This window comes from Roseofilum sp. Guam, from assembly GCF_017746735.1.
Lineage (GTDB): Bacteria > Cyanobacteriota > Cyanobacteriia > Cyanobacteriales > Desertifilaceae > Roseofilum > Roseofilum reptotaenium.
In genome coordinates this window covers 1-57671 of the sequence record NZ_JAGHZN010000004.1, presented here as the reverse complement: position 1 = coordinate 57671, position 57671 = coordinate 1, and the positions used below count along the sequence as shown (strand labels likewise).

Annotated in this window: 41 protein-coding genes, 1 pseudogene and 1 riboswitch (1 of these 43 running past the window's edge); of the genes and pseudogenes, 23 read left to right on the top strand and 19 right to left on the bottom strand. The window is 44.1% G+C overall.

The features are described from left to right. The 6 genes from J7529_RS01945 to J7529_RS01920 all read left to right on the top strand — a co-directional run. A protein-coding gene (locus J7529_RS01945) for a cupin-like domain-containing protein (RefSeq protein WP_318727599.1) crosses the window boundary here: on the top strand, positions 1-473 show its 3' portion. 652 nt of this gene lie to the left of the window's left edge; the window shows 473 of its 1125 coding nt (coding positions 653-1125); the start codon falls outside the window, past its left edge; the stop codon is at positions 471-473. 257 nt (positions 474-730) lie between these two features. Then, on the top strand, positions 731-2701 hold the full coding sequence (acs, locus tag J7529_RS01940) for an acetate--CoA ligase (protein ID WP_318727598.1): 1971 nt from the start codon (positions 731-733) through the stop codon (positions 2699-2701). 101 nt (positions 2702-2802) lie between these two features. Further along, on the top strand, positions 2803-3552 hold the full coding sequence (locus J7529_RS01935; protein WP_318727597.1) for a calcium-binding protein: 750 nt from the start codon (positions 2803-2805) through the stop codon (positions 3550-3552). Between the two features lie 88 nt (positions 3553-3640). Beyond that, positions 3641-5206, top strand: coding sequence for a calcium-binding protein (locus tag J7529_RS01930; RefSeq protein ID WP_318727596.1), 1566 nt, complete (start codon positions 3641-3643; stop codon positions 5204-5206). A gap of 295 nt (positions 5207-5501) precedes the next feature. Continuing rightward, positions 5502-7592, top strand: coding sequence for a pentapeptide repeat-containing protein (locus tag J7529_RS01925; RefSeq protein ID WP_318727595.1), 2091 nt, complete (start codon positions 5502-5504; stop codon positions 7590-7592). A 287-nt stretch (positions 7593-7879) separates the two neighbouring features. After that, entirely contained in the window at positions 7880-10618 is a 2739-nt protein-coding gene (locus J7529_RS01920) for a pentapeptide repeat-containing protein (RefSeq protein ID WP_318727594.1), read from the top strand. A 28-nt stretch (positions 10619-10646) separates the two neighbouring features. Here J7529_RS01920 and J7529_RS01915 read toward each other — a convergent pair whose 3' ends face one another. Beyond that, a complete protein-coding gene (locus J7529_RS01915) occupies positions 10647-12080 on the bottom strand; it encodes an ATP-dependent DNA helicase RecQ (protein ID WP_318727593.1) in 1434 nt (477 codons plus the stop codon). An 81-nt stretch (positions 12081-12161) separates the two neighbouring features. Then, positions 12162-12470: a Dabb family protein gene (locus J7529_RS01910; RefSeq protein WP_318727592.1), complete on the bottom strand. Its 309-nt coding sequence runs from the start codon at positions 12468-12470 to the stop codon at positions 12162-12164. A gap of 70 nt (positions 12471-12540) precedes the next feature. Here J7529_RS01910 and J7529_RS01905 point away from each other — a divergent pair, with 70 nt between their 5' ends. Continuing rightward, positions 12541-14178, top strand: a complete 1638-nt coding sequence (locus tag J7529_RS01905; protein WP_413038795.1) for a Ppx/GppA phosphatase family protein — start codon at positions 12541-12543, stop codon at positions 14176-14178. Here the strand turns inward: J7529_RS01905 and J7529_RS01900 are convergent. After that, positions 14153-17095, bottom strand: a complete 2943-nt coding sequence (locus J7529_RS01900) for an EAL domain-containing protein (protein WP_318727590.1) — start codon at positions 17093-17095, stop codon at positions 14153-14155. The two genes, J7529_RS01905 and J7529_RS01900, sit on opposite strands and share 26 nt — an antisense overlap. 706 nt (positions 17096-17801) lie before the next feature. On the opposite strand from J7529_RS01900, the pseudogene J7529_RS01895 reads away from it, so the two are divergent. Then, positions 17802-18584 (top strand): annotated as a pseudogene (locus J7529_RS01895) (calcium-binding protein); the annotation flags it as partial. A 113-nt stretch (positions 18585-18697) separates the two neighbouring features. Then, positions 18698-20599, top strand: coding sequence for a calcium-binding protein (locus J7529_RS01890; protein ID WP_318727588.1), 1902 nt, complete (start codon positions 18698-18700; stop codon positions 20597-20599). Between the two features lie 68 nt (positions 20600-20667). Here the strand turns inward: J7529_RS01890 and J7529_RS01885 are convergent, their stop codons facing one another. After that, the gene (locus J7529_RS01885) at positions 20668-21903 is read right to left on the bottom strand and encodes an aminotransferase class I/II-fold pyridoxal phosphate-dependent enzyme (RefSeq protein ID WP_318727587.1); all 1236 of its coding nucleotides are present in this window, start codon (positions 21901-21903) and stop codon (positions 20668-20670) included. An 80-nt stretch (positions 21904-21983) separates the two neighbouring features. Between J7529_RS01885 and J7529_RS01880 the strand changes: the two genes are divergently transcribed. Continuing rightward, positions 21984-22805 (top strand): acyl-CoA desaturase, encoded by an 822-nt coding sequence (locus J7529_RS01880; RefSeq protein ID WP_318701334.1) that lies wholly within the window; start codon positions 21984-21986, stop codon positions 22803-22805. A 329-nt stretch (positions 22806-23134) separates the two neighbouring features. Beyond that, entirely contained in the window at positions 23135-24559 is a 1425-nt protein-coding gene (locus J7529_RS01875) for a sensor histidine kinase (RefSeq protein ID WP_318727586.1), read from the top strand. 359 nt (positions 24560-24918) lie between these two features. Here the strand turns inward: J7529_RS01875 and J7529_RS01870 are convergent, their stop codons facing one another. From J7529_RS01870 to tyrS, 3 genes are read right to left on the bottom strand one after another with little or no spacing between them, the layout of a single operon-like run. Next, on the bottom strand, positions 24919-25551 hold the full coding sequence (locus J7529_RS01870) for a hypothetical protein (protein ID WP_318727585.1): 633 nt from the start codon (positions 25549-25551) through the stop codon (positions 24919-24921). 5 nt (positions 25552-25556) lie between these two features. Next, on the bottom strand, positions 25557-26270 hold the full coding sequence (gene pyrF, locus J7529_RS01865) for an orotidine-5'-phosphate decarboxylase (protein WP_318727584.1): 714 nt from the start codon (positions 26268-26270) through the stop codon (positions 25557-25559). Between the two features lie 12 nt (positions 26271-26282). Continuing rightward, positions 26283-27485, bottom strand: coding sequence for a tyrosine--tRNA ligase (gene tyrS / locus J7529_RS01860; RefSeq protein WP_318727583.1), 1203 nt, complete (start codon positions 27483-27485; stop codon positions 26283-26285). A gap of 173 nt (positions 27486-27658) precedes the next feature. Here tyrS and J7529_RS01855 point away from each other — a divergent pair, with 173 nt between their 5' ends. Continuing rightward, positions 27659-29587, top strand: coding sequence for a penicillin-binding protein 1A (locus tag J7529_RS01855; RefSeq protein WP_318702204.1), 1929 nt, complete (start codon positions 27659-27661; stop codon positions 29585-29587). Between the two features lie 14 nt (positions 29588-29601). Here J7529_RS01855 and J7529_RS01850 read toward each other — a convergent pair whose 3' ends face one another. After that, on the bottom strand, positions 29602-29925 hold the full coding sequence (locus J7529_RS01850) for a DUF1825 family protein (RefSeq protein WP_318727582.1): 324 nt from the start codon (positions 29923-29925) through the stop codon (positions 29602-29604). Positions 29926-30195: 270 nt separating this feature from the next. Between J7529_RS01850 and J7529_RS01845 the strand changes: the two genes are divergently transcribed. Next, positions 30196-30630 (top strand): NINE protein, encoded by a 435-nt coding sequence (locus J7529_RS01845; protein ID WP_318727581.1) that lies wholly within the window; start codon positions 30196-30198, stop codon positions 30628-30630. Here J7529_RS01845 and J7529_RS01840 read toward each other — a convergent pair. From J7529_RS01840 to gpmI, 3 genes are read right to left on the bottom strand one after another with little or no spacing between them, the layout of a single operon-like run. Next, positions 30575-31549 carry a hypothetical protein gene (locus J7529_RS01840; RefSeq protein WP_318727580.1) on the bottom strand — a complete coding sequence of 325 codons (975 nt, stop codon included), beginning with the start codon at positions 31547-31549 and terminating at the stop codon, positions 30575-30577. The genes J7529_RS01845 and J7529_RS01840 overlap by 56 nt on opposite strands. A 4-nt stretch (positions 31550-31553) precedes the next feature. Further along, positions 31554-31793, bottom strand: a complete 240-nt coding sequence (gene secG / locus J7529_RS01835; RefSeq protein ID WP_271936181.1) for a preprotein translocase subunit SecG — start codon at positions 31791-31793, stop codon at positions 31554-31556. 43 nt (positions 31794-31836) lie between these two features. Continuing rightward, a complete protein-coding gene (gene gpmI / locus J7529_RS01830; protein ID WP_318727579.1) occupies positions 31837-33435 on the bottom strand; it encodes a 2,3-bisphosphoglycerate-independent phosphoglycerate mutase in 1599 nt (532 codons plus the stop codon). A 312-nt stretch (positions 33436-33747) separates the two neighbouring features. Here gpmI and J7529_RS01825 point away from each other — a divergent pair, with 312 nt between their 5' ends. The 7 genes from J7529_RS01825 (at position 33748) to J7529_RS01795 (ending at position 42314) form a co-directional block, all read left to right on the top strand. Continuing rightward, the gene (locus J7529_RS01825) at positions 33748-34950 is read left to right on the top strand and encodes an HhoA/HhoB/HtrA family serine endopeptidase (RefSeq protein WP_271936178.1); all 1203 of its coding nucleotides are present in this window, start codon (positions 33748-33750) and stop codon (positions 34948-34950) included. Between the two features lie 98 nt (positions 34951-35048). Further along, entirely contained in the window at positions 35049-35333 is a 285-nt protein-coding gene (locus tag J7529_RS01820) for a hypothetical protein (protein ID WP_271936177.1), read from the top strand. Positions 35334-35489: 156 nt separating this feature from the next. Continuing rightward, a complete protein-coding gene (rnc, locus tag J7529_RS01815) occupies positions 35490-36197 on the top strand; it encodes a ribonuclease III (protein WP_318727578.1) in 708 nt (235 codons plus the stop codon). Between the two features lie 196 nt (positions 36198-36393). Continuing rightward, entirely contained in the window at positions 36394-37098 is a 705-nt protein-coding gene (locus tag J7529_RS01810) for a TVP38/TMEM64 family protein (RefSeq protein WP_318727577.1), read from the top strand. A gap of 125 nt (positions 37099-37223) precedes the next feature. After that, positions 37224-38480 (top strand): AAA-like domain-containing protein, encoded by a 1257-nt coding sequence (locus J7529_RS01805; protein ID WP_318727576.1) that lies wholly within the window; start codon positions 37224-37226, stop codon positions 38478-38480. 316 nt (positions 38481-38796) lie between these two features. Next, positions 38797-42042, top strand: a complete 3246-nt coding sequence (locus tag J7529_RS01800; protein ID WP_318727575.1) for an AAA-like domain-containing protein — start codon at positions 38797-38799, stop codon at positions 42040-42042. Between the two features lie 140 nt (positions 42043-42182). Next, a complete protein-coding gene (locus tag J7529_RS01795; RefSeq protein WP_318727574.1) occupies positions 42183-42314 on the top strand; it encodes a hypothetical protein in 132 nt (43 codons plus the stop codon). Positions 42315-42512: 198 nt separating this feature from the next. On the opposite strand, the gene J7529_RS01790 is transcribed toward J7529_RS01795, so the two are convergent. Beyond that, on the bottom strand, positions 42513-42743 hold the full coding sequence (locus J7529_RS01790) for a hypothetical protein (RefSeq protein WP_318727573.1): 231 nt from the start codon (positions 42741-42743) through the stop codon (positions 42513-42515). A gap of 367 nt (positions 42744-43110) precedes the next feature. Here J7529_RS01790 and J7529_RS01785 point away from each other — a divergent pair, with 367 nt between their 5' ends. Then, a complete protein-coding gene (locus J7529_RS01785) occupies positions 43111-43575 on the top strand; it encodes a pentapeptide repeat-containing protein (RefSeq protein ID WP_318727572.1) in 465 nt (154 codons plus the stop codon). Positions 43576-44029: 454 nt separating this feature from the next. Here J7529_RS01785 and J7529_RS01780 read toward each other — a convergent pair whose 3' ends face one another. The 6 genes from J7529_RS01780 to J7529_RS01755 form a co-directional block, all read right to left on the bottom strand. Next, a complete protein-coding gene (locus J7529_RS01780; RefSeq protein ID WP_318727571.1) occupies positions 44030-45556 on the bottom strand; it encodes a sodium:solute symporter family protein in 1527 nt (508 codons plus the stop codon). A 101-nt stretch (positions 45557-45657) separates the two neighbouring features. Next, a complete protein-coding gene (hypB, locus tag J7529_RS01775; RefSeq protein ID WP_318727570.1) occupies positions 45658-46359 on the bottom strand; it encodes a hydrogenase nickel incorporation protein HypB in 702 nt (233 codons plus the stop codon). Then, positions 46343-46723 carry a hydrogenase maturation nickel metallochaperone HypA gene (gene hypA / locus J7529_RS01770; RefSeq protein ID WP_318727569.1) on the bottom strand — a complete coding sequence of 127 codons (381 nt, stop codon included), beginning with the start codon at positions 46721-46723 and terminating at the stop codon, positions 46343-46345. The genes hypB and hypA overlap by 17 nt, the downstream gene beginning before the upstream one ends. A gap of 32 nt (positions 46724-46755) precedes the next feature. Continuing rightward, positions 46756-47928 carry an agmatinase family protein gene (locus tag J7529_RS01765; RefSeq protein WP_318727568.1) on the bottom strand — a complete coding sequence of 391 codons (1173 nt, stop codon included), beginning with the start codon at positions 47926-47928 and terminating at the stop codon, positions 46756-46758. Positions 47929-48018: 90 nt separating this feature from the next. After that, positions 48019-48141, bottom strand: a riboswitch (guanidine-I (ykkC/yxkD leader). Between the two features lie 79 nt (positions 48142-48220). After that, positions 48221-51859: a helicase-related protein gene (locus J7529_RS01760; RefSeq protein ID WP_318727567.1), complete on the bottom strand. Its 3639-nt coding sequence runs from the start codon at positions 51857-51859 to the stop codon at positions 48221-48223. 234 nt (positions 51860-52093) lie between these two features. Further along, complete coding sequence (locus J7529_RS01755; RefSeq protein ID WP_318727566.1) at positions 52094-55069, bottom strand: hypothetical protein; 2976 nt, start codon at positions 55067-55069, stop codon at positions 52094-52096. Between the two features lie 118 nt (positions 55070-55187). Between J7529_RS01755 and J7529_RS01750 the strand changes: the two genes are divergently transcribed. After that, positions 55188-55634, top strand: coding sequence for a DUF29 domain-containing protein (locus tag J7529_RS01750; RefSeq protein ID WP_318727565.1), 447 nt, complete (start codon positions 55188-55190; stop codon positions 55632-55634). Positions 55635-55915: 281 nt separating this feature from the next. Here J7529_RS01750 and J7529_RS01745 read toward each other — a convergent pair whose 3' ends face one another. Further along, a complete protein-coding gene (locus J7529_RS01745) occupies positions 55916-56839 on the bottom strand; it encodes a tetratricopeptide repeat protein (protein WP_318727564.1) in 924 nt (307 codons plus the stop codon). Between the two features lie 147 nt (positions 56840-56986). On the opposite strand from J7529_RS01745, the gene J7529_RS01740 reads away from it, so the two are divergent. Then, on the top strand, positions 56987-57568 hold the full coding sequence (locus J7529_RS01740) for a pentapeptide repeat-containing protein (protein ID WP_318727563.1): 582 nt from the start codon (positions 56987-56989) through the stop codon (positions 57566-57568). Positions 57569-57671: the final 103 nt, after the last annotated feature.

Sequence of the window (57671 nt, the reverse complement as noted above, 5' to 3'; positions counted from 1 at the left end):
TGGTCGCCAATAACCAAAACTTAGAGCGCGAAGAATTAAAAGGACTGCTCGACGATATCATCTTTTTCCCCGAACTCCTTAATCCAGAAGAAACCCATAATCGCGTGTTCTTCTGGTTTGGCCCCAGTGGAACCATTACCCCCCTGCACCACGATCCCGTCAACTTAATGATGGCTCAAGTCTACGGTCGTAAACGTTGGCGCTTAATTTCTCCCCAACAAACTCCTCTAATTTACAATTATGTTGGAGTATTTAGTAAGGTGGACTGCGAGAATCCCGATTATCAGAAATATCCCCTCTTTAAGAATGTGCAAATGATTGAAGAAGTCTTACAACCGGGAGAAGTTATTTTTGTTCCTGTAGGCTGGTGGCATCAAGTGAAAGCACTCGATACCAGTATTTCCTTATCCTTCACAAATTTTGTTTTTCCCAATTGTTACACTTGGCAAGACCCCAATATCAAGGCCTGGTGAGAGGGATTTCTTCAGAATGCCATGATTTAACGGCATCTTTGTTGTCAAAACAATGTGTCATCTCTAACGTTGCCAGTCAAAACAAGGAGGCAGGACAGATGGGGTAGCCTCTCTTATGGGCCTAAAATTCACCTGAAATAACCGATGACCTGGGTAGGGTATGGCACAAATCTTAAGCTTAACGAAACTCAACCTCTATTGGGCTGATTCTGGATTACAAAGAGTGATAGACCTTTAGTTAAGATTGTCTCTATAGCATGTCACAACCAACAATTGAATCGATCCTTAAAGAAAAACGTCAATTCCACCCCTCAGCAGAATTTGCCCAAAATGCCCAGATCAAAAGTCTGGAAGAATACCAACAGCTCTACGAAAAAGCCAAAGCTGACCCCCAAGGCTTCTGGGCAGAACTGGCAGAACAGGAATTAGATTGGTTTGAAAAGTGGGATCGAGTTCTAGACTGGGAACCCCCCTTTGCCAAGTGGTTTGTGGGTGGAAAGATTAATATTTCTTATAACTGCCTCGATCGCCACTTGAAAACCTGGCGCAAAAATAAAGCTGCCCTCATCTGGGAAGGAGAACCGGGAGATTCGCGCACCCTGACCTACGCCCAACTGCATCGAGAAGTTTGCCAAATGGCTAATGTATTGAAACAGTTAGGGGTGCAAAAAGGCGATCGCGTGGGGATCTACATGCCCATGATTCCCGAAGCTGCGATCGCCCTTTTAGCCTGTGCCCGCATTGGCGCACCCCATACCGTCATCTTTGGTGGATTCAGTGCCGAAGCCCTCAAAGACCGACTTCTAGATGCTGAAGCTAAACTGGTCATTACTGCCGATGGTGGTTGGCGTAAAGATAAGATTGTTTCCTTGAAACCACAGGTCGATAAGGCGATCGCCGATAATGCCGTTCCTTCCGTCGATAACGTCCTTGTTGTCCAACGTACCAACCAACAAGTGCATATGGAACCCGGGCGCGACCACTGGTGGCACGACCTGCAAGCCGGAGTCTCCGCTAACTGTCCAGCCGAACCCATGGACAGCGAAGATATGCTTTTCATCCTCTACACCTCCGGAACCACAGGCAAACCCAAAGGTGTTGTCCATACCACGGGCGGTTATAACCTCTACACCCACATGACCCTCAAATGGGCCTTCGACCTGCAAGAAACCGATGTTTATTGGTGTACGGCTGATATTGGCTGGATTACTGGCCACAGCTATATTGTTTACGGCCCACTTTCCAATGGAGCCACGACACTCATGTATGAAGGGGCCCCCCGTGCATCTAACCCCGGTTGTTTTTGGGATGTAGTCGAAAAATATGGCGTGACCATCTTCTATACTGCTCCAACTGCCATTCGCGCCTTTATTAAACTGGGAGAACATCATCCCAACGCCCGTGACCTTTCTTCCCTACGAATTTTGGGAACGGTGGGCGAACCCATTAACCCAGAGGCTTGGATGTGGTATCACCGCATTATCGGCCATGAAAACTGTCCCATTGTCGATACCTGGTGGCAAACAGAAACGGGCGGATTTATGCTCACTCCCTTGCCCGGAGCTATTCCAACTAAACCGGGTTCGGCAGCATTCCCCTTCCCTGGCATTTTGGCCGATATCGTAGACCTAGAAGGTAATCGAGTTGAGGATGATCAGGGAGGCTACTTGGTGATTCGCCATCCCTGGCCGAGTATGATGCGAACCGTTTACGGCGATCCGGATCGCTTCCGACGCACCTATTGGGAACATATTCCTCCCAAAGATGGCCAATATCTCTATTTTGCTGGCGATGGAGCGCGTAAGGATGAGGAAGGCTATTTCTGGGTGATGGGCCGAGTTGATGATGTGGTTAATGTATCTGGACACCGTTTGGGAACCATGGAAATTGAATCGGCTCTGGTTTCCCATCCTTCGGTCGCTGAAGCGGCTGTAGTCGGGAAACCAGATGACCTTAAAGGGGAAGAGATCGTTGCTTTTATTACTCTAGAAGGTACGTATAGTGCTTCAGAAGACCTGGAGAAAGAGTTAAAGCAGCATGTAGTCGGTGAAATTGGGGCCCTGGCTCGTCCTGGAGAAATTCGCTTTACCGATGCTTTGCCGAAAACGCGATCGGGTAAAATTATGCGTCGTTTACTGCGATCGCTCGCTGGAGGCCAAGAAATTGCTGGTGATACTTCCACCCTAGAAGACCGCAGTGTACTCGATAAACTGCGCGAAGATCGCTAACAACACGGCCGGGTGGGCAGGATATTCGGGTTGAAATTGAAGCATTTGACTTGTGAGCCTGCCCACCCTAGGATTTCCCTATTCCCTATTCCCTGATACTTATGGTAGCTACTCCTGATTTTTCCTTCTTTCTCCCCCGTCTATTGGCAACAGATTTTAATGACTTTATTGTCTTGAATTCTACACCAGGACAGAATTCCTTAATCAACTATCCTGGAGGAGTCTGGGCCCTAGCAGGAAACGACACGATCTTTGGGTCTAATCTAAATGAAGTCATTTTAGGGAACTTGAACAACGATCAATTGCGAGGAGGTTCGGGGGGCGATCGCCTCTTAGGAGGACAAAATGAAGATCTCCTCTTTGGTGAAAACGGAGATGACCTCCTCCGAGGAGACCTGGGTGATGACCAACTCTTTGGGGAAGCAGGGAATGACACCCTCAGAGGAGGTCAAGGTAACGATGTCCTTAACGGGGGAATTGGCCAAGATTTTATTATCGGAGATTTAGGATTTGATAACCTCTCTGGAGGGGCCGGCTTTGATACCCTCGTTTTTCGTACTGATGAAGCCAACCTTAACCCCAATTTCGTAGATGTAATCCTGGACTGGAATCCCACCCAAGACTTAATCGGCATCACTGATGGATTAAGCTTTTCTAACCTCGGCTTTGATACCAGTCGCAACCTAGCCGGAGGAGGAGCTAACGATACCTTAATCATTATTGGATCGACGGGTCAAAGTTTAGGCATTGTTGTAGACTACACCCTAGGCTTAGGGCCTGCTAACTTTATTCCCATTACTCCGAATGACTTACAAGTGGGATCGAATGTCTTTTTTCCTCCGATCCCCTGAATTAAGTTGGAGCAGGAAATTAAACCCCTGCCGTTGTAGTCTGGAATAACCTAAATTATAGCCATCCATTTTTAGTGAGGATTGAACTTTGGTAACTACCCTTTTTAACGGAACTTTAGGTACTCGGCCAGCCCAACAAGGCCAACTGAGTCTGCAACAAATTCTTCCCCCTCCTGCTGCTCCTGCTGCTAGTGAAACCCTAGGAAATAACCGAGTTACTCTCAATACAGATTTTACTGGAGATGGACAAACGGGTTTTGTAGGTTACACCAATTACCAAGCTAACCTGCAAACTCTTCAAATCACTCCGGTTAATGCTAATTTTCCCAATCTCGATCCAACGGCTGGCTATACCTTATCCTTTAATCTGGCCATTGATTCAGAAAATAGTCCCGATCCAAATCGATTCGGTTTTAGTGTCGTAGCTGTTAGTAATGGGGGTCAAAGTGAGATTGAACTGGATTTTGAACAAAATCAGATTGTTGCCCAAGATGTTAATTTTATGCCGTCTGAATCGGTTCAGTTTAATACCAGTAATCCAACTAACTATACTCTGGCAGTTGAGGGTAATAGCTATAAACTTTCAGCCAATGGCAACCAAATTTTAACCGGCGCTCTTCGCAATTATAATTTCGATCCGGCAACTTCTAATCCCCGATTAACATTTAGTCCTTATGACACTTCCAATTTCATATTTTTTGGGGATCTAACGGGTCGTGCTAGTTCAACATTTTCTCTAGGTTCTGCTTCTGTAGAAGTGGGGACAGCAACGCCAACCCCAACCCCAACCCCAACGCCAAACCCAACTCCAACGCCAACCCCAACGCCAAACCCAACTCCAACGCCCAGTGAACCCACAGCACCTCCGAGTCCAACCCCAACCCCAACCCCAACCCCAACCGATCTTACTCTGACTCCAGACTCAGGGTTCGCCATTGCTCGTCTAATGGGGACTGATATTGATAATGTGATTGTTCTGAGTTCTACAGTGGGGACCAACTCCCTGATTAATTATCCAGGCGGAGTGTGGGCTTTGAATGGGAATGACCAGGTTTCTGGGTCATCCTTAAGTGAGGTGATTTTAGGGAATGAAGGTAATGATACTCTACGGGGCGCGGCAGGAGGCGATCGCATTTTAGGCGGCCAAAATGACGATTTTCTCTCTGGTGAAGAGGGCGATGACCTCCTGCGCGGAGATCTCGGTAATGACCAAATTTCTGGGGATGCAGGTAATGATACCCTTCGCGGTGGACAAGGTAACGATCTGCTCAATGGTGGAGCGGGACAAGACCTGCTGATTGGCGATCTCGGGACTGATTTACTCACGGGTGGTGCAGATGCAGACACCTTTGTTTTCCGCACAGATGAAGCCACTAATAATCCCGGTTTAATCGATCAAATTCTCGATTGGAATAATACGCAAGATCTGATTGGTCTGACGGATGGTTTAACTTTCTCTGCCCTGGAGTTTGACATCAGTGGTAATTTAGCCGGTAGCTCGGCTAACGATACCTTAATCCGCATTGCAGCAACCGGACAAAGTTTAGGCGTTTTGGTGGATTATACTGGAGGCTTAAACAGTAGTAGTTTTGTCTCCATGTCCGCGGCTCAAATGCAAGTGGGAGCTGAAGTATTTACGTCTCCCATTCCTTAGTAGTAACGGTTACAGCACTTTTTGTGCTGAAGCAGTACATCTCGATCGCCCTAAAGCTCCAGTCATTTCTAATCAGAATGAGAGTAGGTTGTAGGGGCGATCGCCCGCACCTTCCGAGAATCCCGTATCGGCAACAAGAGTATAGTGCTTCATCCCAGAAGAACAGCGAGTATAATCTCATTAGTCGTTAACGGTTAAGACCATGGATATCGAACGATTTTGGGCACTCTACAATGCTGGAGAGAGAGATTTTTCTGGAGAAGATTTGAGAGAGTTGGATTTGAGTGGAGCTAATTTGAGTGACTTTCAAGGGACTCAGGAAGAGTTGGAACAGATGAGTCAGAGCCAAAGGCGACAATTACGGGGAATTGACTTGAGTGAAGCATTATTGTCTGAAACCAACTTAAGTGGGGCGAACTTGGTGGCAGCGAATTTGAGAGAAGCTAAGGTTTCTAGCACTAATTTCAGGCAGGCTAATTTAGCTGCTGCACAATTAATTAATGTTGAACTTTGTGAAACTAATCTGAGTGAAGCCAACTTAAGTTTTGCTAACTTAGAAGAAGTTGAAGATGAAGGAATTAATTTAGAAAATGCTTGTTTAATGGGTGCTAACTTACGCTTTGCCCACTTACCCAAAGCTCGGTTAAAAGGAGCTAATCTCAACCAAAGTAACTTGTGGGCAGCCGATTTGAGTGAAAGTAACTTGAATAATGCAACGCTGGAAAAAACGACTTTAAGACATGCTAACTTAATAAACGTTACGGCATTAGATGCCAATTTTACCGAAGCTGATTTGAGTGGAGCTAATTTAGCTTGTGCCAATCTATGCGGAGCAACAATACTAGGTGCTGATTTAAGAAGAGCTAATCTGACAGGAACCGATCTAGAGTCTCTCCGTGCTGGAGAAGACTGGGAAACAGTCCAGTATGAAAGAGCTTTATTTGGTGATACAAAACTTCCTGACTACGATGGAGGGAGTCCTCTGGAAAAATCTAGAGTATTGTTAAAAATGACTGCCGAACAATTATGGGAAGAGTATAGGCAAGGAGAGCGAAATTTTTCTCTATTAGATTTGAGAGGAGAAAACTTACAGGGATTTAATTTAAGTGGAGTAGAAGGAGAAGATGGAGAATTAGATGGGATTGACTTAAGTTGGTCAAATTTAAATCAAGCTAACCTCAGAGATGCTAATTTAGCAGGAGTTAAGTTACAAGAAACTGAATTTATAGAGGCAGATTTAAGAGGAGTGAACTTTCAGGGGGCCTATTTGAAACAAGTAAAATTTCGAGGCGCGAACTTAGAAGGAGCAAATTTTCAAGGAGCAAATTTTCAAAAAGCAATCTTTGATGGGGAGACTTATGAAAATACTGAGTTTGAGGAAGCTAATCTCAGAGGATCTAACTTAAGTTATTGCAACATAAGAGATACTGTCTTTTTTAAATCGGAATTGACTAATGCAAACTTTGAATTTTCTCAGTTAAATGAAGTAGGCTTTGCTAAAATTAAAGCAGGAAATATTAATTTTAATCATGCTATATTAAAAGATGTTACGATAAACAAACTTGTATTAGAAAATATTAATCTCTATCGCTCCCAACTGATCGATATTAATAGTCATTCAGAAGTTTATATCAATAATTTAAACTTGGCTCACTCCAGCTTAAAAAATATTGGATTTCGCTCTGGTTCTCTGACTAATCTGGATTTACATCAAGCAGAAATTGATGGAGTTAGTGTGGGGGATATGGATGTAAATAATGTTAACTTTAGTCAAGCCAAGCTAACGAACATGAGTTTGGTAAACATTAAAAATGTCAACCAAGAAGAGACTTGGTATGCTGGTGTAGAGATGCCAGATGGCAGTATCAGACATGACATTCGTTCTATGGATGCTCGCGACCTGTTGCGTCAATATGCATTAGGAAAAAGGAACTTTAGTTGTGTCGATCTAACGGGGGCAGATCTGCGTCGTAGTGACTTAAGAAATGCTAATTTGAGTTATTCCAATTTAACAGGGGCTAATTTGAGCGGTGCAAAATTAAATGATGCTAATCTAGAATATGCAAATCTAGAGAACGCTAATTTGAGTTATGCAAATTTACATGATACCCATCTGATATATGCAAATTTAAGGAAAGCAAATTTGAGCTATGCAAATCTGCTTAGTGGAGACTCAAGAGATATGATGGGTATGATCTTAACTGAAGCAAATTTATTAGGGGCTAGATTCTATAGTTGGAGTTGGCCTTACGACTATTATGACTATGAATTAAGTCCCATAAAAGCGGCTGATTCTGATTGCCAAGTCGTTTTGAAAGATACAACTATGCCTGATGGAAGTATACTAACAGGCTTTTTATTTTTTTTCACTGATGCACAGTTCTGAATTAGTTACAACATTCTATGATAGTATTTGTAATGATAACTGCGATCGCCCATAGAAAGACGTATTCTCCAAAGCTTACTACCCTATTTGCCCATGAACTGGCAGCATCGCAGTCCAAATACCCATAATCCTCTGCACCCTTAAATCCAAAGGCTTCTAGCAGGAATTTCCAGCCACAGCATTCGATGTCTCCTTTTTAATCAAATTTAACTCTATTAATGCAGAGAAAGGTTTTCATCCCAGAAGAACAGCGAGTATAATTTCATTAGTCGTTAACAATTAAGACCATGAATACTAGAGAATTCTGGGCACGCTACAATGCTGGAGAGAGAGACTTTTCCGGAGAAGATTTGAGTGGATTGGATTTGAGTGGAGCCAATTTGAGCGATTTTCAAGGCACTCAGGAAGAGCTAGAGCAGATGAGCGAGAGCGAAAGGCAACAATTACCCGGAATAAACTTAAGTGAAGCCGAGTTATATGGAACTAACTTAAGTGGGGCGAATCTAGTCGGAGCAAATTTGAAAGATGTAGATGTTGATTGTAATGCATCAATTCAGGTTGCTTGGATGCTCAGACCCTTCTCCAAGGTTAATGTGTGCGCACTTAACCTGAGTGGAGCGAACTTGAGTTTTACTAATTTAGCAAATTTTAAATGTGAAGAAATTAATTTAGAAAATGCTACTCTCATTGGGGCTAATTTACAGTATTGCAGGTTAACTAAAGCCAACTTAAAGGGAGCCAATCTCAATGGTAGTAATTGCTGGGGAGCTATCTTACCAGAAAGTGACCTGAGTGGTGCCAAATTAGTGAAAGCCACCTTCAGACATGCTAATTTAAGCCATATTCAGGCGACTCAGGCTGACTTTACTGAAGCTGATTTGAGTGGAACGAATTTAATATTTGCCAATCTAAGTGATGCAACACTATCAGGCGCTGATTTCCGAAAAGCTAATTTAACGGGGACGAATTTTGAAAACGCTATCAAAATGAAAGGAGAGGACAATCTCAATCCTGACTGGTCATTGTTTTGGCAGACGATTCCAGACAAGTCTGAGGAAACCATTTTGGCAAAGACATCGAGAAATAAATTGCGAATGAGTGCCGAACAATTCTTGCAAGAGTATAGGAATGGAGAGCGCAATTTTTCTTTCTTAGACTTGAGTGGAGAGAATTTGCAAGGATTCAATTTAAGTAGCTCCAACCCAGACGAGAGCGAACTATGCTCCATTGATTTCAGTTGGTCGAACTTAAGCCAAGCAAATCTGAGAGAGGCGAATTTAGCTGGAGTTAAGTTGCAAGGAACCCAATTTATAGAAGCAGATTTGAGAGAAGTCAACTTTCAAGGAGCAGATTTGAGAGGAGTGAATTTTGAAGGAGCGAATTTAGCAGGAGCTAATTTTCAGGGATCTAGATTATCTATTTATGAGTATGCTTATGTTTACAAAAATCATCCTCCTTATAAACATCGTCAGCAAAATACTTATGAATATCGTCCGGTTTTTAACCATTTCGATCGAGCGAATCTTAGAGGTGTAAATTTAAGTTTTTGCTTGATTCAGGAAGCCTCCTTCAAAAATGCAGGTTTGAGTGAAGTCAATCTAAGCTATTCCCACTTAAAAGATGTCAGAGTGGCGAACATTAATGCTGAAAAAATTAAACTACAGAATGCTAAGATAATATCGGTAAAGATGCAAAATGTTATTGTAGACGAAGTGAACTTATCTCAATCTACCATAAACAATATCGATTTATATGAGGAATGTCATCTAAATAATATAAACTTGAGTCGAGCAAATTTAAAAAACATTAAAGTAACCGAAGATTGCACAATCGGCGCTGTAAATTTACATGAAGCAAAAATCACTCAATTTAGATTTTCGCGCGATCGATTCAATACCATTGATTGGATAAATAGCATTGATTGGAGTCAAATTAATTTAACTCAAGTTAAGTTAACTGATATGGATGTAGGTCTAGTTAAATCTATCGTTAACTTAAAGGATATTTGGTATTGCCATGTAAGAATGCCAAAGGGAAACGGAAACTTCAGAACTGACCTTCGTCCCATGTCAGCGAGCGAGTTATTGCGTCAATACGCATTAGGAGAAAGGAACTTTAACGGGCTTGACTTAAGAGGGGTGAATCTCAGTGCTGCTCGTTTAGTTGATATTCAGTTAAACTATTGCGATTTAAGAGAAAGTGATTTTTCTCGTGCTAACTTGAGGAATGCGGAGTTACAAAATTCAGACTTATCTGGTGCTGACTTTAGCTTTGTTCATTTAGCAAGAGGGGATTTAGAATGGGCTAACTTGCGCGATGCAAATTTGACCGGAGCTAACTTACAAAACTGTTGTTTGTATGAAGTTGAAGCCTATGGCGCTAACTTAAGTTTTGTGAATTTTGAAGGGACACAGTTCCATTCTTGCACGGAATTGATTGAGACTAATCTGATGGGAGCCAACTTAAAAAACTGTGATTTGTCAGAATGCAGTTTTGAGAGATCTAATTTAACCAATGCCAACCTAGAAAATAGTATACTCTATGATACTTCGTTCGACGACTGCTGTTTGGTCAATGCTATTTTAACTCATACCCAACTAGATGGTGCAAGTTTTGAAGGAGCCGATCTCACTGGAGCAAATCTAAAAGGTGCAAGAGGAGCTGATGCTGAAGATGCTATTCTCTGTAACACGATTATGCCAGATGCAATAACGGCAAAAGAATTCTTAGAACGCTATGAGGCAGGACAAAGAGATTTTGATAGGTTGGAGTTGAAAGATCTCGATCTCTCTTCTGCTTATTTAGTGGGTGTCTGTTTATATGGCTCACATTTAACAAATGTTGACTTCTCCCATGCCAATTTAAGTGATTCAAGCTTCTATGCTTCTTGGATGTATGGTGTTGATTTCAGTTTTGCTAATTTAGAAAATTCTAATTTGGAAGATCTAGGTGCAGATGAATTTATTTTGTGTCAGACAATTATGCCAGATGGTAGTATTTGTGATTATAACTGCGATCGCCCATAAAAAGACGTATTCTCCGGAGCTTGCTACCCTATCTCCCCATAAACTGGCAGCGATCGCAATGCAAACACCGATAATCCTCTGCTCTCTTAAATCCAAAGGCTTCTAACAGGAATTTCCAGCGACAGCCACAAGTGATTAAATAGCGCTGCATCTTTCGTATCGCTTGGTTATTGTCTAAGGCACTCGATGAGGAACTCGACAGGATTTGATAGTGAAATGGACTGTGCCATGTGAGCTTTCCCTGGCTATGCAGGACGGATAAAGCGAGAGGTGCTTGGTGATGGGATTGACTGAGCTGCCGTACATCCCCTTGAGGGGGTAGGGTATGGGTGAGGCTTTGGGCGACTTGTTGGAGCGATCGCTGTTGTTCGATAAAATAGCTTTGGCGTTGCTTATCCCCAGGATCGAGCCATCCCGTAGGTTCACTGATTAAAGTAATCGCTCGCGCCAGTTGTCCATCTCGTCCTGCTCTGCCCACTTCCTGCATATATTCGGATAAAAGTAGGGGCGGATGGTAGTGCATTACCCAGCGCACATTGGGTTTATTAATCCCCATTCCAAAGGCAGAAGTACAAACAACCGCTTGCACATCTTCCTCAAACCATTGATTTTCAATCGTTCGTCGCTGCTCTGGACTTAAACCTGCGTGATAAGCAGCCGTAGCGAGCTGATGCTGCTGGAGCCATTGAGAGAGCATTTCACTATCTTTGCGGGTGCGAACATAGATTAATCCGGTTTGCCCATTTGATCGTTTGAGAACCTGCAAAATTTGGTTTTTGCGTCCTCTGGGCGACCAGGCAATTTTAACGCTTAAATGGAGATTTTCCCGATAAGGATTGAGGAGAAAAGTTTGCGGATCTTGGAGATCCAAGACTTCTTTGAGAATGGATTGGGTGTGGGGATCGGCAGTCGCGGTAAAAGCGGCGATCGCCAATTTTGTCCCTCTAGGTTTATGCTTTAATAAAGCACCACGCACAGCCCCCAATCGGCGATAGGCTGGGCGAAAGGTTTCCCCCCACTGCACTAAACAATGGGCTTCATCTAAAATAAGTCCATTAACCTTAATTTTGGGTAAACAAAGTCGCTCCCAAACCGGGGGACTGAGTAAGGTTTCTGGAGAAAGATAGAGTAATCTCAGTTTCTGCTCTTCAAGCTGTCGGAAGACCTGTTTCCGGACATACGTGGGCTGTTCGCTATGGATAGAAGCAGCTTTGAGGTTCCGTTGTCGCAGTTCTTGTACTTGGTTTTCCATCAGTGCCACGAGCGGAGAAACAACTAAGGTTACTCCGTTTTGCAGGAGGGCAGGCAGTTGAAAACAAATGGATTTTCCGCCGCCAGTGGGCATGACGACGAAGGCATCTTCTTGTCTCAATAAAGTCTGAATAATTTCCCCTTGGGGAGTGCGAAAATCGTCATATCCCCAAATCTGTTGAAATGCAGCCCGGACTTGTTCAAATTCCATGGTAATTATGCCCTCTCCCTAAATCCCTCTCCCACAGGAAAGGGACTTTCCCCCATCTCCCTATCCCCCTATCTCCCTATCCTATTGACCATCCTCTGAGATTTCATAATCCATGGCTAAAATATTAACGGAGATCGGCTTAATGAGTGTTTGTACGACTTCTTGATGGGCGGGATGATCTTGATAGGCTTGTAGACTGGCAGAGTCTTGGAAACGAGCAACTAATCCATGGGTAAATCCTTGGGCGCGATCGCAGAAATTTTCGCCACAAGATAATGCCAGAATTTGGGGAATTTTACCTTTTAATTCCCTGAGTCTGGTAACGACGGCTGAGAGGCTCTCGGGGGAGGTATCGGGTTTAAATTGAAACAAGACGATATGTTCGATCATAGGAGAGGTCAATTGAGTCCCTTTTAAAGATACCCTGGATCGTAAAGCTTAGACCAAAGAAAGCATGACCATGGTTAATCAGCTCGTCGATTCCTCAACCTTGATTCAGACTCCTACGTTTCCGACACCAGAAACGCCTCAGATTTTAGCGGCGATCGATGTGGGAACCAATTCTGTACATATGGTGGTGGTTCGGATCGATCCCACACTCCCCGCGTTTACCATTATTGACCGGGAAAAGGAAACAGTGCGTTTGGGCGATCGCGACTCAAAAACGGGGGAGCTGAAAGCAGAAGTAATGAAGAGGGCGATCGCTGCTTTTCGGCGTTTTTTACAAATTGCCAAAAGTCTCGAAGCGGATGAAATTGTTGCCGTTGCTACCAGTGCCGTAAGGGAATCCCCCAATGGCCGAGATTTCCTCAAACAGATTAAATCCGAATTAGGATTAGAAATTAATCTGATTTCCGGGCCAGAAGAAGCACGACGCATTTATTTGGGAGTCCTTTCTGGGATGGACTTTCAAGGTTTACCCCATACCATTATTGATATTGGTGGGGGATCGACGGAGTTAATTTTAGGAGATGGACAAGAACCTCGCTCCCTGAGCAGCACCAAGGTGGGAGCCGTCCGGTTAACAGCAGAATTTATTACCACCGATCCGATTAGCGATCGCGAGTTTAACTATCTCAAAGCTTATATTCGAGGACGTTTAGAACGGGCGGTGGAAGAACTACAAAGTTATCTGCAACGGGGTGAAATTCCCCGGTTAGTGGGCACATCGGGAACCATTGAAACCCTAGCGTGTATCGATGCTTGGGAGCGGTTAGGGATGGAACCGAGTCCCTTAACCGGTTATGAGTTAAAGCTGAAAAATTTACAAGAGATTATTGAACATTTGCGTAAGCTGCCAGAGAACGATCGCGCTCAAATTCCCGGAATGTCGGAAAAACGCTCAGAAATCATTATCGCTGGCGCTTTAGTTCTCCAAGAAGCCATGATTTTATTGGGCATTAATTCCTTAGTAATTTGCGAGCGTGCCCTACGAGAAGGTATCATTGTAGACTGGATGCTCACTCATGGTTTAATTGGCGATAAATTAGAGTATCAAAGCCAAGTTCGCTATCGTAGTGTCCTCAAAGTAGCCCAAAAATATCAGGTGAACTTAGAATCGAGTCAGCGTATGGCTAACTTTGCTGTCCATCTGTTTGATTGTACCCAAGGGATTCTCCATTATTGGGGAAACTCAGAACGAGAACTACTCTATGTAGCCACCATTTTACATAACTGTGGAGTTTATGTGTCCCATGCAGCCCATCATAAGCATTCCTATTATTTAATTCGCCATGGTGAATTACTGGGATATACAGAAAACGAAGTAGAAATTATTGCCAATATCGCCCGATATCATCGGAAAAGTGCCCCGAAGAAAAAGCATGAAAACTATACCAATTTGATGCATAAGAGCGATCGCCAGTTAGTGAGTCAAGTTAGCCCATTTTTACGATTAGCGGTTGCTTTAGACCGCCGACAAATTGGGGCAGTCGAGTCTTTTAGTAGTCATTATAACCCTTCAACAAAAGAGTTTTATTTAAAACTTCAGCCAGCCGATATCAATGACAACTGTGAATTAGAACTTTGGAGTATTAATGATAAAAAAGAAGTGTTTGAATCGGAATATGGAATTAAAGTACGTGCAGGTTTGAGTTAACTGAAAAGCGTTTTTTATCCTGCAATAATCGAGTAATATGTTCCGCATCTAAGGGTTTAGCAAAAAAGTAGCCTTGACCAAATGTGCAGTTTAAACTGCACAGTTGCTGCATCTGATCGATGGTTTCAATCCCTTCAGCAATAGTTTCCATCCCTAAACTGTGCGCCAGAGAAATAATGGTATGAATAATTTCTGTATTGTCTCCCCATTGAGTTATTTTTTGTACAAAAGAGCGATCTACTTTCAGAGTATCCACAGGAAATCGATGTAAGTAAGCTAAAGAACAGTATCCTGTGCCAAAGTCGTCAATGGAGAGTTCGATATTGCGCTTTTTTAGTTCGTGGAAAATGGCGATCGCACTTTCAGGATCTTCCATGATAGCCGTTTCCGTAATTTCTAGCTTCAAGTATTTGCCCGGTAAATCCGCTTCAGCTAGAATCTGATCGATGCGATCGCATAAATTGGGCGTTAATTGGCGACTCGATAAATTCACACTCATCTTTAAGTGGGAAAAGTTCCTAAATTGGGTGTGCCACTGTTTTAATTGCCGACAACTTTCTAATAATACCCATTCACCAATCGCACCAATTAAACCCGATTCTTCAGCAACGGGGATAAACATCCCAGGAGAAACAAATCCTCTCTCCGGATGATACCATCGAATTAAAGATTCAAAACCAATAATTTTACCGCTTCCTAACGCGACAATAGGTTGATAGTAGACATAAAATTCTCCTGGATGTGCATGATTCTTATTTTCTGGATAGAGTAGTAAACGCAGATCTGTTTCAATCTGCATTCGCTCCATCGCTTCTTGACGCATAGTCCAATCAAAAACAACAGTACAATTTTTACCTTGTTTTTTAGCTCGATACATCGCAATATCTGCATTGCGCAGGATATCATCCACATCCTGGTTCTCCGGCAAGTTATAAGCAATACCAATACTAGCCTGCATAAACAAATCATGACCCCCTAACTTAAAGGGTTGTTCAAGATGTTCGTGAATCTGGTTAGCAATATTAATTACATCTTGTAGCCGATCCTGGTTTTCCACCAGAATGGTAAACTCATCCCCGCCTAATCGCGCAATGGTGTCATGTTCGCTAATACACTGTCGTAGAGTCCAGGCGATCGCAATCAACAACAAATCGCCCACCCAATGTCCCATACTATCATTAATACTCTTAAACCCATCTAAATCAATAAATAAAACCGCAAATTGATAGTTGGGATTTTCATGATATCGAGCATTAGCCTTCGCTAACGCTTTGATAAAATAGGCCCGATTAATCAGTCCTGTCAACGAATCATGAGAAGCATAATAGCGCAGTCTTTTTTCCTGCTGTTTTTGTTCTGTAATATCAACGACAGAACCCTCATAATAGAGTAATTTTCCTTGGTTATCTTTAACCCCCCTCGCTCGTTCCAAAATCCAAATAATGCTGCCATCCCGACGATAAATTTCCGCTTCAAACTGAGAGAGGACTTCTTTTTCTTGTAACAACACTTTGAATTCTTTTCGACTCTCCGGATTAACATAGAGTTGATGCTCCACATCTGCCATATTATCCATTAAATCTTCAGCCGATTCATACCCATAAATTTTCGCCAATGCTGGATTAGCACCAATCATTTTTCCTTCAGGAGTCGTTTGAAAAATCCCTTCCATAGAATTCTCAAAAATACTTCGATATTTTGCCTCAGCTTGCTTCGATTCAAACATTGATCCAAGTTGCATCGCTACAGAAGCAACCAATTCCATCAACTTAGAATCTCTTTCTTGAGAGCATCTTCTGAAGAAAACCAACACAGCTAGAATATGATTATTGGCTACAATAGGGACACCCAAACCTGCTTTAATACCACATTCTGCCGCTACTTTATTGCGGAAAAACAAATCACCTGATCCTTGAGAGATATCAAAAACCCATTCCGTTTTTTGTGAACCCCACACTCGTCCAGGTAAACCGACATGAGGTGGAAACGCAATCTGCTCACTGACCGCTCGAAAATATTGGATTTGTGGATAGATTTCTGGACGGATGTGACTTTGTTGATACCAGACTCGACTACAGACCAACTCCTGTTTTTGAGCAGATGGTATCCAAGCTTCAGCAATATCCCAACGAGTGGCTTCACAAATGAGTTCCATCGTCACTGCCAAAGCATGATCGAAATTCTTGGATTCACTAACCGCTTGAGTGAGTTGATAAAGGAGATGAATTTCCGTTTCACGACGTTGACGGTCAGTAATATCAATGCCTAAACCCACAAAATATTCGATTTGATTTGTTTCTGGATTGGCAATAGAACGTCCATTCCACTCTACTAAAAGTTCTTGACCTTCTTTAGTTAAGATGCGATTTTGATGATGGATGGGTTCCAAGGAATGATAATGATGTTCAAATATTACTGATAATTCAGCACGATCGGCTTCTGGAACAAAATGAGAGAGATAGTCTAAACCAATCGCTTCTTCTGCTGTATACCCGACAACTTCCAGCATCGATTTATTGATTTTTTTAACTTTTCCATCTATCCCAATAACTACAAAAAATGCTGGATTTGATTCCCATAAAATATGATTAAAACTTTCGTTTTCTCGATCAGAGAAGTTTTTTGGGGCAGTAAAGATATGGTTTCTATTGGTTCTGTTCAAGGTTTTGCTAATTAAAACAACACTGGTGAGTCCTAAACTAAAAAATAGAATGGGAATTCCCCGACTGCCTGATACAACCAGACCGCTTAGGGAGCGATCGCTTCTATTTTCCAGTACAATTGACTGGGTAGATGGATCTCTCCCTTGAGTTGCTTTCCACTCAACCTCGTGATTATTCAAGGTGATAGGCTGAGTAATAATACTGAGACAGGAGGCGATCGCAATAATCCCCAGCAACTGTAAAATAGAACTCATAACCATTACACCATCTAGCTTACCGTCTTTCAATCCCACCATCATCTAACCACAGTTTCCCCTGAAACTACTAGGCAAAACGATCGCAAGATAGTTCTCCATAACTCATCTAAGTACATTCATTACCTCACAAAAATCCTTGAGTTTTGAACTTTAAACTCTCATCTTAATTCAGACGAACTATCATTTTTGTTACACATGATATGATTTTTGCCTAATTCATAGGATTTTCCTTTTCCTATTCATTGGTATAGACATAAATAATTAAAAACCAAACTACGCCAAAAGCAAAATAACAATTAAGTAATAATACTTAAAATGGGAATATGCCGATTCTCTCTTCTATCGAATACAGCTCATACTGCTTAGGATGAAGCGCTATATATAGATTTCTTGCAGATAAAAAAATCAACACTTCTTACCTCTAGTATAACTAAAATAGCCAACTTCTACAAAATTTGCTATGATAAGCAGTCTCATTTTCCTATTAATCTATCACACCAAGCAAAAACAATCTGGAATTAACATAAATGAGTCTGTAGTTCTGCCAATCTAGAGCTAAGATGAGGGATGATTTAAGCTGGACTAGCTAACCCCTTGATTTCTCGGAGAAATCAAATCACAATCAAACCAGCTTAATTGAGAGGTCTGATAACCCCTCTTGATATAGTCAAATTATTTGAGACACGATTGGAGGAACGAACTCATGGCAGATTTTGATGCATCCACAGCAACACAAGATACAGTCATATCTGGTACTAATGATGCAGATAATATTACAGGAGGCAGTGGTAACGATGTTCTTACCGGTCAAAATGGTAATGACAACATCAAAGGCAATGCTGGCAACGATGTTCTAAATGGGGACAACGGCAACGATAACCTTGAAGGTGGCGACGGTAACGATGTCCTCAATGGAGGAAATGGTGATGATGTTCTCAAAGGCCAAGATGGACAAGATATTCTCACTGCTGGTGATGGCAATGACAATCTTGAAGGTGGACTAGGAAACGATGCTCTAGATGGGGGAAATGGTAACGATACTCAAAAAGGCGAAGATGGCAACGATAACCTTTTTGGAGGGTCTGGAGATGACAATCTAGAGGGGGGGGCTGGTCAAGATACCCTGGATGGTGGAGAAGGTAACGATCAAGTCCTCAAAGGTGGTGCTGGCAACGATATAATTTTAGGGAATGCTGGTAATGATAAGCTTGAAGGAGAAGATGGTAATGACTCCCTAGATGGAGGAACTGAAAATGATGAGCTTCGAGGAGGAAATGGTAACGACACTCTCCTTGGACAAGCAGGCAACGATACCTTATTTGGTGAAGCTGGAACGGACTCTCTTCTAGGTGGAGAGAATGATGATCGCTTAGAAGGGGGTGACGGTAATGATTACCTCAATGGAGGGGCAGGTAATGACCAAATCCTCAAAGGAGGTAATGGAGATGACACCATCTTAGGGGAGGCAGGAAACGACAAGCTTGAAGGAGAAGAAGGTAATGACTCCCTGGATGGAGGTGACAATGATGATGAACTTACGATACCCTCCTCGGACAAGCTGGTAATGACAGGTTATTCGGTGAAGGCAATGATGACTCTATGCTTGGTGGTGCTGGGCAAGATGAATTAGAGGGTGCTGATGGTAATGACTACCTCAATGGAGGTGCTGATAATGATAGTAAACTTCAGGGCGGTAATGGAGATGACACTATCCTAGGAGAGGCAGGTAATGACAATCTCGAAGGACAAGAAGGTAATGACTCCCTAGATGGGGGCGACAATGACGATCAACTTCACGATACCCTCCTCGGACAAGCTGGTAATGACAGGTTATTCGGTGAAGGCAATGATGACTCTATGCTTGGTGGTGCTGGACAAGATGAGCTAGAAGGAAACGATGGTAATGACTACCTTGATGGTGGCGCAGATAATGATACTAAACTGCAAGGGGGTAGTGGTAATGATACGATTCTTGGGGGGACAGGAGATGACAGACTAGAAGGGCAAAACGATAATGATAGCCTTCTGGGTGGAGAAGGCAATGACGAACTCAGAGGGGGTTCGGGTAATGACTACCTAGAAGGTGGTGCAGGCACGAACCAAGTTTTTGGTGAAGATGGTGATGATACCCTAGTTGCTGGTGTAGATGGAAATGGCTCGACCTTTGATGGGGGTAATAATAATGACTGGATTTCCTTTGCTAAAGCAACACTTGGCTTTACAGTAGATCTAAATGCAGGCACGGCAACAGCAACGGGTATTAGTTACACTCTGACGAATATTGAAAGTGGGGTTATTGGTTCTGCTCAAGCAGATGTGATTACAGGAGGTACTACGGGTAATTTAACTCTGCAAGCTGGGTTGGAAAGCGATACTTATAAGTTGACGACTACCAATGCTAGAGGTAGCAAGATTGATGATGCTGGTGGGACATTGGATGTTCTGGAGATTGACAGCGCAACTCTGCAAACTACTGGCCCAGGTCAAACTGCGACCCCTGGAAATATTGGAGTGTTTCGGGTCAACAACACTACTGAGACCAGTTTGATTATTGACTTGAACAATAATGGGACGTTTGAGGCCAATGATGATTTAGAAGTTCAAAACTTTTTCTCGACTACAGCCAATACAGGTGGAACGGGCTTCATTGAAAGGGTGGGTAACCTCAATGGCGCTGACATTTTGACTGCCTTTGCAACGCCAACACCAACTCCTCCAACTCCTCCAACCCCGACTCCAACTCCAACTCCAACTCCAACTCCATCTGGCCCCGTTACCGATCCAGTGGCTCCTCCGTCAAGTAGTCCCAGTCCGACACCCACACCAACTCCTGGTCTTAATCCGGTTCCTGGAACTTCAGGGAATGATTTATTGATAGGAACGACGGGTAATGATAGTGTCCAAGGTTTGGATGGCAACGATCAACTGTATGGTCTTGGCGGTGATGATGTCATGACGGGTGATACAGGTAACGATATCGTTAGTGGCAATACAGGTAACGATCGCATATCGGGTGGTATCGGTAATGATACTGGATTTGGTGGTCAAGGGAATGATACCGTCAATGGTGATGAGGGTGATGATTCGTTGATGGGCGATCGCGGCAACGATACGGTTTCTGGTGGTACAGGTAACGATACCAGCTTCGGCGGCCAGGGCAATGACTCCCTCATTGGTGGTGATGGTAATGATGTCCTGAGTGGAGATTTTGGTACAGATACCTTACTCGGTGGAGCCGGTAACGATCTGTTTGTTCTCCGCACCAGTACAGCAGTTGCCACCGTTGCACAAGCGGATCTCATCCAAGATTATCAAGTTGGCGTTGATATTATTGGCTTAACCGGTAATTTGACCCCTGCTGCTTTGACGGCGACCATCAACGGTAACAATACGGTGCTGAGTATTACAGCAACCAACCAAATTTTGGGTGTTCTGACCGGTCAGTTTACCTTGCAACAGTTGACATTTGTCTCAGTTCAACTGCCAAATGGCTTAATTTAAGTCGTCAGCAACCTCGGTAGGGGCTTTCCAGCCGGAAAGCCCCTATATATTTGGGACGATCCCCTTTTTCAGGCTTTCACAGACTCTACCGCAGCGATCGCCGCTTCCAAAGCGATCGCCACATGCGTCCAATGGGTTCCTCCCTGACAAAAAACCACATAGGGTTCCCGCAACGGCCCATCTGCCGACAACTCGGAGGTACTCCCATCAATAAACGTACCCCCAGCCATCACTAACTCACTCTCATATCCAGGCATCTCCCCCGGAACCGGATCGAGGTAGGAACCCACTGGAGAAAACTGTTGAATTGCCCGGCAAAATGCCTTTAATTTATCGGGTGAACCCAAGCGAATGCCCTGAATCAGATCCCGTCGGGGAGCCGAAGGAGCGGGATTCACTGCATATCCCAGGCGATCGAATACATACCCGACCAAATAATTCCCCTTCAATGCCTCGCCCACCATCTGCGGAGCCAAGAATAAACCCTGATAGAGCAGACGATGCTGGTCAAATGTAGCCCCTCCCGTACTGCCAATTCCAGGGGCGGTCAAGCGGCAAGCAGCCTGCTCTACGAGGTCAGAACGACCAGCCAGATATCCGCCTGCCGTCGCCAAGGTTCCGCCGGGATTCTTAATCAAAGACCCCGCCATCAGATCTGCCCCCACCTGTGTCGGTTCCTGTTCTTCCACAAATTCCCCATAGCAGTTGTCCACAAAACAGACGGTATCTGGATTTTGCCCCTTCACCATCTCCACAATTTTGGCAATATCCGCAATAGACAAACTCGATCTCCAGGAATAGCCACAAGAGCGCTGAATCAACACCATCCGCGTCTGTGGTTTCACCCCTTGCGCTAGAGCTTCCCAATCCATTTCACCTTTTGGCGTTAACTCTAACTGACGGTACTCAATCCCATAGTCCATCAGCGATCCTGCTCCTTTACCCCGCAAGCCAATCACCTCCTCCAGGGTGTCATAGGGAGCGCCTGCAACCGAGAGCAGCTCATCTCCCGGACGCAATACCCCAAAAAGCGCACAGGCGATCGCATGGGTTCCCGATACCAACTGCACGCGGGCGATCGCCCGTTCCGCTCCCATCACCTCAGCCAAAACGCGATCGAACGTTTCCCGCCCTAGGTCATTATGACCATAACCCGTTACACTAGAAAAATGATGTACCCCCACTTTCTGCGATCGAAAAGCCTGCAAAACTTTTCGTAAATTGTGCTTAATTCGAGCATCCACGCTAGAAAAAATAGGGGCGAGTGCATGTTGTGCCTCTTGGATCTGTTCTAAGGGATTCATTTTTCTCTACTAATGGGTAAAAGGGCGCGATTGTTCCAAACAGCAGGATATCCTGCATTGTTATAAATTGAGATTACTGCATGAGTGTTGCCACAACCAATAAACATCCCCTAGATTGGGTCAACGTCAGCTACTTCCTATTAATTCACCTAGCGGCCTTGTTTGCTTTCCTACCCAGTAACTTTAGTTGGTCTGCGATAGCATTAGCTCTAGCCCTCCACTGGATTACCGGTGGATTAGGCATTACCCTAGGATTTCACCGTTTAGTCAGCCATCGGAGTTTCCAAGCCCCCAAATGGCTAGAATACTTCCTCATTTTTTGCGGCAGTTTAGCCTGTCAAGGTGGTGTACTTGATTGGGTTGGACTTCATCGGATGCACCATCTTTATTCAGATACTGAAGCCGATCCCCATGATTCTAACGCTGGGTTCTGGTGGAGTCACATGGGATGGCTTTTACATATTATTCCTAAGCGCAGTGAAGTCCCTCGGTTTACCAAAGATATTGGGGATGACCCAGTTTACCAGTTTTTACAAAAGAATTTTGTCCTGATCCAAGTTGCCTTTGGTCTCCTCTTGTATTTCTTAGGCGGTTGGCCTTTTGTCGTTTGGGGAATATTTGTCCGTTTAGCCGTTGTCTTCCATTGCACTTGGTTTGTCAACAGTGCTACTCATAAGTTTGGTTATGTTAGCCATGAAAGCCATGACCACTCCAAAAATTGCTGGTGGGTTGCCCTCGTTACCTATGGTGAAGGATGGCACAATAACCATCATGCCTATCAATATTCAGCTCGCCATGGTTTGCAATGGTGGGAAATTGATATCACTTGGATGACAATTCGACTGCTTGAGATGTTGGGATTAGCGACTAATATCAAATTAGAACCGAAATCCAGCCAATAGTGTATTAACAAGCGAATGGATTGAAGGGTTGCCTTTGAGCAACCCTAATTATTTTTAAAGTTTACATATTAAATCAAATGCTACTTTTCTCGCGGGCGATCGCCGTCAGTGGGGAGGAGTTAAAAGAAGTTACTGATGTCAGAAAATCCCCTTAAAGTGAATGTGGCTCAATGATTGCCTTTGATTCAGGATAGTGTAGCCGTAGTTCAAGGGATAATTCACCGTTAATAAATAAACCTTCAGGGTTCCTTTAGAGCATTATCAGGCTTTTCTCAGAATTGCAACTTAATCTGTAGAGGTGAGGGGAAGTTACTGGCACAGATGAGAGCATGTTAATTAAAAATTTAGGGCATCGATTTAAGTTTAAGTTTAACTCGCTACAATTTCGTCTCACGCTGGGTCTGGCAATCGTGTCTGGAATTGGATTAGGATCGGTTGCCATTGCCACCGGCTTAAAAATGCAGCAACAGTTGGTCTTAACCCATAAACAAAATATAGAATACATTGCCGAACGCTTACCGAATGATATCAAGATTTATAGCCAACGGTTTAGTGAGCGTGAAACCTTAAAAATGGTGATTGAAGATGTGAGCGCTGAAAATATTTTTTTGTGGATTCAAGCTCCAGATGGTGAAATTATTGCCCGATCGCCCAATCTCCAGCGATCGCTCTATCCCGAAAATGCCGATCTCCTCAACATTAGTAATGCTCCCATTCAACCGGAAGTCTACCCCTACAAAGGGCGCTATTTGGTTCTCTGTGCCGGTCCACTCAGGGTTAATGAGCAACACTTGGGTAAACTCTATCTGGCTCAAGATATCACCTCAGAGCAACAAATGCTCCTGGAAATGCTCAGAAATTTGATCGGGGCGAGCGTGTTCGCGTTGCTCCTGATTGTGATTATGATGGCGGTCTATATTCGGCGATCGCTCGATCCGGTGCGTAAAATTAGTGAATATGCAGTTAAAATTTCGGCACAAGATTTAGGGGAAGTTTCCCTCAGCTTAGATCCGGCTCCTTCCGAACTGCAAGAGTTGACTAAAACCTTAGATTTGATGCTCTCGCGCTTGTCTGAATCTTGGGAACATCAGCGGCAATTTGTCAGCAATGTTTCCCATGAGTTGCGAACCCCGTTAACCATTGTCCATGGCTATTTGCAAAGTACCCTAAGACGGGGAAAAAATCTTACCGAACCTCAACGGGAAGCCCTGGAAACGGCAGCAGGAGAAGCCGATCGCACGATTCAATTGTTGCAAGATTTGCTAGAACTGGCACGGACGGATAATGGACACATTCATTTTGAACTGGACAAGATATCCCTAACCGACTTAGTTTTAGAAGTTGTTGATATGGCGCAACAGTATAGCAACCGGAGTATAGAACTGGATTTAGGGGAGTGGCCGGTGGAGATTAAAGGCGATCGCAATCGCTTAAAGCAAGTCTTGCTTAATTTAATCGATAACGCCGTCAAATATTCCGACCCTGACACCGTAATTACCGTGAAACTCAATAAAGAGAGCAATCGCGTTTGTCTGCAAGTGTGCGATCACGGTGAAGGCATTCCCCTAGCCCATCAAGCCAGAATCTTCGAGCGCTTTTACCGCGTTGACGACGCTCGCGCCCGTTCCACAGGCGGAACCGGCTTAGGCTTATCCATTGTCAAAACCCTGATCGAAGGCATGGGAGGGCGCGTCAACGTCGTTTCCAAATTGGGAGAGGGCAGCACTTTCACTATCAGCTTACCCATTCATTAACTATTGCGAAAGTACTGCCTTCTCCCCAGAGCAGGAGCATTAATCCAGATCCTCATATGAGTTAAAGATAAACAATAAGGTTGGGTGGGTGTGATAATATTCACCATAATGCCACCTGGGTCACCCGCATACATAACCTGGCCTACCTCCAGCCAACTGTCTGCCGTGATCGCCTTATCTTCAATGTTCTCATTTTTAATCATCTCCATCATTCATTTAGTCAGACAGATACAGAAGGGTAGAGCGGCTTCCAACTTCTCGGTCAGTGAGATCGCTTGCTGATATAGCAGTGAAAGAGTTGATTAGGACAGTGAGGTTATGGTTTGAGGCAATAGGCACGAATCGCAATAGAAAATGTCCTAACTCTCCCTTTCGCTGCTATAGAAACTCGCTTTCTGATTAAACTGATAATCGCGCAGCCAAATCCGAATCGCCTCGGAAATGGCGGCTTCTCGACTCTCTGGTAAACGAAATAACCGCTCCCCATCGGTCACCGCAGACAAGAGTAAGACCAACTCCCATCCCTGTTCAGTCTCGCTCAAAAACAGCCAATAATAAACCTGGCGATCGACAATGCTCAACCCTTCATAGGTGCGCTCTAAGGAGGTGAGAAACACTTGACGGGAATTGTCTGGAATCTCTTCTTCAAAGGGAAGCGGTAAAGGGTCAAAATCGGGTTTTCCCACCGTAATGACTGAGGGTAAAGGATTCGGTTTTATCAAGTCGCGCTGACGCTGAATCATCCGATTAGCATAACCGGGAAAATCCTGCACCATATCCTGGATTAACTGCTCAAAATTATCCCCATCGCGTAAAGCGCTAGGGAATAGGGAATGGGGAATAGGGAATAGGATCGTGGTACATAGCTTTGGGGATGCGACCTTGCCCTTGCACTCCACAACATTGCAAAGCGCTGGAGTTGAGGCAACCCTAACTTCTGAACCTTCATACACAACCCAAGGATGTCCGAGGGTCAAGTCCCAGAACAGCATCGGATTTAACCTGTAAGCTCATCAATAATCCGCCTCCAGGCTCCTTGGGGATCGGTAGCCGCTGTGATGGGTCGCCCAATCACTAAATAACTCGCCCCTGCTTTAAGCGCCTCTTGGGGAGTCATCACCCGTCGCTGGTCTCCCCCTTCTGCCCAAGTCGGGCGTACCCCCGGACAAATCAACAGAAACTCGTCACCACAGACACGCCGCAGTTGGGTCGCTTCTTGAGGAGAACAGACAGCCCCCTGAATGCCCGATTCCTGGGCGAGTAGAGCCATCTGTAGAGTATATTCAGGCAACTCCACAGGCACTTTGAGATCGAAGGCTAAATCTCGCGAATTTAAGCTTGTAAGCAAGGTGATTGCTAACAGATTTGGAGGGGATAATCCCACCGATTCCGCCCCTTCTCTGGCGGCTTCTAGGGCACGCTGCAAGGCGGTTCGACCGGCCACTCCATGGACAGTCAACAAGTCCACCCCATAGCGTCCGGCGGCTCGACAGGCTCCAGCCATGGTATTGGGGATATCATGAAATTTGAGGTCGAGAAAAATGCGCTTGTGCCGTTGTTTGAGTTCATTGAGGATGCTGGGGCCGGTGCTGACAAATAATTCGAGGCCCACTTTCCAGAACTCGACATCGGGCAATCGATCCAAAAGAGCGATCGCCTCTTCCCGACTTGAAACATCCAACGGCACGATAATGCGGTGGCCAGCCGTCATACTTTCCCCTCCTTATTTCATTAACCGCGCAAACTTGTTTTTACCCACCTGCAACACTTTGCCCTCCATCTCCTCAGCTTGTTCAAACACTAAATTGGGATTGCTCACTTTTTCCCCAGCTAATTTTACCCCACCGCCTTGGATCAAACGCCTCGCTTCCGAAGATCCCTTGGATAATCCCGCTGCGCTGACAATGTAAAATAACTTGGCTGGAAACTCCACATTTTGCAAACTAAACTCAGGAATCGTTCCCGCTTCTCCTTGACTCAACGCTGCTTTTTGAGCTTCTAAAGCCGCTTCCTGCCCCTTATACTGAGTTACCACATCCAACGCTAATACTTTTTGCCGTTCCCTAGGATTGTCTGGTAACTCATCCCAAGAAAGATCGGTCAACAACTCCACATAGTCCTGAATAATGGAATCTGGAGTTTTTTCCAATTTAGAATACATGGTGACGGCATTCTCCCACACTCCCACATAATTGCCCAAGGATTTCGACATTTTCTGCACTCCATCCGTCCCCAGCAAAATCGGGACTAACAAACCAAACTGAGGTTTAAGTCCAAAATGGCGCTGTAAATCTCGGCCCACGGCAATATTAAACTTTTGGTCAGTTCCTCCTAACTCCACATCAGCCTTCACGGCCACAGAATCATAGCCTTGCATCAGAGGATAGAGAAACTCATGCAGATAGATCGGATTTTCCTGGCTATAGCGTTCAGCAAAGCCTTCTTTCGCCAACATTTGGCCCACCGTCATCGTGGCCAAAAGTTTTAAAATTTCACTTAAATCCAACTGGCTCAACCATTCCGAGTTATAGCGAATTTCCAACCGTCCGGGAGTCTCAAAATCGAGAATAGGACGCAATTGATCCAAATAGGTTTGGGCATTTTCCTTCACCTGTTCGCCCGTTAATTGACGGCGCACCTCAGATTTTCCGGTTGGGTCACCAATTTGAGCGGTAAAATCACCAATAATCAAAACTGCTGTATGGCCAGCATCCTGAAAGGCTCGCAATTTCCGCACAGCAATACTATGGCCGAGATGCAAATCTGTCCCAGTGGGATCGATGCCTAATTTTACTCTCAACGGTTGTCCGGACTGCTCAATGCGTCGTTGTAAGTTCTCATCAGGATCGTTACTATCGGGGCGATCAGGAAAAATTTCACTTACACCGCGATGCAGCCAATTCCAGGTTGAGTTGATACTTGTCATGGGATCAGAAGTTCTATAATCCATTAATATTTTGCTAATCTCTGTAATAACTGTTAACACTTATCGCGGGTACAGGTTAAACTATGGGTCAGTCCCCATTCATCCATCCCCTAAGACTCAAGGTCTGGTTCTTATCCCTATCCATTTGTTCGAGCTGAGGAAGTTAAATCACCGTGTCGTCTAATACTATCAGTCGTAAGCCATCTAAATCTATTACCCCGGCCCTTCAATTTGTCCAAGGTGTGGGCAAAGTGGCAGGGGGTACGATTTTGGGAGTGATGATGCTCACCAGTTCTATCTTTGCTGGAGGACTGGTGGGTTTGGCCTTAAGTTTTCGGAATCTGCCGGATGTCCGCAGCCTGAGAAGCTATATGCCGACAGAGACCAGTTATATCTACGATATTAATGGTGAACTGCTGACCCGGATTCATGATGAGGCCAACCGGGAAGTGGTTCCTCTAGAGCGGATTTCTCCCCATTTGAAACTGGCGGTGTTGGCGATCGAGGATTCCCATTTCTACCAGCACAATGGGATTAATCCCAGTAGTGTCGGTCGGGCATTGTTAGCCAATATTGAGAAGGGAGGGATTCGAGAGGGGGCTTCCACCATTACGATGCAGTTGGTGAAAAACCTGTTTCTGTCTCCAGAGCGGCAATTGAGTCGGAAGGTCGCTGAAGCGGTTTTAGCCCTGCGCTTAGAGCAAATTCTGACCAAAGATGAGATTTTAGAACTGTATTTGAACCAAGTGTACTGGGGTCATAATACATATGGAGTAGAGACGGCTGCCCAAAGTTATTTTGCCAAAGCGGCAGCGGATCTAACGTTGGCAGAATCAGCAATGATGGCGGGTTTGATTCAAGCGCCCGAGAGTTTTAGCCCCTTTGTGGATTATAAGTTAGCCAAACGACAGCAGGCGATTGTTTTGGGGCGGATGCGAGAATTGAATTGGATTACGGCTGAGGAAGAGAAAGAAGCGAAAGAACAGCCATTATTGGTGGGACGGGTGACTTCTTTTGGTCAAAGTAAAGTGCCCTATTTAACGGAGGCAGTAATTCAAGAACTCTCAGACCGCTTTGGTCGCGATATGGTAGTCAAAGGCGGATTGCGGATTCAAACCACCATCGATCTGAGGCTCCAACGAATTGCCGAGCAAACGGTTAAGGATTGGCATAGTCGCCTCTATAGCCGAGGTGTTTATTACGATTACGATAATGGACAATTAGCTCTAGTAGCGGTTGACCCTCGCACCCACTTTGTGAAAGCGATGGTCGGAGGCTTTGACTATGAAACCAGTCAATATAACCGAGCGGTGCAAGCGCAACGACAACCGGGGTCTTCGTTTAAACCGTTTGTTTACTATGCGGCATTTGCTAGTGGCAAATATACACCTGAGTCAGTGGTAAATGACTCGCCAGTCAGGTATCGGGATGGTAGTGGCTATTATTCTCCCCAAAACTATGGGGGGAGTTTTTCCGGCGCGGTAAGTTTGCGAAAGTCTCTTGAAGTATCTTTGAATGTACCAGCGGTTAAAATTGGTCAAGCGGTTGGTCTAAATAAGGTCGTTGAAGTCGTTCGTAATTTGGGGATTAAAAGTCCTATGGACCCAGTAATTTCCTTACCTTTGGGATCGGTTGACTTAACACCTTTAGAGATGGCTGGTGCGTTTGCGACGTTTGCGAACAATGGTTGGCATTCACAACCGACGTTTATTGCCCAAGTGATTGATAGCCATGGCAATGTTTTATTGGATAATACGCCTAAGCCGAAGCTGATTCTCGATCCTTGGGCGGTGGCTTCTCTCAATAGCACGTTGCAAGGGGTGATTTCACGGGGAACCGCTACTGGTGCTAGATTGGGTCGTCCAGCCGCCGGTAAAACGGGAACAACTACTTCGGAGCGGGATATTTGGTTTGTGGGTTATGTGCCCCAATTATCTGTAGCGGTTTGGGTGGGCAATGATGATTATCGACCTCTGGCTAAGGGAGTTACTGGAGGTACATTTGTAGCTCCGATTTGGCGCGATTTTATGCACAAAGCTTTGGCGAATGAACCGGTCGAGAAATTCCGTTCTCCAAGTGAATTTCCCCGACCACAGCCATAGGATGGGTTCAACATTTACGATTGTTTTTCCAGTTCAGATTTCATCCGCTCTAGGGTGAAATTCATTTGATCGAACATTTGTTGTGGGGTGACTCCAAATTGGCCCAATTGGGTTTTGAGCTGTTCAACGGTCATTTGGGCCATGAAGTCTTCGGAGAGTTCAAAGCGTTTCATAAATACTTTATATCGATCCATTAAGGCTTCCATCTGTTCGATGAACATTTTTTTTCCTTCTCGATCGAATTTGCCATAGTCACTACCAAGTTGGATCAGGGATTGATAATCCTCAAAGAGTTTCTTTGCTTCTTGTTGAACAATTTCTGAATCAAAAAATCCCATGGCTTTTTTTAGATAGGTTTACTGACGGTGTTAAGGGCATTGATGATGATGCACTGGTTTTATTCTAATGGAGTCGGAGACTCGAGTAAAATTCGGTTTTCCGTATTTATAGGGGATAGAGGGGATGGGGGGCTTCACCGGCTCAAGTATTGCACAATGAAATAGAAAGACTATGAGCATCCTGGTTTTGTGATTGCTCTAAAAATGGACTATTTTAGTTGGGTCAAGGTACTAGGATGTGCTTGAGCCTGGAATGGGGGTAGCTTAACGGTGTTGAATAAGGAAAAGAGTCGAAAAGTGGGTATGATTTTGGCGTTTTCTGGGATGTTGATTCCGATCGCCGGATTGCATAAGTTTTATTTAGGTCAACCTTTATGGGGAGCGATCTATTTATTATTGTCTTGGACTCCAATTCCCCATGTGGCTAGTGCAATTGATGGTGTGTGGTATTTAGTACAAAATGATGAAGAATTTAACCAGAATTATCCCGGCCCGGTTCCTGTTATTCCAGGACTGAAAATCCCCCAAGTGAATTGGTCAAAGTTCTGGCCGAAGCAGAATTCTACACCTACTGGCCCGATCCGAGACCAGGTGGAGTCGGTAGCGGATGCCCTACGGCAGTTAGAGGCTTTGCGTCAAGAGGGACTGATTACTGAGTATGAGTTTGAACAGAAACGCCGCCAACTTTTAGACAAGATTGCTTAGGATAAGGAGGTAATTTCGGCAGTTGGGGGAGTTTGGGCAATGCAGGAAGCATCGGGAGGGGAGGTAGGGTAGGTAGAGACTGAAGGCTGGGCAGGGTGGGTAGAGAGATCTTGTAACCCCATACACGAGAGTGTTGTGACGGCACTGGCCAACCGAGGTGGGTGGGTTGTTGATAAATGCGTTTCAAGGTATTGAGGTCGCGGGAGGAGATGGGGGGAGGATTGGGCACTTGGGAGAAATAGAGCGCATCGGTGGGTTCGGGAGAATGGCCCCAAATACCGATCGCATGGCCCAGTTCGTGACGAGCAGTGGCGAGGGTATATTCTGAGGTTTGATTTGGAGTCAGGAAGATTTCACAGCGATGGAGCAGGTATTCCCGATCGGGCGGATGGGGGAGAGAGCCAAGATAGAGTTCATAGTTAGTGGTAGCCGATCGCACGCGTCCAAGCTGACCATCGGGGCCGAGTTTGAGGGGAGGGCGCTGTCGGTGAATGATGATATGGGCTTGATCGGGGCGATCGCTAATTTCTAAGGGAAAATAGGCTTGCCATTCCTGAATGGCACGGGTGACGGCTTCAACCCAACGCGGATCGGGGGTCTCGATATCGAGACTCACTTGTACGGGGAATTGAGACCAAATTAAATACCCAATTTTGAGGGGTTTAATGGCTTCAAAATAGTCTCCAAGTTCTTCCGGATCGTGCCATTGGGCTAAAAGGGGGGGGAGGGGATGGGCTTGCGGTGGAGAAACCCTAATTCTGGGGGGAAGGGCTAGAATGGTTGTACAAGAAAAGACCGCCAACAAGACTGTGGCGATCGCGTAAGCGATGGGTCGCATCATCATGCCCATCCAAGATCTTAAGCATAGACCTTGACGGGAAAGGTTTAACCTTTTGGCTATCCATCGCCAAGGAGCCATGGCATTAACCAACGGGTTCTAACCATCCAGCGCTTAACACTACCGTTAAGCCAAGAAAGAGAACAGTTAAAGCCCAGGTTGTCCGATTTAAGGTTGTTTCAGCACTTTTAGCACTGGTAAATAATTGGGCTTGGCCGCCAATACCGCCAATACCGTCTCCTTTCGGACTATGGAGAAGAATTAAGACCACCAGACTAAAGGCTGAGATAGCCCAAACAATTTGTAGGATACTGACAACACTCATAAGGTGAAATGGAATAAACAATCATGGAGCCAGAAGTGCGGGTTTACCGAGAGAGGGAAACCGGCGATCGATTGGTTTGCACTTCATAGACAGGGTTCTGAAACATGGATTTCCCGGTCATTTCCTTGGGTTGAGGAATTTGTAGAATTTCCAGGATGGTAGGGGCAATGTCTGCCAAACAACCATCGCTTCTCAAGGCAACATTGTTGCCATGGCCGGGAATTTTACGCTTTTCACCTTCAATCAGGATAAAAGGCACGGGGTTCGTCGTATGGGCTGTCCAAGGATTCCCTTTCTCATCGTACATGAGTTCGGCATTGCCATGGTCGGCAATAATAATCGTGGTTCCTCCGACTTTACCAATCGCCTCGATCAGATGACCTAAGCAGCGATCGACCGTTTCAATCGCCTGAACGGCTGCATCCATCATTCCCGTATGACCCACCATATCTGGATTGGCATAATTAATCACTACCATAGAATAAACTTGTTCTTCGATGGCAGCAATGGCTGTTTCTGTGACGGCTTCGGCAGACATACTCGGCTGTCGATCGTAGGTGGGAACCTGGGGAGAGGGAATTAATTCTCGGTCTTCTCCTTCTACTGGATCTTCGAGTCCCCCATTAAAGAAATAGGTTACATGGGCATATTTTTCGGTTTCTGCACTGCGAAACTGTCGTAGTCCTTGTTGGGCCAAAACCTCTGCCAAAATATTGTTCAGGTTTTGGGGTTCAAAGGCCACAGATACCGGCAGACTCGCATCATATTGGGTAAACGTAACGAAAGACAGGGGATCGATGATAGTCCGCTCAAATCCGTCAAAATCGGGATCGACGAAGGCTTGGGTAAGCTGCCGAGCGCGATCGGGGCGGAAGTTAAAAAAGATTATGCCATCCCCCGGTTCTACTGAACCTGGAGCGCAACGGACAGGGATCGCAAACTCATCGGTGATTCCTTGCTCATAGGATGCTTTTAAAAGTGAGATCGCATCCCCTTGAGCAGTAATGGTATCGTCGATGAGGACTTGATAGGCTTTTTGCACCCGATCCCATCGGCGATCGCGATCCATGGCATAATAGCGGCCCATGAGGGTGACAATTTTCCCGACTCCCATGCAGTTGAGTTCTGCTTGCAGTTTTTCCAGGTTTTTCACCCCATCGGTGGGATAGGTGTCACGACCATCCATGATCGCATGAATACAGACTTGTTCAATCTCCTGTGTTTTGGCTAGTTTTAGTAATCCCAATAGATGGTCTAGGTGGGAATGAACCCCTCCATCTGAGCAAAGTCCAATCAGATGGAGTTTGCTAGAGTGAGATTTGACTTGCTCACAGACCTTTTGTAAAGCGGGGTTCTCTGGTAAGGAACCTTCTTCTACTGCATCACTAATGCGAAGTAGTTCTTGTTTTACAATTCGGCCTGCGCCAATGTTCATATGACCCACTTCTGAGTTACCCATTTGCCCTTGAGGTAACCCGACAGCTTTTCCAGAGGTTTGAATTAATGTATTAGGGTAAGCTGCCTGTAGGCTATCCATTATGGGTGTTTTCGCGACGGCAATGGCGTTTCCGTCGGTGGCTTCACGGTAACCCCAGCCATCTAAAATGACCAGCACCACAGGAGATATCGGTGCTTTTGCCATAACCTATTCACCCTTTTGCTGAATTTCTGTGCCCATCATACCATCAGTGTGAAAAAGCTGCTGCTTAAAATAGCGCTTCGCGCTAGGGAATAGGGAATGAGGGATAGGAAATAGGCAATAGCTTGTATGGTTTAGGGTCTAAGGCTTCAAGCTGTACGCCATAGAAGAGAGAATCGCTATAGAGGTAAAAGGGAATTGAAAATGGGAAGCTAAAATTAAGGGAGTTAGTTTAAGGTGTCGATAGTAAACAAGATGTATTTTTGCACTTGTATTCTTCATGGTAATCAGAATCTTCTGGGTGGATAAAAGGCTATGAGCTTATTGGTTAAACGAGCGATCGCTTATCTGGGTGTATTTGTTATGGGAAGTAGTGCAGGTTGGCTAGGGAGCCGATATCTGGAGCGAGATCGGGTTTTAAGCTATTCCGATTCTTCTGCGCTTCCTGTTGTGTTGCCTCCCTTACCTCAACCTTCGGCGATCGCTAAATCAACAGAGCCTATCCCCACTAATTTTATTGCTAGAGCTGTGGAAAAAGTAGGACCGGCCGTAGTCAGAATTGATGCGACTCGACGAGTAAAATCTCAGATTTCTCCACCGTTTCGCAATCCGTTATTGGATCGGTTCTTTGGAGATGATATCCCTGCTGAACCGGAACGGTTAGAGCGGGGAACGGGATCGGGGTTGATTTTGAGTACCCAAGGACAGTTGATTACCAATGCCCATGTGGTTGAAGGTGCAGATGTGGTAGATATTACGCTTCGAGATGGGCGAACTTTTGAGGGCGTGGTCTTGGGTAGAGATCGGGTGACGGATATTGCTGTAGTTAAAATTGAGGCTCAGGGCTTGCCTGTGGTAGAAATCGGTGGCTCAGAGCCGTTAGTACCGGGACAATGGGCGATCGCCATTGGCAATCCGTTAGGTTTAGACAATACGGTGACGGCTGGGATTATTAGTGCCACGGGGCGATCGAGCGCTCAAGTCGGAATTCCGGATAAGCGCGTGCGTTTTATTCAAACTGATGCCGCCATTAATCCGGGAAATTCCGGAGGACCCTTATTAAATGAGCAGGGCCAAGTAATTGGCATTAATACAGCCATTCGTGCTGATGCCCAAGGATTGGGATTTGCCATTCCCATTGAAACTGCCCTACGGGTCGCCGATCAATTATTTACCACAGGTACAGCCGAACATCCGTTTTTGGGCATTCAAATGGTCGATTTAACCCCTGCCGCTAAATCTTTATTGCAACAACAGCAATTCCCGATCGCTGAAAGCCTCAATGAAGGAGTGATTATTACAGGAATTGTCAAGAATTCCCCAGCGGAAAATTCCCAATTACAACCTGGAGATATTATTCTGAGGGTCGATGGAATTCCTGTACAAAAGGCCACGGAAGTCCAAGAGCTAGTAGAACAATCTACCGTGGGCGAATTATTGTTTTTAGAAGTTAATCGAGCAGGTCAGAAAGTAGAGATTTCTATTCGCCCTGGAACCTTGCCCCAGTCCCAACCCTAAGCCTGGTCAATTGACCGCAGCGATCCGGATGAGAGGAAGGTATCGAAGTAGGGGATCAAAATCAAGAATTGATCGGATTTTATTTCCACAAAGAACCCATGATTGATTATTATAAAGGTTGGATTATTCAGGTTTATTTCGACGAACAATATTGGCATGTAGATCTAATGAGTCTAAAAGGAGATTATTCCGGCATGGGGTGTTTAGTCGGTATTCATTCCAATCCCTTTTCTGCTCTTCAGGAAGCTCGCGATCGCATTGACCGACGAAATGCTTGGAAAAGTCTGGAGCAGGTCTTAGCGGAGTTTCGTGATTGCGGCTTGATTTCTGACATCGAATGGGATTATTTAAGGGACTCCTTAACCTGTTGGGTTGTACAATAATGCAAAAGGGAATAGGGAATAAGTTGGGTGAATTAAAAGACAGTCCTAACTGCTTCGCGGTTTCTGTAATCCTTGATTGGATGTGCAGTTGAGCAATCTCCGGTTGACATGTTCATAGAAAAAGTGATATAATTATAGACTATTTTGAGATAGTCTATGCCTCGTTCCAGTCAACCCATTCAACTGCCAACCCTAAAAGATGAAGCTCTTTGGCTTCATGCTTTAACCCATCGATCCTATACAAATGAGCATTCAGATACCCTAGAAGATAACGAAGCATTAGAGTTTTTGGGAGATGCGGTTTTAGGGTTTTTGGTCAGTGAACTCATTTATAAGCGGTACGGCAGTTCCGTAAACATTACAGAAGCTCAAATGACACGATTGCGCTCTAAATTAGTCGATGAAAAGCAATTAGCGCGATTAGCCGGAGAATTAGGTATAGGTGACCTGATGCGTTTGGGGAAAGGGGCAATCCAAAACAATGCCCAGAACAATCCAGCTTTACTCAGTGATACATTAGAAGCCATTATTGGTGCATATTATTTAGATGCTGGTATCGTCAAAGTGCGGCAGTTTGTCACCCGTTTGTTTACAGATATTGCTGATGATTTGATAGAGTCATCGGACGATCAAACTCTTCCCAACTTAATTGATAGTAAAGGAAAATTTCAGCAATGGGCATTGAAAGAATATCAACAAACACCAGACTATAAATTAGTTAAAGAAGCGGGAGAAGATCATGAGAAAATTTTCTGGGTTGAAGTTTGGGTAAAAGGGAAAAAGTATGGAGAAGGTCAAGGTCGTCGCAAAAAGGAAGCTGAGAAAAAAGCTGCTGAAGATGCCTTGCAGCATATCGGTGGTTAGATCAATTAAAAATGGGTAGAGGTTGGGGATAATTGCCTCTAGCAAGGATAATACAGAATCTATCAGGCGACCATCACCTATTCCCAGTACAAACCCCTATATTTTCATCTTCTCCTCAGCAGAATTTCAGGTTAGAGTCACCAATATGAAGTATTCTGACTCTTAACTCAGAGTTCGGGAAGATGGAGTTAATCAGATGAACAGGGGTCTAGGTCAACGAGCGATCGCGTTAATCTTAATTGCATCTAGTGTTGCCTTCATGATTATCGTTCTGCAAGGGAAAAATATGCAGGACTTGCTCAAAACCCTACTGATCTCGATTCAATATTCTCAACAGGGTATTATCGCTTATATTCTCTTGTATAATCTTGCCACCGTACTATTAATTCCCGCTGTGATTTTAACCCTGGGTGGTGGTGCAATCTATGGCGTATTCTGGGGATCGATTTATGTATTTATTGCTTCCACATTAGGGGCAACTTTGGCATTTCTATTAGGACGGTATGTTTCGAGGGATTGGGCAATCCGCAAACTCTCCCAATATCCCAAATTTCTTGCCCTCGATCGGGCAGTTGTTAAATCTGGATTTAAGATTGTATTATTAACTCGCTTATCTCCTATTTTTCCCTTTAATTTACTCAATTATACCTTTGGAGTGATGCAAGTTTCTCTTCAAGATTATGTTTTGGGATCGATCGGTATGATTCCGGGTATTGTTGGTTATACTTATATTGGTTCTTTAATCGGGGATATTACCCAATTAGGGAATTCCAGTCTGGATTTAGGGATCAGAGGACAGATAGTTCAAGGTACAATTTATGCGATCGGGACTTTAGCAACCTTAAGCTTAATTATGTATGGCTCAAAATTAGCTCAGAAAACTCTAGAAGAAACGCTATAAATATCAATCTAATAGGGGCGCAAAATTTTGCGCCCCTAAAATTTTTGTATAACTGAGTTATACCTGAGTTCGGGGAGTAGGTATAGAAAGCGGCTATAGTGAAATCAGGTCATCAGTACTCTATCATGTCGCGATCGCTAAAAGTTGCCCCCCAATTTATTTCCCAGGTTAAAGCAGCCGTGAAACGCCAAGGTTATCCCCGTCAGAAAGATTTGGCAGATGAGTTGCAGCTATCTCTGGCGACGGTGAGTAACTATCTGAATGGGAAAGCGGTGGATAATGTGAATTTCCAGGAGATTAGCGAACGACTGGAGCAGGATGTGGAGGCGATCGCCATTTTCGAGGATACCACAGATCGGCCAGAGGATAGCCCGGCGATCGCTCCCCTGCTCCAAAACCCCTCGCTCATTTATATCCAACGTCCTCCCATTGAATCATCTTGCCACAGTGCCCTCATCCATCCCGGTGCATTATTGAGGATAAAATCCCCCCGTCTGATGGGAAAAACTGCACTCATGGCGAGAACTTTAGCGCAACTGACTCAGGAAGGTTATCGGTTTGCCTATCTCAACTTTCACCTAGCCCATGAAACCGACTTCAGCCATATTGATGCCTTTCTCAAATGGTTTGGTATCAGTTTCGGGCACAGTTTAGGCATTCCCAATCAGTTGAAAAATTACTGGGATGAAGAGTTTTCCACCTCCAAAGTCGATACCACCGACTATGTGCAGAACTATCTACTTCCCAAAGCCAAATCTCCCGTTATCTTATGCTTAGATGAAGTAGACCGAATTTTTCCCTATCCTCAAGTTGCCTCGGAATTTTTAGGCTTACTTCGAGCCTGGCACGAGCGGGGAAAAGTGGAATCGGTTTGGCAGCAGTTGCGTTTGGTTGTTGTCCATTCCACGGAAGTCTATATTCCCCTAAACATTAACGAATCTCCCTTTAATGTCGGCGTGCCCATTGAATTATCAGAATTTACCCTTTCCCAGGTGCAAGAATTTGCCCAACAGCATCAACAGAATTGGAGTCAATCTTCTGTAGAGCAACTGATGGAAATGGTAGGAGGTCATCCTTATCTGATTGAGCAAGCATTTTCCCATTATCGCACTGACCCGGATTCCTTGGAACTGCTCTTAAAAGAAGCACCCACGGAAGCCGGAATTTATGTCAATCACCTGCGTCATCTCTGGAATATTGTGCAACAGCATCCTGATTTAGTGAAGGCGTTATCGACAGTGATTGAATCGGATACTCCCGTGCGTTTGGACTCCATGGATGCTTACAAGTTGTACAGTTTAGGATTAGTAAAACGACAGGGGAATAATGTCTTCCCCAGTTGTCGATTATATCGAGACTACTTTCGGGATTTTTTGCCCTAATCGCCCTCGCGTAGGGCATTGCCCACCAAAAATAGGGCTTTGTTCGTAGTAAGCACTTTAGTGCTTCAAAGCCTAGCTGGAGAGGGATCAATCCCTCACTACAAACCAAATCTAATGCACCATTTTAGCTGAAACAGTCCAGTAGTGGGCTGACCCACCTAAAATGGGGCTTTGTTCGTAGTAAGCACTTTAGTGCTTCAAAGCCTAGCCGGAGAGGGATTTATCCCTCACTACAAACCAAATCTAATGCACCATTTTAGATGAAACAATCCAGTAGGGTGGGTAATGCCAGCCCTACGCTAAACTAAAAAATATCATGGGAACCTATTATATCGGCGGAACTTTACCGCTCAATTCCAAAACTTATGTCACTCGCGCTGCTGATGAAGAACTCTATCAGCAAATACAAAACGGCGAATTTTGCTATGTCCTAAATGCGCGACAAATGGGAAAATCTTCCCTGAGAGTGCGAACCATGCAACGGTTGCAAGACAATGGGGTGGTGTGCGCGTCCATCGATATTACCGAATTGGGTTCGCAACAAGTGACTCCAGAAAAATGGTATGGGGGATTAGTTAAAACTCTCGTCAGTCGATTGGGATTAGAGGAAACTTTTTCCTTACGTTCTTGGTTCAACGAACGCCGAGATATTCCTGCCGTTCAGTTTTTTGGCGAGTTTCTAGAAGAGCTTATTTTTCGCCAAATCACTCAACCGGTGGCGATCTTCATTGATGAAATTGATAGCGTTTTGCAACTTGGATTTAAGGATGATTTCTTTGCCCTGATTCGCTCCTGTTACAATAAACGGGCGGATGATAATGCCTATAAGCGTCTCTCGTTTGTCCTCTTGGGAGTTGCCACCCCTGGCGATTTAATTGAAGACAAAAACCGTACCCCGTTTAATATTGGTCGAGCGGTGGAGTTGCAGGGATTTCAACTCCATGAAGTGCCGCCCTTGGTGGAAGGATTAAAAGGACGGGTGAGCCATCCAGAAACTGCGATCGAGGAAATATTAAACTGGACGGGAGGACAACCATTTTTAACTCAAAAACTCTGTCAATGGGTGTGTGAATTAGCCCCCAATCTTCCCACAGGACGTGAGGGGGAGTGGATGGAAAACTTAGTCAGAACTCGGATTATCGAAAATTGGGAAGCATCGGACGATCCAGAGCATTTGAAAACCATCCGCAACCGCATTCTCAGTAACGAGCAACGGGCGGCGTATTTGTTGGAATTATATCAGCAAATCCGCCAGCAAGGGCAAGTGGTAGCCAATAATAGTTTTGAAGAAGGAAAGTTACAGTTATCGGGGTTAGTGGTCAAGCAAAGAACTGGAACTTCGGTAAGGCTGAAAGTCGCGAATCACATTTATTTTGAAGTGTTTAATAAAGCCTGGATTGAGGAACAATTAGAGGCGTTGCGTCCCTATGCGGAAGCCTTTCGCGATTGGGTAAAATCGGCAGGTGCGGATGAGTCAAGATTGTTGCGCGGTAAGGCGTTGCAGGATGCCAAATGTTGGGCAGCAGGTAAGAATTTAAGCTATCGAGACCAAGAGTTTTTAGCCGCGAGTGAGAAGAAAGAAATTGAGGTGCAAATTGCCCAAGAGAAACTGGAAGCGGAGTTAGAGCGCGAGCGCAAAGACTCGGAAGCCGCAGAGCAGAGAAACCGGGTATTAACGCAAGCAAATCGCAAGGCGAAACGGCGAATTCGTATCGGTGCGGTGGTGATGGTGATGGCAATTTTGGGGGCAACCTTTTCGGTGCAAGTTGCGGGAAATCGGGTGATTAAAGCGAATCGTGAGGCAAGACAAGCACAGATACAACGGCAAAAAGCAGAGGAACAAGTGCAAAATGTCTCCCGGTTATCTGAATTAGGTGGAGAGCTACGTCGGGAGAATAAACACTCTGAAGCGGAACAAGCTTGGAAACAAGCAGCATTATCGTTTGAAATTAAGGATTATGACTTGAAACAAGCAATGTTGTTGAGTCATATTGCCACTGCTTACCAACAATTAGAACAGTTGGATAAGGCAATGGATGCGGTTTCAGAAAGTTTAGATTTTTTGAATCAAGTAGAAGATAAACAGAATCTGAACTATTCTATCCTGCGGGCACAAGCATTGAATATTAAATCCCGTCTGCTGGTTGCACAAGGGGATGAATCGGTCGATTTTTCAGTTAATCAGCAAGCCTTTGATATTTTGCAAAAGTTAGATCCTGATTTGACAGGAATTAATCCGGCTGTACAAGTTTCGTTTCCAGAAACTGTTGAAAATGTGTATCAGGGAGTTCTAGAGTCTATTTTTGATGTTGAAGAAGTAAGTCAAGCGAACTTAGAGAAAGCGCGGCAAGTAGTTGAGTCACTTCAGTTAATAAAACTTCACGACTTCAGTCAGATGTTTCCTTTAAATCCTAATCTAGTAAAAATTGAGGAAATTGATCCACATGCTGCCGTTTTTTATCCAATTTTATTTGAAGATCGTGTTGAATTTATACTTCACTTACCCAGTGAACCACTCTATCACTACTCAATTAAGAGAACTATAGATATGGAAAACTACTCAAGAGATATTTTTAGATCTTTGAGAAGTTTGAAAGTATTCGGCGATCGAGGTGATATTATTATTGAATCATACGGAGATATAACGATTGGAGAATACGGAGATATAACGATTGGAGAATCCAGAAATCTTATTGATTATTATTTGAAGACAAGTCAAAAATATAATGATTTAATATTCAAACCATCAGAGATTTATTTAAACTCAAGCAATATCAAAACTTTGGTATTTATCTCTACTCAAGCCGTGAATAACATGCTAGAAAACCTTTCTGTATTTAATCTTCACGATGGAGAGCAGTATTTAGTAGAGAAATATGCAGTTGCTTTTACCCCTGCATTAGAGATGATAGAAGCCGAACGCCAACCTCAAAGACCGTTAAGGGCATTAGTGGCTGGATTTTCTAAAGACTACAAAACTGACAATATTTTATTGCTTGAATCACCTACAACTGAACAGGAAATAGAAAAAGTTAGCTCTATCATACCCAGTTCTGTTTTACTCAATGAAAAATTCACAAATACTGCTTTTAAAAAAGCTCTGGAGAATTCTTATTTTCCAGTTGTACATTTGGCTACCATAAGCCCTTTGTCTATAGAAATAGATAATGTTATCCAAACTTGGGATGAAAATATCTCTTATGAAGACTTTGGGAAATTAGTTTCTTCAGACAATCAAGGACAAGATCAAGGTATTGATTTACTGGTTCTTGAGCATTTTATATCATTGGTGATTAATGCTCAATCTACTAAATCTACTAATCAGTTAAAAAAATATAACATTCGCACTATCCTTACTCTTAAGGGAGATACTTCATTCGTTCCACCTCATAATTCTATTCCTGATTTCATGGCTAAGTTTTATCAAGAATGGACTAAACCCAATGTTTCCAAAGCTGAGGCACTGCGTCGCGCTCAAGTCCATTTTATCAAAGATCCAGAATTTAGTTATACTAACAATATGAATTGGGCTAACTATGTTTTAATCGGTGATTGGCGGTAAGGGTAAGATATGACATCACTTTGAGAGGATCTAGAAACCGGGTTTCTGGCACAAACCCGGTTTCTAACGCCCCTTGCATCGGCTATAATCAATTGGATACCCACAGCGACTCATAAAACAAGGGACAAGGAGATAAGGCAATGGATGCAATGACGACTCAGCAAGCACAACAGGATTTAGATGGTTTGATTGAACGGGCGATCGCGAGCCGATCGCTCTGTGTAATGATGAAGGAGATAGAAATGATATTATGTCCGCTTAATCAACCCTAATTCAGTCATTGCGAATGGAGCGAAGCGTAATGAAGCAATCTCGACTATCTTGCTAGTCTCGGCGATTGCTTCACTCCACTGCGTTCCGTTCGTGCTTCGCGCATACTGCGTAAACGCAATGACATATTTTCATTGATTATTCGGATTTGATATAAATTGGTAAGGTGGGCACTGCCCACCTTACATTGGTGGGAGAGATTAGCGCTGTTTGAGCTGCACTAACACCAAGAGGTGCAAGCATAAGAGAATGACAAATTCCATGTGTAAAACGAAGGAAAGTTCTGAATTTAATCCTGAAGAGACGGGATTGATGGCTTGTACGATTTGCCGTTTGGGGTCTATGCTCATGACTGTTTCCAGGGTTTCCATAGACTGGATGATGGGGTATGCTTTCGGGGAGGTTTCAATCTGTCGGGATCGGGATTTCATTTTCTGTATCCTCGCTAGAATTTCCTACCCTTTCAGCATCTCAAACCCCTTCTTGAGAACTGACTGGATACGAGGCAAATGGAGCGATACTTTTATCTGATTTATGCCTAATATAAAATTGTTATACCATTTCTCTTTAAGCCTGCCATTAATCGATCGTTGGGAGGCAAGGGGCTTAAGCCCCTTGTTAAGCGCATCTTCATAGAGAAATGGTATTACCGCGCGAAGCGCTGTAATAGGTAATTGTTAATTGTTAATTGTTAATTGATATAACAAATTGTTACGAACCCCCCCCTACATAGGTGACGTTTGCCCCCTTCAGTTGGGAGAATAGAGAGTGTGTTCATGTTTAAACCTGAACGTCTCTATGGATGTTAATGAATTTCTAGACCGTTATGCCGCAGGGGAACGCTATTTTAAGGACGTTGACCTGTTCCGAGCTGAATTGAGTAGTGCTAATTTACCCGGAATTCGCTTATTGCGAGCCGATCTATTTGCTGCGAATCTGTTTCGGATTAATCTATTAGGTGCTGATTTGTTTCGCGCTCGGTTAATTCGAGCCAATTTGTATTGTGCTAATTTGAGTGGAATTAATCTCAGTGAAGCAGATTTAATTGGTGCAGATCTTCGAGGCGCAGATTTAAGTGGTGCAGATTTAAGTAGTGCAGATTTAAGTGGTGCGGATTTAACCGATGCTAATTTAAGCTATACTGATTTGAGTCTGGCGAGTTTATGTCGGGCTAACTTAACGAATGCCCAATTCGACACAGCAAAGTTAGAAAAAACAGACTTGAGTAAAGCCGTTATGCCAGATGGGGGAAAACATCCTTAAGAAAAAAGATTGGGACAAGACAAGGGGCTTTCAAGCCTCTTGTTGCGGCGATCCAGGACAGTGAGTTAAGTACAGCATAATTAGGGTATCTTCTGGCATCTACACTTCAAAGTTATGTAATTGTGATTGAAATTAGATTATGTCAAGCCAATTTTTTTCCCAAGATAATGATGTGATGAACGTAGATTCTGGCAGTCAGGAAAGTCAGGTAGAAGTCTTAAAAGAGGATCGGTAAGTTTTCTAGCGATCGCGCGATCGCCGAATACGCCAGAGATATTTGGCACATTCACCCGGTTTATTCATCTTAGGAATTGGGCAATAGGCAATAGGCAATAGAAAGTGGCCTAATATTATTCCTGTATCATGTTGCGCTTTAACAAGGGGCTTTTAAGCCCCTTGTTAAAGCGCAATACCTTCGCCATTTTCCCGTAGGTTGGGTTGAACGAAGTGAAACCTATTCCCTATTCCCTGTTCCCCATTCCCTAGCGTGCAGCGCTATATGAGCGTCGTGCTCTTCTAGGACATTAGCTGTATTACCTTTCCCTCTAGTTAAATTTGATCCGATAATAAAGGCCGCTAATCCAACAAAAGGACTAATTAAAGTAGGAAAGCCATCAAAATCGGGTGTAAATAAACCATTGGGAATATAGAGTAAAGTATTGTCCAAGCCAAATGTCGTAGGCATGAGAACAAACATGACAATACGAGTTAGTGTTCCCAAAATAATACAGGCTAAGGCTCCTTGTTTTGTTGCCCCCGGCCAATAGAGTCCTCCGGCTAGGGGGATTAATAATCCAGCAAAGCCAATATCAAAGGCTAAGAGTAAGAGAATCCCCGTTTGAGGAATACGCAAGGCAAAGAATAAGCCCATGGCGGTAATTACAACGGCCATTAATCGGGTAATTAATAATAAACGATCGCCGCCAGCATTGTGTTCGTCATGGCGAATACCGATAATATTATGGGCAATCACCGAAGACGTGCCTAAAATTGCCCCATCTGCTGTCGATAAAGAAGCAGAAAGAATCGCTGCAATCACCAAAAGTCCCACGAGGGGAGGAACAACGCCTTGCAGCAAGGCATAGAGCAGGGGCCCCTCTGGGGTAATATTGGCTTGTTCTAAAATAGACGGTGCAGATAACGCCACCATTGAGAACGGCACGCCAATCAGGATGGTTCCCGCAGAGCCAATAAAACAGGCTTTTTGGGCGGTTTCTGGACTATCGGAGGCAAAGACACGAGCCATAAAGTCAATGGCGACAATATCGCCCAAACCCAAGGCTAAGAGGGTTGCCCAGTTAATCGCTGCCCCTGCTCCAGGATTGGTTAATTGCTCCAAGTGCATGGGGCCCATACCATCAGGAATGGTAAAGCCAAAGTTAAAGCCAATAAAACCCACTAGAGCAATCATACCGACTAAGGCGATCGCCACTTGAATCGCATCGGTATAAGCAACGGCAAACAATCCCCCACTAGCCGTGTAGATCAGGACAATCATGGCAATAAACATCGCTCCGGACGTATAATTTGTCCCCATGAACGCTTGGAACAAATAGCCCCCAGCCACCAGATTACCCGCCAGTAGAAAGGAGAAACTCAGCACCATAATCACTGATGCCACCCATTCTGTAGTGCGATCGTACTTGATACGATAGAAATCGGGTAGCGTAATCAATCCCATACGGTTCATCGGTTTAGCGAAAAACAGCGCCGTCAGAAACAAGCACAACGCTAAACCAATCGGTAACGACGCACCCGCCCAAAATCCAAATTCAGCCGCTAAATCCGTATTGCCCAAAGTTGCATTAGAATCCACCGACTGAGCCATCAAGGTGGCAGCCGCTAGGGGAAGAACCAACCCCCGTCCAGCCACCAAATAGTTGACGCTATCTCCCTTAATCTGCTTAGAAGCCCAGACACCAATGCCTAGGGTTCCAAAGAGGAAGAGCAAAATCCCCCAGAACAAAATCTTTTCTGTCATAATTATTTTCTCCCGGTCTACTTAGACCGATGGACTGTTTTTGTGGTTTAGAGCTACTCCAGGTTTTGGCAGAACATTGGAGTAGCTTTTTTTGATTCAACCTAAACGGGCATCGCCAGCGGTTGAGCCGACGCTGGGGTTACTTGAGCGCGAACCCAAGTAAACCAAGCGTCTAATCCCTCACCGGTTTTTGCCGATAGGGGAATGAGGGTAACGTGAGGATTGATTTGCCGCACGTTTGCTTCAAGTCGCTCTAGGTCAATCTCTAGATAGGGAGCGAGATCCATTTTGGTGACCAAGAGACAATCCGCTTCTTGAAACATAATTGGATATTTGAGGGGTTTATCTTCTCCCTCAGTAATGCTTAAGAGGGCAACTTTGGCATGTTCGCCCACCTCAAATTCTGCGGGACACACCAGATTGCCCACGTTTTCCACCAGAACTAAATCAAAGTCGGAAGGGGTGTATTGGTTGGCTAACTGGTGAATGCCTCCAGAGACCATCTTGGAATCCAGATGACAGGAACGCCCGGTATTAATCGCAATGACGGGCACGCCATATTGACGCAGACGCTCGGCATCGAGTTCGGTGGTCATATCTCCTTCAATGACGACCATGTTGAGGTCAGAATGCAAGGCTTCTAAGGTTTTCTCTAGAAGAACCGTTTTTCCTGCACCAGGACTACTCATCAGGTTCAGACAAGTCATCCCCCATTCGTCAAAATGGGCACGATTATGGTCTGCTCCCGCTTGGTTGGCATGGAGTAAGTTAATTTCTAAGGCAGCATCAAAGGTTTGGTGCATGGCTGGTTGGGGTTAATGGGCTATATTCAATGCGATCGATTTTGAGTTCTCGTCCAGAGCGAATCTCTTCCATGGGAGAATTGCAGGTTGGACAGGCATAGTGCTGGCCAATTTGCGGTCGATATTCGATTTGACAGGAATGGCAAAAGGCGATTAAGGGTTTTTCTTGAATAGCCAGTTTGGCTCCTTCTAAAAACGTGTTTTGAGTTTGCACTTCAAAGGCGAATTGCAAGCTGGCAGGTTCGACACAGGTAAATTGACCAACGATTAGGTGAACCGTTTCTATTTTGGGCGATTCTTCTTGGTCATTCCACCAGTCTCGCAACGTGAGGATTAAGGCTTTGGTCATATCAGTTTCATGCACGTTGTTTACCTGCCTCTAGTGATATCCTCGGGTTAGGTCCATTCAACTTGTTCCGGTTGGGCTTCTGGATGAATATAGCTAGGTTTTTCTTGGCGAGGAAGTTGCCCGGAAATCACTAAATGAGCCATGGTATCGCAAATGACGCGAGTGGCCATTAAAGCCGTGATATCGCTAATGTCATAGGGAGGGGAAACTTCCACGACTTCTAACCCACAAACGGGAGTATTTTGGACAATTTTTTTCAGTAAGTAGAGTGCTTCCCTGGGTAGGAGTCCGCCAGGTTCTGGCCAACCGGTTCCGGGGACAAAACCCGCATCGATACAATCAATATCGAAGCTAATCCAAACACAATCTGTGCCATCGGTAGCTCGCTGTATGGCAAAGTCTGCGGCAGCATCTAATCCCATGTCTGTAATGTCGGTTACCGTTAGGATATTGGTCGCTCTCTCGCGACAAACTTTGACTCCTTGACGGGGAACTTGCCAGCCTCCAATTCCAAGTTGAACGAGGTTTTTAGCGGGGGCATTTTTGATGTTGGTGGCATGAAACCAAGGGCAGGTATGCATCCGTTCGTCTAAGTCGGTTTCTTGGGTATCCACATGGCGATCGAAGTGAATTATGCCGACTTTTTTATCACCTAAGTGGCGACAAATACCGCGCACGGTGGGAAATCCAATGGAATGATCGCCGCCTAAAACGATGGGAAATGCACCGGAATGAAAGACATGGGCAATGCCTTTTGAGATTTGATCGAAGGATTTTTCGTTGTTAGCGGGAATGGTAAAAATATCACCGACATCGCAAAGGGTGATTTGTTCGCGTAAGTCAATACCCAGTTCAAAGTTATAGGGGGTGTAAAGGGCACTGATGCGACGGATACCTTGGGGACCAAATCGAGTACCGGGACGGTAGGTGGTTCCGGAGTCGTGGGGAACGCCGATAATGGCGATATCGTAGTTGCTGACGTTCCGCACGTCTTCTAAGTAGGGTGCTTTGAGAAAGGTGTTAATCCCGGCGTAGTGGGGGAGTTCTCCACGGGAAAAGGTGGGAATGGTGCGATCGCGGATACTTTGAGCAGCTTCTAAACCATATTCTAATCCGCGATCGACTTCCTGCTGCCAACCGCTTAGGGGTAAATTTCTCTCTTTTTCTAAAGCTTTCTGAGCTTCTAAATCAGGAGGTTGAAATGGAAGTTGTTCGCTCATTATGGGTGGCTCTATATTTTTAAGTATGTTCTGAATACGTCCAACAAGAAGAAAGCCCAGGAGTTTGACGTACTCTTTCCCAACGCCAAAATCTCCCGGGCTTTTATCCCGCCGTGGAGCTAAAGTCTGATCCATAACAGACTTTAGCTTGCTTCTCTTGGACCAGTCACTGAAGTACGGTAAACCTCAATCGGAACCCTAGAAGCGGTTATTCTTGTATGACTTGACTTGTTTTATAACCAGTTTTGAGGCAATAAACTGTATTGAGGGTTACTAAATTGAGTCTTGATTTTTATTTTTTGTCTTGAGAGAGAACCAAATTGAGGATGTTCAATTCATGGGAATTAAGCAGATAGCGATCGCCGAAGCGTTGCTGGCGAATTTCCGCTAAACTGTAGCTACTAAAGATTACGAAGGGAAAATCCTGGTAGCGATCGCCAATCGGGAGAATATTATCGACTCGATAGAGCGATCGCACATAGCATTCGAGAATGTAGCGAAATGTCATATCTAGAAACGGAGCATTATCGCCTTCTGCGAGATACCTTTTCATCTGCTCTCTAGCGACAAATGTTAATAATGGCAGCGCATAATAGCGATCCAGTCGTTGACTTTGCTGCTCGTAGCGTTGGGATTTATGCTGAGTTTCGCGAATTTCATCAATTAAATCAATCGCGCTGCGAGTGGCAAATTTCAAGTTTTCATTGTAGTCACTTTTCGGGCTACTAATATACTTTAAATTCTGCCACAGTTCATCGGTTCTCCGATCTAGAATTAAATCCAGAAATAAAGTATAAGTTTCCGAAACGACTTTAGCGCCAAGGGGAACCATGAGCAAACTTCCCTGAAGATAGCCCATTTCTAGCGGTGGAAAATCAATTAATTTACTCAGATTGGGTCGAACAAACCCTAAGAAATGATGGGTAAACTCTTCCGAAATATAGGAGGAGTGTTCCGATTTAGGAACAGTAAAATCCGCTTGACTGAGTAAGGTTTTTAAATGCTCATAAGTTTGTTTTAGTTTTTGATCGCTGTGACGATTTCTAGTTTCTAGTTTCAGTTCCCTAAGCAAATTAGCCAGTTGAGAACTGAGGGTTTGTCCAGCCGCAGATACTGACTTGCCGCCAATGGGAATAATCAAATACTCTTGTCTGCCAATTTTACCCGCTCCCAGAATCCGCGTCATAATCGAGGCTTTGAGCAGCAGCAAAATATTAAAGATGCTGAGAATTTTCTCCTGAAGAGAAAGCTGGGGCTGATCCTCAAAATAAACGGCGCGTTCTGCAAGATAAAAGTGTAAAGATTTGGATTGATTATCCCGATCCGCATCACCCCGTCCGCGATAGATCGTTTGAATGATTTCCATCAGATTTTTTTCCACTTGGAAGCGCGGAATATCCACTAAAATATGCTTAACCTTGGGAAAGGATAATCCTCGACTGCCGGAAGAAGTCATGAAAATGATCTTGACTTCGTTTTGATAGTGATGGATGGCTTGCTTTTCGCTCTCGGAAAGACTGGCATGAATTTCGAGATAGTCTTGGTTTTTCTCAAATGTTTGCCAACGACGTTCCAGCGCTTCAATTAGGTTTTTTAAGCGTTGCTTGTTTTGGATATAGACTAAAATTTGATCGTCTTTTTCTGCCTGTTCTTGAGTGATTCGCTCAATATCAGCTAAAATTTGTTCTCGCAATTTCTTGTCTAAATCATCATCTTCTCGTTTTAAGCGATCGCGCTCTTGAAATTGAGTCGAATGAATGATAACATTATAGGTAATGTTCAGATCTCTGGCAGGATAAGAGTTGGTATTGATTAGCGTTGCTGGATGGCGTTTGAATTTAAACAAATCAAGCGTCAAGGGTGAAGCCTTTCTCTTGGCTTTGCGGAAAAAGATTTTATCGGGTTCAGCCGTGGTAACCTGTAAATGTTGACTAATCACATCCGGATCGACAATGGAAGCATCGGCGATAATAATTTTAGGATTAAATCCATGTTTGCTGCTGGTTAACCCATAATCTTGAAGAATGTGAGTGATGCGATTTAAGAATTCTACGCCGCTATCATCTCCAGTGATTTCGTCAATCATAATAAATAGATGTTTAAACCGCTTAGAAATGGCTTGCATTTTTTCTGAGATAACGGCTTGAGTGCGACTATTGTAGGCTCCTTTGAAAATCTCGCCAAAATGCTTGAGGGTATCACTACCATTGGCTGTCTTTTTCAAGGCTTGAATGGAGATGGAAGCAACTATTTTATTCGTGCTTTGGCGATCGACAAGGGTATGGATGGCTTCACACATGCTGCGAATGACTCCGGCAGTATTTTGAGGTGCTTCAACGATTAAATCTTCGGTTTTGCGCTGGAGACGAGAATCGCTATTTTTATGTTTTTTTTGCTCTTGACTTCCATCGAGAAAATTAACAGATTGTTGCCTAAAATTTCCTTGCCATAGATCGGAACGATATTGTACGCTATAATCACCACCCTGTTCGGCAATAATCTGGGAATTGGTGTTTAAGCAAACTAGGTTTTCGCTGCACCAATTTCCCTTATCATCCTTGAATTTTTCCAGAATATCCAGGTTAACCTGTTTGCGGGGACTGACATAGAAAAAGAGAAACCCGTCGTCTTGATGCTGTTTGAGGAAATTGGCGATCGCCGTTGTTTTGCCGATTCCCGGATTCCCCGTTAAAAAAAGATACAAACTCTCGGAAAGCAGCGATCGCCGAATTAACTCAGCATGGCCATTGCGTAAATCCAGGCTAGAATCAAGATTATGCTCTTGTGCAATATCATCGGGAAGGGGTGCAACCGAGGTGAGAAACCCCTGAATTTGCTCCTGATGGGTAACCACCGTGGTTCGATCTGGGGGAATATCGATCAACTTCTGCACAAACTCCTTACCGCGATCGAAACTTGCACCCATCTGACGCTTGATCTGATTAAACACCTGTTTTCGCACTACGATCATCTCTTTTCCACTGGACTCATGCTTGTAAATTTGATAACAGGTTTCAAACAAAGAGAGGTTTTGGAAATGGATCGTCATGGTGTTCATTCCGCGATCGCTATATCCTATCGCGCTCAAAATCACCTTTGCACCTTGAGGAATAATCCCCGTTTTTTGTGCAAACTGATAAAAACTATAAGCATATCCTCCCGCTTGAATTAGCTTCGCGCTCTCCTTATCCTTCGACTTAAACGCCGTAAAATAATCCTTCAAACCCGGAGAAAAGAAAAACTCTAAATCTGGACTGTCTCCCGTATCAATTCTCAGCTTAGAAAACACACTTTTCGAGCGCAAATAATTGATTTCTTTAATGAGTTTGCTTTTAATCAGTCCAATAAAATTTTGGATATCAGTCAGATCTTTTTCCGACTGAACCGCAAATACGGATTGATCCACCACCAAAATGCGATAGTCTCGTTGGGAATGACGGAGCAATAACAGAGTATCCGCTTTTAAAAACTCTCCTGTATCACTATAGCGATTAATATAGGTCTTTAACTGCGCTCTATCAAGTCCTTCTAACCGAGATAACCACTCTTGGGAAACCTGCTCTTGACTCTTCTGATACGTCTTGATACTATTGTCACCCGCAAAAGCACATTGATAATAAAGCACCTCTAAACGACGCTCAAGGTTGTGCCATCTCGTCCCTTGCAGATATTCGGCAAAAAAGTTATATCCCCCCAGAAACCCCTTCAGGAGTAAAAGGTTACTCCAGGTTTCAATGATCTGGCGATCGCTACAACTAATGGAACTCGCATTTTCAATCAGCTTTTTATTAATTGCGTTTAAGTTTACATTTTCTAGCTCTTTACGATAATACTCAACCCATTGCGATGCTAATTGGTTTTGCTGAAGATAATTGAGAATCCCAATATTAAACCCCATTTCAAAAGGTCGTCCTTGATCTTCTATTTTCATCGCTCAATTTCTCCTTAATTTACATCACTTCCAGTAGTGGATCGTTTCATTTCAAATTGGTGTAAGCACGAAGAGTGCTTAAAAGCCTAGCTGGAGAGGGATAAATCCCTCACTACGAACGAAATCTAATGCATCATTTTAGCTGAAACAATCCAGTAGGGTGTGTTAGCGACAGCGTAACGCACCTTTTACCCATTACCACGCATTCATGTCCGCAAAGCGGAAAGCGCTATATCAAACCAAAGCCTTTTTCACTTCCGTCAGAAACGCCAAAGAATTAAAATCAGACTTCCCATTCATATGCTTAAACAAAGACAGCTTACCCACCGAATAATCGCCAATAATATTTTGATAGGGATCGAGCTTTAAGCTGATTTTGCTCATTGCTTCATAGCGAGAAAAATGAAACAGCGTCAAATACTGTAAAATATCATGTTTCAAGTCTCCCTCATGGAGCAATCCTTGATAAATTACTTCATTATCCAAAATTCCCTTATAAGTATTTAAGAGAGTAGCATAGGAAATTACTCCATTATAAAACCGCTCATCCTTTTTGCCCACTTTGAGTCCATTAAACAAATTAAAAAATACCACTGATTGCTGACTCGGATCGTCCACTAACTGGGTTAACTCGCGGATGTCTTGCACATACAACGATTTGGGTTTGAGACTCATAGAAGAGCGCACATAATACTTATCGAAAAACATGGGATAAATTTTAATATCCGGGTTATTCTCTACAAGGCAACGAATCAGCGATCGCGACATAAAAAACAGTCGATCCTCTTCTGCGGTAATATTTAAGCTACTTGTATACGGAGCTTTGGCAATATAAACAAAATGCCGATATCCTCGCTGATAGAGTTCCACGATTTCATCCCGGAGAACCAAAGGAGTATTAAAAATTTTTGACCGGGGATAAGAATCCGAAAATGTGCTTAAGCAATTAATCTCTATCCGAGCATCTTCCCGACGAGTAACGCTCACCACTTCGCCCATTAAATTAGACAGATGCCGATCTTTATCCGTTTGATAATGGGCATCAGATTCCCGACTGGACACCACAATAATCGCTAATTTTTCTAATTGTGGCGTTTCCTCCAGTTGATCAAATGAGAAAACTTTAGGGAGTCGGGAATACAGAGAACTGAGACCATTTCTTGTTTTATGGATATTGTTGCTCGTAATATCAAAACCTTGGAAATTGGCCAGTATTTCCTCTTCATTCAGCAAATGGGAGACGGTAACCGACAAATTCAGTATGAACTCTTCCAATGGAGATGAATTATTCTTATTGGTTAAATGAAAGCGGACAATAGGAATAAATAGGTTTTTGCGGTTGGGGAGATAACAGGCTAACTGTTGAACTACGATATAGAAGAGTAGACTAAACGTAAAGCGATACAGAAATGCTTGTTGATTATTTAAGTTTTGATTCGCTTCTGTATCCATCTCGCATAAGACAAGCTTCCGATTTTTCAACGTGCTATATGCTCTAGAAGCACGACATTGTTTAGGCATTAACAGCACCGGAAAGCTCTGGAGATGATCCAGTTTATAGCTCATCGCAAAAGTTTGGCGATCGCTCGTTTCTGCATAGCGGATATCTTCAATCTTGATGCTAACCGGTAATTGGCATAAAATCTCCGGATTTACCGTCGCTTCTCCCACCGACAAATACTGAAGACACTGCTTCGGATTTCCTTTCAGAGCTTCCCGAAATAGAGTTTGTCGCCCAAAAATTGTATCAACATCTGTTTCTAATAACGTTTTCCTCACCCCCACATGAATACAATGTTCGCTGGGAGGTATAACCATTTCCCGTGTTAAAGTATGCTTGACTAATTTCACCAAGCGGTTAACTTTTTCTCTAGCTTTGAATTTGTCTAGTCCTCTGCGAATTCCTCTTAACAGACTGACTTTAGCCTCATCGTTATCTCCTTGCAGTGTCGGTAAAATTTTCGCTTCAAAGCGACTGACTGGATCGTAGTGTAATTCATTATTATGATTATAGCCTTCTGCCTCTGGATCGCAATCGGAGGCAAAAACAAAGAAATATAAAAAAGCGACTTTCAGAATCTTTTGCAGACCATATGGACTTCGAGCTACAGCCTGATTTTCTTCTCGATCTAGATCCAGTAAACTACAATAATAATCAAAAGCACTTGCGCTCCCCTGATTTTGCACAGGGCCATTTAATTTTAGCTTCAGTCCAAAGATAAATTGTCTTCTGTTACGTCTTGGATCTGTTGTTTCTCCTAAATAGCCTTCAATGATGGGGATAACAGGCAAAATATCAAAGGCTTCTGCACGGGAAAAAAGTTGGCGAAAATTGACGGGTGTTCCTTGATAGGTAACTTCATAGTCAGCATCCGATCGCTGCGGATCGGCAATATAATCATTCAATGCTTTTAATCGACGAATTAAATCCTGGAGATAAACAACCTCTGGATGTCTGTCGGCATTAATATTTTGCTCTAAATATTCTAAATACTGAATTTTTGCTTCTTTTTTCAGTTGTCCCAAAACTTCCGTATCCATCAACCGTTTGATCAGGTTAATATCAGAATCCTTATGTTCATCTTGTATCAGATCGGTTAGAACATCCTCTAGATCGGCTTGTTGTTCATCTGTTTCAGTATCGAGATGTTCCTGGATGTAGCGCCTCAATTCTTCGGGTAAATTACGATTGAGGGTATCCGTGCGATCGACGGTGATGGTTAATTTGTGAAATTTAATCGAGCCAGGGGATTGAATTTGTAAGCGTTCTTTTTGTAATCCAGTATAAGCTGTAAAGGGATAGCTTAAATCTAAACTGGGTTGTGAATTCTGAAAAGTGGAGAAATCCTGAACTAAACTAGATAGAAAGGCGCTGGTTTCTAGGTTTTTTGCCCTTAAACTAGATTGCAGTTGCTCCAGGAGTGCTTGTCTAATGTTGCGGATTTTATCTGGAAATTGGGCAGCGCAGGAGGGGCTAGAATTGAGGGTAGCAGCGCGAATCCCCCGATCTGAACCGAGGATCGGATCGTCAAGATTTTGCTGGGCTATCCGATGGGCGATCGCCTCTACATTAACCAATAACCGCTCAGAATCATCGGAAACGCGAAATAAACCGGGCTGATTGGCGATCGCCTCTACAATGCGATCGAGCATCTCCCCATAATCTACCCTGGGCAGACTATCATCCGCTTGTCGAAAGGAACTAACCATCGTCATCAAAGCTACCTTTCGTTTAATTATATAATCGCCCCGTAACCTTTACAAGCCCGTATTACTACTTCAAAAATGTCTGCTATAATATTACCGGCTTAAAGGTTAGATGAACAGAATGGAAACCCATCTTTATGAAACCGATTTTTATGGTTGGCTGATGCAGCAATCTCACCTCTTAAAAACCGGTGAATTCAAACAGTTAGATATTACCAATCTAGTTGAGGAACTGCAATCCTTGGGCAAACAGCAGCGTCAAGAACTCAGAAATCGTTTAGGCGTATTATTGGGACATTTCTTAAAGTGGCAATTTCAGCCCGAAAGACGCAGTAAAAGCTGGAAATCAACCATTCGAGAACAGCGCCGGGAAATTGTGCGCCTGATGAAAGAAAATCCCAGTCTGAAACCCTATCTCGAAGAAGCGATGCTCTCTGGTTATCAGTCGGGATTAGATTTAGTCGTGCGCGAAACCCCTTTAGATTATCCAGATTTACCCGAAGATTGTATCTATAGTTTTGAACAAGTCTGCGATGCCCACTTTCCCGAATTATTGCATAATTTCTGATACCATTTCTCTTTAAGTTTGCACTTAATGCGTGTCAATTTTACGGTGCCCTGCGCTGTCGCTTTTCATGTCCGCTTGCGGAAACGCACCCTACTGGATTGTTTCAGCTAATTTTGTGCATTAGATTTCGTTCGTAGTGAGGGCTTTAGCCCTCTCTAGCTAGGCTTTTAAGCACTAAAGTGCTTACTACAAACAAAACCCTATTTTAGATGAAACAATCCACTACGAGAAAATGGCGAAGATATTGGAATTAGGAAACCGGGTGTCTTAGGGTTGGGGAATCACCGTTCTAATTGCCGCGCCTGTTGTAATAATTGAGCCGCCATCATCGCCCACTGTTGATTGCCTTCTGTCTCATAGAGTTTCTGTGCAAACGCTAACACCCGTTGTGCTTCTTGATAATCTTGTTGTTCTATAAACACTAATCCAGCGCCATAATAGGCATTCCCATAATTAGGATTCGCTTCGGCAGCTTTTCGGAAGGCATTCAGCGCTTCATCCAGTTGCCCTTGTTGTAATAAAATGGAGCCGATCGCATAATAGGCTTGGGCATATTCTGGATTTTTGTCCACTGCCTGACGGAACCTCTCCATCGCTGGGGTTAATTGCCCTTGTTCTTGATAAATCAAACCTGAATAATAATAGGGTTCTGGAGCAGTGGGAGAAAACACCATAGCTTGCTTAAATGAGGCGATCGCCGCCGTCCTATTTCCCTGTAACTTTTGTACCAATCCCAGATTGTAATGCCCCACTCCCAACTTTGGATCGAGCTGGACTGACATTTGCAAATAGTCCTGAGCCTGTTGTAAATTACGCCCTTCCAAAAGTGCTGCCCCTAAATTCGCGTAGGCGATCGCGAAATTCGGATCGATCTGAATGGCTTGGTGGAAGGCACTCGCCGCTCCTTGAAGATCCCCCCTTTGCCGCAGCGCTAGACCTAAATTATACGAAGCTGGAGCTAAATTGGGGCCTAACCGTGCTGACTCTTGAAACGCGGCGATCGCCCGTTCCACCTCTCCCATTTGAATCAACTGCAACCCTTGATTCAAATACTCCACTGCCTGAGAGTTAACCTCAACCTGAGCCAACTCGATAGGATCGAGCGATCGCGCTACGCTACTAGAGAATAAAGTGGCGATCGCTGTTGCAGACCAAAAACCAACCCACCACCGATTACCAAAACCCATCATCATTAATCGTCTCATTCAGGGAACTGTGCCCTAACCAGAACTCAATTTTTCCTGGTATAGCACACTTTCAAGCCATTCAGCGAGCTTGGAGGATGGGTAACTAGCGCTCTGCCAATAGTAGGAGTTAATATTACTGGTAAGTGCAGTCATAGGTAGAAGTAGATGAAGGCAAGCACGGTTCTACGACAATACCAAGCAGGAAAGCGCAACTTTCAGGAAGCTAATCTGCGAGGCCAGTCGTTCAGGGGTCAGAACTTGGAGGGAGTAGACTTCAGTCATGCTGATATTCGTGGTACTGATTTTACGGGAGCAAATTTAACTGGTGTGCAATTCTGTGGAGCAAAAGCAGGGCTACAGGAGTACCGGATAGGTCTGATTTTAGCTGTTGCTTTAGCCACATCTTTGTTATCCAGCTTTCTCTCTTGGTGGCCAGCTTATTTCATTACTGTAATTTTTAAGTCAAGTGACTTTCAGCGTTTTATCTTCGGTATAATAGCTTATTGGATTCCACTGTTTATATCAGCTATTTTTACTTTTCTGATTTTTTACGAGGGGGTTTTGGCTGGCCTAATTGCAGCATCTATTGCAGTAGCTACTACAGTAGCATTAGTAGCATTTTCTGTTGCGGAAGGTATTACGGTCGCAGAAGTATTTACAGCAGGTATTACAGTTACAGTCGCTGTATTAGGGGTCGAGATAGATGTTACCATCTCCCCCTCCCATTCAGAACCGGACATGGGTTGAGTCGATGGAGGGTATAATCCCTCGCACCTCTCAGTGAGATCGCAGCGTGCGAGTTTCCCCGCACTGCGCTCCCGAAAATCTTTGGTCTTTCCGACTTTTGCTC

Coding starts and splice junctions, on each gene's coding strand:
- acs (WP_318727598.1), top strand. CDS start 731: ATGTCACAACCAACAATTGAATCGATCCTTAAAGAAAAACGTCAATTC.
- J7529_RS01935 (WP_318727597.1), top strand. CDS start 2,803: ATGGTAGCTACTCCTGATTTTTCCTTCTTTCTCCCCCGTCTATTGGCA.
- J7529_RS01920 (WP_318727594.1), top strand. CDS start 7,880: ATGAATACTAGAGAATTCTGGGCACGCTACAATGCTGGAGAGAGAGAC.
- J7529_RS01915 (WP_318727593.1), bottom strand. CDS start 12,080: ATGGAATTTGAACAAGTCCGGGCTGCATTTCAACAGATTTGGGGATAT.
- J7529_RS01910 (WP_318727592.1), bottom strand. CDS start 12,470: ATGATCGAACATATCGTCTTGTTTCAATTTAAACCCGATACCTCCCCC.
- J7529_RS01905 (WP_413038795.1), top strand. CDS start 12,541: ATGGTTAATCAGCTCGTCGATTCCTCAACCTTGATTCAGACTCCTACG.
- J7529_RS01900 (WP_318727590.1), bottom strand. CDS start 17,095: ATGAGTTCTATTTTACAGTTGCTGGGGATTATTGCGATCGCCTCCTGT.
- J7529_RS01890 (WP_318727588.1), top strand. CDS start 18,698: ATGCTTGGTGGTGCTGGGCAAGATGAATTAGAGGGTGCTGATGGTAAT.
- J7529_RS01885 (WP_318727587.1), bottom strand. CDS start 21,903: ATGAATCCCTTAGAACAGATCCAAGAGGCACAACATGCACTCGCCCCT.
- J7529_RS01880 (WP_318701334.1), top strand. CDS start 21,984: ATGAGTGTTGCCACAACCAATAAACATCCCCTAGATTGGGTCAACGTC.
- J7529_RS01875 (WP_318727586.1), top strand. CDS start 23,135: ATGTTAATTAAAAATTTAGGGCATCGATTTAAGTTTAAGTTTAACTCG.
- J7529_RS01870 (WP_318727585.1), bottom strand. CDS start 25,551: ATGCTGTTCTGGGACTTGACCCTCGGACATCCTTGGGTTGTGTATGAA.
- pyrF (WP_318727584.1), bottom strand. CDS start 26,270: ATGACGGCTGGCCACCGCATTATCGTGCCGTTGGATGTTTCAAGTCGG.
- tyrS (WP_318727583.1), bottom strand. CDS start 27,485: ATGACAAGTATCAACTCAACCTGGAATTGGCTGCATCGCGGTGTAAGT.
- J7529_RS01850 (WP_318727582.1), bottom strand. CDS start 29,925: ATGGGATTTTTTGATTCAGAAATTGTTCAACAAGAAGCAAAGAAACTC.
- J7529_RS01840 (WP_318727580.1), bottom strand. CDS start 31,549: ATGGCTCCTTGGCGATGGATAGCCAAAAGGTTAAACCTTTCCCGTCAA.
- secG (WP_271936181.1), bottom strand. CDS start 31,793: ATGAGTGTTGTCAGTATCCTACAAATTGTTTGGGCTATCTCAGCCTTT.
- gpmI (WP_318727579.1), bottom strand. CDS start 33,435: ATGGCAAAAGCACCGATATCTCCTGTGGTGCTGGTCATTTTAGATGGC.
- J7529_RS01825 (WP_271936178.1), top strand. CDS start 33,748: ATGAGCTTATTGGTTAAACGAGCGATCGCTTATCTGGGTGTATTTGTT.
- J7529_RS01820 (WP_271936177.1), top strand. CDS start 35,049: ATGATTGATTATTATAAAGGTTGGATTATTCAGGTTTATTTCGACGAA.
- rnc (WP_318727578.1), top strand. CDS start 35,490: ATGCCTCGTTCCAGTCAACCCATTCAACTGCCAACCCTAAAAGATGAA.
- J7529_RS01810 (WP_318727577.1), top strand. CDS start 36,394: ATGAACAGGGGTCTAGGTCAACGAGCGATCGCGTTAATCTTAATTGCA.
- J7529_RS01805 (WP_318727576.1), top strand. CDS start 37,224: ATGTCGCGATCGCTAAAAGTTGCCCCCCAATTTATTTCCCAGGTTAAA.
- J7529_RS01800 (WP_318727575.1), top strand. CDS start 38,797: ATGGGAACCTATTATATCGGCGGAACTTTACCGCTCAATTCCAAAACT.
- J7529_RS01795 (WP_318727574.1), top strand. CDS start 42,183: ATGGATGCAATGACGACTCAGCAAGCACAACAGGATTTAGATGGTTTG.
- J7529_RS01790 (WP_318727573.1), bottom strand. CDS start 42,743: ATGAAATCCCGATCCCGACAGATTGAAACCTCCCCGAAAGCATACCCC.
- J7529_RS01785 (WP_318727572.1), top strand. CDS start 43,111: ATGGATGTTAATGAATTTCTAGACCGTTATGCCGCAGGGGAACGCTAT.
- J7529_RS01780 (WP_318727571.1), bottom strand. CDS start 45,556: ATGACAGAAAAGATTTTGTTCTGGGGGATTTTGCTCTTCCTCTTTGGA.
- hypB (WP_318727570.1), bottom strand. CDS start 46,359: ATGCACCAAACCTTTGATGCTGCCTTAGAAATTAACTTACTCCATGCC.
- J7529_RS01765 (WP_318727568.1), bottom strand. CDS start 47,928: ATGAGCGAACAACTTCCATTTCAACCTCCTGATTTAGAAGCTCAGAAA.
- J7529_RS01760 (WP_318727567.1), bottom strand. CDS start 51,859: ATGAAAATAGAAGATCAAGGACGACCTTTTGAAATGGGGTTTAATATT.
- J7529_RS01755 (WP_318727566.1), bottom strand. CDS start 55,069: ATGGTTAGTTCCTTTCGACAAGCGGATGATAGTCTGCCCAGGGTAGAT.
- J7529_RS01750 (WP_318727565.1), top strand. CDS start 55,188: ATGGAAACCCATCTTTATGAAACCGATTTTTATGGTTGGCTGATGCAG.
- J7529_RS01745 (WP_318727564.1), bottom strand. CDS start 56,839: ATGAGACGATTAATGATGATGGGTTTTGGTAATCGGTGGTGGGTTGGT.
- J7529_RS01740 (WP_318727563.1), top strand. CDS start 56,987: ATGAAGGCAAGCACGGTTCTACGACAATACCAAGCAGGAAAGCGCAAC.